Raw genomic sequence first — 57,438 nt, forward strand, 5'->3', positions numbered from 1 at the left:
GGCCGCACCTGGCTGCCGATCTCCCGGGTGGGCGCGGTGCGCATCGGAGCGTGGAATCACCTTGCCGCGCAGGTCTCCGCGGACCACGCCGCGGTGCTCGTCTACGTGGACGGCCACTATGTCGGCGAAGGCGGGCCGAACGGGATCCGCCCCGTGCAGAGCATCGACGGGTACCAGTTCAGCAGCGGCGGGACCGCGGTCACCGGGGACGACATCTTCATCGACAACGTGCTCCACGACCCACAGCGAAGATCCCCCGCGCGCGAGACCGGTGGCCTGGAACTGGGGAACCACACCGTCATCGACCGCGCGCGCACCCCGCTGCAGATGCCCGATACCGCCGTGCGCGCGGGCGGCGGGCGAATCCTCGCCGGTTATCCCGCACACGGCGACGACAGCGCCTCCGCGGGCAACCGGTTCGCCTACTCCGACGATCAGGGCGCGAGCTGGCACCGCGCACCCGCGATGAATCCGATGCCCGGCGCGGCTTCCACCAATCTGACCCGGTTGCACGACGGCAGCCTGCTGGCCCTCGACTACCACACCTATCTGCGCGCCGATCGGCGCCGGGCGAACATCGACAGCGCGATCTCGCGCGACGGCGGGAGAACCTGGCAGCGCCGCACCGGAACACTCAGCACCCCGGAACCGATGCGGTCCATCGCGGACGTCACCGACCGGCCGGGGCATCCCCTCGGCGGGTTCGTCCTCGTGCACTCCGCGATCGAAAACCGCGACGGCAGCCTGTACCAGTCCGCCTACGGCTACTACCGGCACGACCGCAAATACCGGCAACTACTGCTGCGATCCACCGACCGGGGCCGCGACTGGACCGTGCGCGCCACGCTCGCGATGAATCCCGGCCTGTCCGCCGATCCCGGATACGAGGGATTCTGCGAGGCCGGGATCGAGCGGACCGGTGACGGCAGCCTGCTCGCCGTCCTGCGCACCGGCAGCTACCGGCCGCTCTACACCAGCCGCTCCACCGACGAGGGGCGCACCTGGAGCACACCCCGGCAGCTCCGCACACCGCCCGATTCCCGCCCGGCGCAAAGCGTCTACCCGGTTCTGGCCCGGCTCGACGGCGGCACCCTCGCACTGCTCATCGGCCGCCCCGGGCTCGCCCTGCTCACCTCCGCCGACAACGGCCACACCTGGACCCGGCCCGTCGCGATCGACTACCCCGACTCGGCCAACGGCACCCTGCTCCCACTCGGCGGGAAACGCGTGCTGGTTTTCGGGGACCGCGGCGCCAACTGGTCGGCCCCGAAACCCGAGACCTACACCGTCTGCTCCCGCCCCGTCCGGATTCGCTGACCGGTCCTCAGTTCGCGAGGATGTACAGGTGGATCGGCGAGTTCGGAGCGAGACCGATCCGCTCGTACACGGTCTGCCCGGCGAGCGTCGCGTGCAGGGTGGCCCGGGTCAGCCCGCTCTCCCGGTGCCCCGCGTGCAGCGCCTTACGGGTCACCGCCTCGCCGTAGCCCCGGCGCTGCCACCGCGGATCGGTGGCGACGAGATTGACGAACAGCCGCCCCGCGGTCGGGATCGCCGCGGCACAGCTCACCGGAACCCCTTCGCGTACCCCCAGGTACGCGTGCGCGCGTCCGGTCCACAGTGCCGAGGCGGTCAGTCCATCGCGATAGTGCTCCACCGGGAACCCGTAGGCGCGCGAGTTGAGATCCGCGTAGGCGCGCACCTGGTCCGCGGTGCGCACCCGCACGAAGGTCAGCTCCGGATGCCGCGGTTCGGGCATGGGCAGCACCACACCGGCCATGCCCGAACCCGATTCCTCGTGTTCCAGACCGGCGCGGGCGGCGACCGTCCCCAGTGCCGCTCGTGCCCCTTCGGTGAGGAAATCCTCGAACAGCCACAGGAAACCGGGATTCCGCTTGCCGCGCATGATCCGCGCGGCCTCGTGCAACCGGCGGCCGAGCAGTTCCGCGTCCAGCCCGTTCTCGGTCAGCGCCAGGCCGTTCCAGAAAAGCGCCCGGCAGTCGGCCCAGTGCAGCGCGATCCCGGGCAGATTCCGCACATCGGCGCCCGGCTCCCGGTCCAGCGCGATACTCCGCCATGCCGTGATGAGCTGCTCGAGCGATTCGCGCGCGCCTTCGGTCACCGGGTGCCCCACGCTTCGGCGAGCGCCGCGGACAGGACCTCGGCCGCGTGCACCAGATCATCGGGCCGGTGCGCGCTGTTGAGCTGAATCCGGTACCGCGCCTGGCCTTGGGGCACGATCGGGAACTCCACCAGGTGCAGCAGCACCCCGTTCTCCTCGGCGATGGCCAGCGCTTCCCGGCACACCGGAAGGGAATCGACCCGCACCGGAACGATCGGCGACGGCTCACCGAGCACCGCGGTTCCCTCGGCCCCGGAGACGGCTTCCCGGAACACCCGGGCGTTGTACAGCACCTGATCGCGGCGCCGCTGCCCTTCCGGGGAGCGGGCCACCCGCACCGCGGCCAGCGCGCCCGCGGCCTGCAGTGGAGTGAGCGCCGTGGAGAACATGTGCGTGCTGGCGAAATAGCGGGCGTACTGCGCGAGGGCGGCGGAATCGGTGGCCAGGAATCCGCCGTTGGTGGCGAACGCCTTGCTGAACGCCCCGGTGACCACGTCGGGACCGGCGAACATGCCCTGGGCGGCCGCCTGTCCGCGTCCCAGCGGGCCGAGCACTCCGATATCGTGCGCCTGATCCACCAGCAGCGTGGCCGCGTATTCGTGGCAGATTCCCTGCAGTTCGGCCAGATCCGGGGTGTCCGAGTCCATCGAGAACAGCCCCTCGGTGACCACGAGTACCCCGTTGCCGGTGTCCCCGGCGCGGATCCGGCGCAGCGTCGAACGCACGGATTCGTTGTCCAGATGGGGAATGCGGGTCACCTTCGTCCCCCGGCTCGCCGCGATCCCCTCGTGCAGGCAGGCGTGCGCGAGCTCGTCGACGAGCACCTGGTCCCCGCGCCGGAGAAACGCGTTGATCGCCCCGAATCCGGCGGCCCAGCCACTCGGGAACAACACGATGTGCGCCATGCCGAGCAGCTCGGCGAGTTCGGCGCACAGCTGCGCGGAAAGCTCGGTTTCCCCGGCCACACAAGGAGAACCACCGGCGTGCGGCCCGTACTCCTCGAGCGCGTCCCGGATCGCCGCGTGCACCCGGGGATGGGTGCTCAACGCGAGATAGTCCTGGCTGAGCAGATTGATCCCGGAACTCTCCCGGCCTCGCCCGTCGCGCATCCGGGCGCGATCCGCGCTCGGCGCGGTCAGCATCCGCGCGTGATAACCCCACCGGCCCTGTTCGAGGTGCTCATCGAGCCAGCGCGCGAACGGTTCGACCCGCTCGGCGAGGTGGCGCCCGCGCGCGGCGGTGAAGGTGCCCAGGGAACGCCGGTCGGTGACCGCGCTGGGAGATTCGCTCATATCGTGATCCTGTTCTGTGGAAGGATCCTTGGCGGTCGCACGATAGAACGGGCGGCCACACGCCGTCGACGCGTTGTTCCGCCGGACGGAACGAACCCATCCTCGGCAACCGGTCGCCCCGGTTACCCGAGCACTCCGCGGATGTAGCGCACCCCGTCCGTACCCAGTTCGTCCCCGTCGAAGGGAAGGCCGTTGGCGGTGAACAGTTCCCGGATACCGACCCCGTGCAGCACCCAGCCGCGCCGGGCGAGATAGGGAGCGGCTTCGTTACGGGCACCGAAATACCGCAGCCGCGCGTGGTCGAGCTCGAAGCCGTGCGCGCGCCAGAGTTCGGAGATCCGGTCCAGGCCCCGTTTGGTCCGGTTCTCCTCGCCCGCCCGCTGGTTGGGCCGGTTCTCGGTGGCGATCCGGCTTCCCGGCGCGCTGAGTTCGGTGACGGTGTCCAGTAACCGGTCCTGCGCCTCGGGTGGCAGATACCCCAGCAGTCCTTCGGCGCTCCACGCGGTCGGCAGCGACGGGTCGAACCCGGCGGCGCGCAGTACGCCTGCCCAGTCCTCGCGCAGATCGGCCGCGGCCACCCGGCGCTCGGCGGTGGGTTCGGCACCGAGTCCGGCCAGTGTCCTGGTCTTGAACTCCAGGACCGGTGGGCGGTCGACCTCGTACAGCACGGTCCCTCCCGGCCAGGGCAACCGGTACGCGCGGGAATCCAGTCCCGAGGCCAGGATCACGACCTGGGCGATCCCCGCCTGCGTCGCATCGAGGAAGTACTCGTCGTAGAACCCGGCCCGCACCGCGGCCCCGTCGATCCACATCGGATCGAGCAATTCTCCGGGCGCCTCCTCGCCGCTGGCCAGCCGGGTGAGCAGATCGACACCGACCGCCCGGACGAGCGGCTCGGCGAACGGGTCCGTGCTGAGCGGGCGGTCCGCGCGGCTCGCGATCGCGCGTCCCGTCGCGGCCAGGGTGGCGGTCGCACCGACGCTGGAGGCCGGATCCCAGCTGTCGCCCTCGTGCCTGCTGTCGCTCATGTCCTCTCCTGTTCCCGGACCTGCCGTGTCAGTGCCGTGTTCGCGGCGTGTGAGCGGTCCGCCGGAACCTTCGCACGTCCCACTGACACGAATCACGGAGGCGAGACGATGACCGAGAACTGGGTCCGGACCTGGGCCGCCGCGCCCCACGCAGCCGAGGACGGGATCGGCTCGCTCGAGGGCCACCCGCCGCTGGCCGGGGTGACCCTGCGCCAGGTGGTGCGGATCAGCGGCGGCGGGCGGCTGCTGCGCGTCCGCTTCACCAACGAGTTCGGCGCCGCGCCGGTCACCATCGGCGCGGCGCGGGTCGGCCGCGCGGCACCGGGTGGTGCGGTGCGTCCCGGCAGCGATCGGGCGCTGACTTTCTCCGGTGCGCCCACCGGTGTCATCCCGGCGAGCGCGCCACTGCTCAGTGATCCGGTCGAGTTCCCGGTCCCCGCGCTTGCCGAACTGTCCATCAGCCTCTATCTCCCGGGGCACGTGGCGGACTGCACCTGCCACGACCCCGCGATGCGGACCGGCTGGCGGATCCCGGGGGACGCGGTCGCCGCGACCACACTGCCCGAGCAGGCGGAGATCCTGCCGGTGCGCGCACTGCTCTCGGCCGTCGAACTGGTTCCGGACACCCCGGCCGAGAGCATCGTGGTGCTCGGCGATTCGCGCGCCGACGGGGCCGGTTCGACCCCGGAAACCGAGCACGGCTGGCCCGAACTGCTCGCCGAACGGCTCGGGGACACCGGCTATGTGACCAATCAGGGCATCAGCGGCAACCGGATGCTCAATGACGGCATCGGCCCCGCCGCCCTGGCCCGCTTCGACCGGGATGTACTGGCCACTCCAGGTCTCGGCGCCGTCGTGGTCTCCCACGGCGGCAACGACCTCGGCATCTCCTTCGCCGACGGGAACGGTCCGCTCGCCGAATTCCTGGAGATGTTCCCCGGGGCACCGGTGACCGCCGCGGACGTCATCGCCGGTTTCCGCGAACTGATCGGCCGGGCGCGCGCACGCGGGGTACGGGTCTACGGCACCACGATCGCACCGTTCGAGGGCGCGGAGATCTACACCACGGAGGGCGAGAACGCCCGCCGGGCGGTCAACGAATGGATCCGCACCAGCGGTGCCTTCGATGCCGTGCTGGATTTCGACGCTGTCTGGCGCGATCCGGACCGGCCCGCGCGGATCCGGGCCGAGTTCGATTCGGGTGACCGGCTGCACGGTAACGACGCGGGCTATCGTGCCCTCGCCGACTCCGTCGACCTGTCGCTTTTCCGGTCCCGCCTGGACACGGCTCACCCGCTGCGGTGAGGACGGTGCCCGGGCAGTATCGGTGATCTTCCTGGACAACCGGTGTGCGATCACCGCGCGCTGAGCATACGTAAACCAGAAGTCACGTTCCCGTTGCTCAGCACTCCTAGCGTTTCTCCGCGAACCCCAGCGCAGGACACGCGAGGAGCGAACATGACCGCAGTACCGGCCGCCGGTCCACTCGATGTCGTCTGGCGTCGGCTCAGATCATGGCGGACTCCGGCCTATTGGTGCCTCGGTGTCCTCGCCTGCTATGTGCTGGCCGAGTACGCCGAGGAGATCTCGGTCCCGGCCCCGCAGCTGATGATCGCCCTGGTGCTCGGCGCGGTCCTGGCGGTCTCCGGGCTCGTGCGCCGCGATGTGCCCCGGCAGCTGGCCCGGCCGAGTCATGCCCTGATCGGCGCGCTGATGGGGAGCTACCTCGACCTCGACACGCTCGGCTCGATCGCCGCGAGTGCCGTGCCGCTGGTTCTGGTGACCGTGGCGACCGTGGCGCTCTGTTTCGCGGCCGCACTGGTGCTCGCCCGGTTCACCCGGGTCACCCTTCCCGATTCGGCGCTCGGTATGACCCCGGGTGGCTCGGCCGCCGTGGTCGCCTGTGCCGAGGAGGTCGGCGCCGACTCCCGGCTCGTGGCGCTGGTGCAGTACCTGCGGGTCGGGCTGGTCGCACTGACCGCGCCGCTGATCGCCCTCACCGCGTCCTCGGCCACGCAGACCGCACAGGGCGAGGCCGCCCACGAGAGTTCCCGGCGCTCGGCCATCTGGTGGACGGCACCGATCAGCTGGCCGGGCTCGCCGCGCTGGCCGCGGTGTGCGTTCTCGGTTCCCGGCTGGGCAACCGCCTTTCGCTGCCCGCACCGGTGTTGCTCGGCTCGATGCTCATCGCCGCGGCGGCGACCGCGAGCCACGCGGTCAGCGGCTTCGCCCCGGCCGGTCCGTTGCGCGATGTGGTCTTCGTCGTGGTCGGCCTGGAAGTCGGACTGCGCTTCACCTGGCCCGCACTGCGGCACGCGGGGCGCCTGCTGCCGTACCTGTTCGGCGCCATCGTCCTGGTGTGCCTCGCCTGCGCGGGGCTCGCGTTCGCACTCACCGCGTTCACCGGGATGCCGTTCCTGCGGGCCTATCTCGCCACCACGCCCGGCGGGATCAACGCGGTGCTGGCGACGGCGGATTCCACCCACACCGGCACGGCCCTGATCTCGACCGTGCAGAGCCTGCGCCTGTTCCTGGTCTGCCTGCTGGTGCCGATGCTGATCCGCAGACTGCGCGGCCGTGCCGCCGGTGCACCACTCGCCGCGAAGGCCCGGTGAACGCCATGACCGCCGAACCCACCTTCACCATCAACCGGACCTCCGCGGCTTTCACCGGGAACCCCGCATGGAACCGCCGGTTCGCAGAGGCCTCCGCCGCGGACCGGCAGGAGATGATCGATCAGCTCCGGGAGTGCGCGCACCGCCGGCTCGAAGACGTGCTCCACCTGCTCATGCTCTCCGGAGACGCCGAGCTCGTGACCTCCCGGTCTCAGGCACAGCGGCGCAGGGCACTGATCTCGGCCATGATCGCCCTGCGCAGGTCGGCGGCCGGGGACTTGCGGGCGTGCTCGGCGCTGGCGAGGACGAACTCCACGGATCCCAGATCGGGCAGCCGCTCGTCCGGGGGCAGCTCCACGAGGTCGTCGGGGAGCAGGCTGCGCGCGTGCGCGGTGATCCCCAGCCCGGCCCGCACCGCGGCGAACACGCCGTGCAGTCCCTCGCTGGTGCAGCTGATCCGGTACGGAATCCCGTGCGAGCGCAGGGTCTCCAGCGCACGCTCCCGGTTGACGCTCGGGCTCGGATAGAGCACGAGCGGAACCGGTGCGCAGGCGGGCAGCTGGCTCGTCCGGTGCCCGGCCCACACCAGCGAGTCCTGCCAGACCCGCTGCTGATAGCGGTCCGGCCCGCCGCGCTTGCCGAATACGAGATCCAGCTCCCCCTCGGCGAGCCACTGCAGCAGGTGCTCGCTGAGCCCGACGGTCAGCTCGAGCTCCACCGAAGGGTGCCGCCGCCGGAAGTCGTCGACCACCTCGGGCAGCCGGGTCACCACGAAGTCCTCGGAGGCGCCGAACCGGACTCGCCCCTGCGGACGCGGCCGGTCGAAGTGGTCGACCGCGGCCTGGTTGGCCTCCAGGATCGCGCTCGCGTGCCCGAGCAGCGCTTCGCCGTCCGGGGTCAGCGCGGTTCGATGGGTGTCCCGCACGAACAACTGCCTGCCGAGCATCGATTCGAGCCTGCGCACATGCTGACTGACCGTGGACTGCCGCAGACCGAGCCGGGCCGCGCTCTCGGTGAAGCTCAGCATCCGCGCCACCGTGACAAAACTGCGCAGGCACACCGGATCGAACATCATCGTCCTCCCGTGATCGACTGATCGCCTTGGGTGCACGGCCGACCCCGCTGGGGGATGTTCGCCGCTTCTTCGGCCGACCTTGTGTACCCGGCGCCGCGGTATTTTGCATACTGAAGACTGCAGACGGAGAACCTGGCGAACCGAGAACTGGTAGGTGCGACGTGACGAACCCGGGTGCAGCTGAATCGCGGGCCTTCTCGGCGGGCAAGCGATCCCGTGCCCGCAAGGCGAACGGCAACCGGGTGGCCCGTCCGGCCCCGCTGCGTGAGGTCGTGCACGACGCGATCCTCGAGATGATCATCGACCGGACCCTGCGGCCCGGTCAGCATCTCGCCGAGGGTGAGCTCGCGGCCGAGCTCGGGGTCAGCAGGCAGCCGGTGCGCGAGGCGTTGCAGCGCCTGCAGACCGAGGGCTGGATCGACCTGGAACCGGCCCAGGGCGCGTTCGTGCACACCCCCACCGAGCAGGAGACGGTGCAGCTGCTCAGCGTGCGCGTGCTGCTGGAGACGCACGCCGCCGAGCTCGCCGCAGCGCCGCCTTCGGAGGCCGATACCGCACGGCTGTGGGAACTGCAGCGCGCCGGTGAGGCCGCGGTCGCCGCGGACGACCGCGGGGCCATGGTCAAGGCGAACGCGGAACTGCACGCCTTCATCACCGAACTGTCCGGGAACGCCGTCCTGCAGGAGCTCATCGGCATCGTCAACCGGCGGGTGCAGTGGCTCTACACCTCCGTGGCCCGGCAGCGCAGCAAGGACGCCTGGGCCGAGCACGCCGAGCTGATCGAGGCGATCACCGGCGGGAAGCCCGACCGCGCGCGGGAACTGATGCACGCGCACATCACCCGCACCGCCGAGGCGATCCGCACCGGACCGGACACGGCGCACTGAATCCCGGCCGGGGGCGGCCATGCTCACCCTCCGGCGTGCTGCAGTTCCGTGTCCCGGCGCTGGCTCCGGCGCCGGGAACCGGTTCCCGGCTGGCGCAGGAACAGCGTGATCACCGCGGCGAGCAGCGCGATGCAGCCGGCGAGCACATAGGCTCCGGTGAAGCCCCAGGTGCTGATCACTCCCGCGGCGAGCCCGCCGGCGCCGACCCCGCCGACGAGTTTCGCGGTGTACACCAGACCGTAGTTGGTGGCGTTGTAGTTCTCCCCGAAGTAGTCCGGGACCAGCATCGCATAGAGCGGATAAAAGGCGCCGCTGCCGAATCCGCTGACGAAGGCGGCGATCATGAACAGGGTGAGGCTGTGCATGCTGCCCGCGATCAGCACACCGAACTGCGCGATCCCGGTGATCACCAGGACCATGGTCAGGGTGCGGCGGCGGCCGAGATAGTCCGATACCCAGCCGACGAAGAACCGACCTACCCCGTTGACGATGGCCAGCACCCCCGCCGAGGAGGCCGCGATGAACGGCCCGAATCCGCTCGCCTTCGCGAAATCGCTCTGGTTGCCGATACCGAACAGCGAGACACCGCCGATGATCACCATCGACACCCACATCAGCGGCAGCATGCCGGTGCGGATCGCCTCCATGGGCGTGTACTGGCGCGCCGCGGGCGGGTTGCGGTGCCCGGAGCGCTTGCGCGAACCCGCCCAGGCGATCGGATCCACGTTCTTCGGCCACCAGTTCTTCGGCGGGTCCACGAACAGCAGTCCACAGCACAGCACGACGACAAGCATGTAGGCGCCCACGATGTTGAGCACCGTCGAGTAGTTGTCCGGATGGAAGGCGAACGCGAAAATGTAGATCAGTGGAACCGAACCGTAGGCGAATCCGCCGTTCACGAATCCGGTGCGCGCACCGCGCTTTTCCGGGAACCATTTTCCGACCATGTTGATACAGGTCGCATACACCATTCCGGAACCGATTCCGCCGAGTACCGAATAGGTGAGGAATCCGATCGCGAGGCTGCCGCTGTTCGCGATACCGAAGAATCCGAGCCCACTGAACACCGCACCGATCACCATGGCGAACCGTGCGGAGAGAATGTTCTTCTCCCGCAATCTGCCGACCGGGAACGCGACCGCGGCCTGAAAAACGCTCCACAGGCTGAACATCCAGTCCTGTTCGGCAGGCGACCAGCCGTAGTTCTTGGCGAAGAACCCGGATGCGGTCACCGAACCCCATGCGTATTCGAATACGCTCACCGCAACCATGGCTATCCACGGCAACCACACCATCCAGGTGCGCGAACGACCCATGATGTCGAATGGCGTCTCGCCGACCCGGTAAACACGTCCGTTCTGGTCGGTTATTTCACGGTACGCAGGTGAACTGCCCAGCATGATACCCTCTTTCAATTAGGTAGATGGGGTGGTCAGTTCGGGACGGGAACTGTTCAGATGGCGCCGTTGAGGCGCAGTTTTTCGATCTTCTCCTCGTCGAAACCGAATTCGGCGAGCACGGAGTCGGTGTGTTCTCCGAGAAGGGGCGAGCGTTCAACGCTCACCGGGGAATCCGAGAGGTGCAGGGGGCAGCCGACGGTGCGGAAGCTTCCCCGCTCCGGATGGTCGATCTCCACCACGGAGCCGAGTTCGGCCAGTGTCTGATCCTCGATGAGCTCCTTGGTGGACAGGATCGGGCCACAGGGCACATCGTGCGCGTTCAGCGCTTCCATGACCTCCCATTTGGTGTGCCGCAGCGTCCATTCCTCGATGAGCGCGAACATCCTGTCCAACTTCGGCAACCGTGCCGCAGGGGTGCTCCAGTCCGGGTCATCGGCGAGTTCCGGGCGCCCGATCAGTTCGGTGATCGGGGCCCAGCCCGCCGGTTGCACGATCACGTAGATGTAGTCGTTCGGCCCGCCCGGTGCGCACCGCAGCGCCCAGCCCGGCTGCCCGCCACCCGAGGCGTTCCCGGAACGGGGCACCGCGTCCCCGAACTCCTCGTTGGGGTACTCGTTCAGCGGCCCGTGCGCGAGCCGTTGCTGATCGCGGAGCTTGACCCGGCACAGGTTCAGCACCGCGTCCTGCATCGCGACCTGCACCCGTTGCCCGAGTCCGGTATTCGTCCGCTGATAGAGCGCGGCGAGAATCGCGGCCACCAGGTGGATCCCGGTTCCCGAATCCCCGATCTGCGCCCCGGTCGCGGTCGGCGGACCGTCCTCGAACCCGGTGGTGCTCATGGCGCCGCCCATCGCCTGGGCGATCACCTCATAGGCTTTGAAGTCCGCGTACCGGCCGGTGCCGAATCCCTTGATGGACGCGTAGATCAGCCGCGGATTGAGTTCGTGCAGCCGGTCCCAGCCGAAACCGAACCGGTCGACGACCCCGGGGCCGAAATTCTCCACGAGCACATCGCATCCCGCGACGAGCTCGGCGAACACCTCCTTGCCCTCCGCGCTTTTCATGTTCACCGTCACGCTGCGCTTGTTCGAGTTCAGCATGGTGAAATACAGGCTGTCGGCATCGGGCACATCCCGGAGCTGGCCGCGGGTGATGTCACCGCGGCCGGGCATCTCCAGCTTGATCACCTCCGCGCCGAGCCAGGCCAGCAACTGGGTCGAGGACGGCCCGGACTGCACATGGGTCATGTCGAGGACACGCACCCCGGACAAGGCCTTTCCCATGGTGGACACCTCCGAACGTCACTTGTACATCGTCTGGTTCATGGTTCCCGGCGCATAGGCGTCCGGATCGAGCCACACATTGATCAGCGCGGGCTTCCCGGAGGCGCGCGCCCGGTCGAGCGCGGGGCGGATCTGCTCCGGATCGGTCACTTCCTCGCCGTGACCGCCGAGCATCCTGGCGAATTCGTCGTACCGGACATCGCCGAGCGTGTTCCCGATCCGCGCGCGTTCCGGGCCGTACTTGCGTTCCTGCCCGTACCGGATCTGGTTCATCGAGGAATTGTTCCCGACGATGCCGATGAACGGAAGTTCGTAGCGCACAAGGGTCTCGAAATCCCAGCCGGTCAGGCTGAACGCGCCATCGCCGAACAGGGCGACCACTTCCTTCTCGGGGAAGGTGTGTTTCGCGGCGAGCACGAAGGGAATTCCCACACCGAGGGTGCCGAGCGGGCCCGGATCCATCCAGTGCCCCGGCGATTTCGGCTGCACCACCTGCCCGGAGAAGGTCACGATGTCTCCCCCGTCGCCGATGTAGATCGAGTCCTCGGTCAGGAACTCGTTGATCTCGTGCACCAGCCGGTAGGGGTGGATCGGGGATTCCGCGGAACGCAGCTGCGGAAGCCGTTTCTGCTTCGCGGTCTCCTCGGCCTCGCGCAGCTCGTCCAGCCAGGTTTTCCGCTCTCGCGCGCCGTTTTCCTTGCTGTGCACGTGTTCCAGCACGCTATCGAGCACCAGCGCGGCATCGCCGACGATCCCCAGGTCCACATCCCGGTTCTTGCCGACGGTGCGGTAGTCCAGGTCGATCTGCACCACGGTCGCGTTCGGCGGTATGCGGCGCCCGTAGCCCATCCGGAAATCGAACGGGGTGCCGATGATGACGATGACATCCGCGTTGTTGAACGCGTGCCGCCTGGACAACTGGAAATGGTGCGGGTCCCCCGGTGGCAGGGTGCCGCGCCCGGCGCCGTTCATGTACGCGGGAATGTTCAGTTCCCGCACCAGCCTGCGGGCGGATTCGGTGGCGCGGGTCGTCCACACCTGACTGCCGAACAGGATCGCCGGCCGCTGTGCTCCGGCGAGCAGGGCGGCGAGTTGTTCCACCGCGGCGGGATCACCCGCGCTCCGGGTCGAGGCGCGGTATTTGCCCGCTTCCGGGAGCCGCGCCTGCTCGACGGGGACCTTCGCGTCCAGCACATCCCGGGGAATCTCCAGATAGGCGGGCCCCGGCGCACCGTTGTAGGCCTCCCGGAACGCCATCGAGACCAGATCGGCTATCCGCTCGGTCGCGGGCACCGTCGAGGCGAACTTCGTGATCGGAGTGAGCATGTCCACGTGCGGCAGGTCCTGCAGCGAACCCATTTTGTGCTGTGTCTGCGCCCCTTGCCCGCCGATCAGCAGCAGCGGGCTCTCCGCGCGCAGGGCGTTCGCCACCCCGGTCACCGCGTCGGTGGTGCCCGGGCCCGCGGTCACCACGGCGCAGCCCGGTTTCCCGGTCAGCCGCGCATAGGCGTCCGCCGCGTGCGCGGCGACCTGTTCGTGGCGCACGTCGATGACCTCGATGCCGTTGTCCACGCAGCCGTCGTAGATATCGATGATGTGTCCGCCGCAGAGGGTGAAGATCGTGTCCACACCTTCGGCCTTCAAGGCCCGCGCGACGAGATGTCCGCCGGAAATCGACTGCTCAGTGCCGTTTCTCGGCTCGGTTTCTGCCATGCGATCAGCTCCTCAACCGGGTTGCGCCATACTGTATACCGTATGCGTGGCGCAGAGTCCACGGTTGATCACAGAGCACAGTGAGCGCTTCGATCACCCGTGGTGATCAACAACCGGCGACCGATCCGGCAGGCAGGCCTGGCACGCCGCGAACGGCGCGCCGTTTGGGCAGATTAGTCCGATTTTCTGGACACGTCCGGTGATCAAGATTTCTGCGCGGGGCGCAGTCGCGGATCAGCCCCGCTGGGCTTTGGCCAGGAATCGCTCGGCGTGCACGATCGCCCGCTCCACCCGGCCACGCGCGGCGAGCGCCTCCCCGTCCCGCAGGGAGACCTCGAACCGGAGCGTGCGCCCGTCCACCTCGTGCAGCTTCGCCTCGGCGCGCACCGTCTCGCCCACCGGGGTCGCGGCCAGATGCTCCAGTTCGACCCGGATCCCCACGGTGGTCATCCCCGGTTCCAGCTCCTCCGCGACCGCCCGCACCGTCGCCTCCTCGAGCCAGGCGAGCACCCGCGGGGTGGCGAGCACGGCGACCGTTCCGCTGCCCAGTGCCGCGGCCGTGTCCTGTTCGGTCACCTGGTGTTCGATTTCCGCGCGCGATCCAGAATTCAGTGCCATGACGGCAAACTACGCCGAACCGCCCGCCGCCGCGAAGACCGGGCGCGGTGCGGAATATTTCCTCCGCGCCCCGCGTCACCTATAATAGTTGAACGTTCAATGTTGTAGGGAGTCGCGATGAGCGCCCAGCCGGACCGCCTGCCCGTGCTGTACCTGAGCCACGGCGCGCCGCCGCTGGCCGACGACGCCACCTGGACGCGTGAGCTCGCCGCCTGGTCGGCGGGGCTGCCCCGGCCGAAGGCGGTGCTGATCGTCTCCGCGCACTGGGAGGAGGCGCCGCTGACCATCGGGGCCACCGAGACGAGGCCGCTGGTCTACGACTTCTGGGGATTCGCGCAGCGGTACTACTCGGTGCGCTATCCCGCACCCGGCGCACCGGAGCTCGCCGCGCGGCTGCGCACCCTGCTGCCCGAGATGCACGAGGAACCCGAGCGAGGACTGGATCACGGTGCCTATGTGCCACTGGTCGAGATGTACCCGCACGCGGACATCCCGGTTCTGCAGCTCTCCATGCCCACACTGGATCCCGCGCGACTACTCGAACTGGGTCGCAGGCTCGCCCCGTTGCGCGCGGAGGGTGTGCTGATCATCGGCAGCGGCTTTTTCACGCACAACCTGCACGGCCTGGACATGCACCGCCGCGCCGATCACGAGCCGCCGAACTGGTCGGCCGAATTCGACGACTGGGGCACCCGCGCCCTCGAGAACGCCGATGTGGACGCACTGCTGGATTTCCAGCACAAGGCCCCGGCAGCGGATATCGCGCACCCGCGTACCGAACACTTCGCCCCGTTGTTCGTCTCACTCGGCGCGAGCCTGAACGGACCGGCGCCGCGCTCGGTGATCGAGGGATACTGGTACGGCCTTGCCAAACGCTCCTGGCAGTTCGACTGACCGGGCGGGAAAAGAAGGCGCCGAAAGACTCCGGTGCCTCGAATTCATAGGTAAACTTTCCATCCGATCGGCCCGCACCGGCGCGAACCCCCGAAAGGGTGACATTTCCGCACTGCTGCCCGAGTTGTTCCGATGTACGATCTCGTCCGAAGGCTGGCACACCCAAAAGGCGCCAGGTAATCGCATGCCCTGCCATTGATGTCCACAATTGCTGAATATCTGGCGTTCATTCCACAGGAGGTCAGTGATGACAGCCGTGTCTGACGGTTTCAGTTTTACTCAACCATTCCAGAACGCTTTCAGCACACTGATGCAGTATATTCCACAGCTGATCGGCGCCCTGGTCATCCTGCTCATCGGTTTCTTCGTCGCCAAGGCGATCGCCTGGGTCGTGACGAAGGTGCTGGAGAAGGCGCACTTCAACGAGGCCATGCAGCGCGCGAATGTACAGCAGTTCCTCGAACGTGCCGGGACCGGGCTCACCGCATCGGTCGTGCTCGGCAAAGTGGTGTTCTGGTTCGTGTTCATCATCGCGCTGACCATGTTCGCGAGCGCGCTCGGCGTACCGCAGATCAGCGGTTTCCTCAACGGCATGATCGCCTATGTACCGAACATCTTCGCGGCGCTGGTGATCGTATTCCTCGCGGCGCTGCTCGGTCGTTTCCTCGCCGGCATCGTTCGCGGATTCACCGGATCCGAGGTGCTCGCGAAGGCCACCAACACCATCATCCTCGTCTACGCCGTGTTCGTGGCCCTCGTGCAGTTGCGGATCGCCCAGCAACTGACCGGGCCGACCTTCCTGATCGTGCTCGGCGGCGTCGCCCTCGCCGGCGGCCTGGCGTTCGGCCTCGGCGGCCGCGACGACGCACAGCAGCTCATCCACAATCTCGCCACCCGAGGACAGAACAACGGCGGCCACTCGAAGGAGGAACCCGCCCAGTCCCGTCCGGAGACCCCGAACGAATAGCGTCCGGGCTCGAGAGCGGCATCGTCACATCGTCCGGCACCGTGCACGACGCGGTGCCGGACGATGCATCATGGCCATGGATCAATCGACGAGCAGCACGAGCTTTCCGCGCACCGCGCCGGATTCGCCGATCCGGTGGGCTTCGCGTATCTCGTCGAGCGGAAAGGCAGCGCCGACGGCGATGGCGAACTCCCCGTTCGCCGCCATCCCGGCTGCCTGTGCCAGCGCATAATCGGCGCGGCCGGTGTCACCGCGGCTGAATCGCACGCCATGACGTTGCGCGCCAAGGAAATCGGCCACGGTGAGCACGCGCTCGGGGCCGCCCGCGAGATCGATGAGTTCGGCAAGTCCCTTACCCGCGACGTCCAGCGCACGATCGACACCGGACGGGGCGATCGCCCGCACCCGCTCGGTCATCCCCGCGCCGTAGGCGACCGGCTCGGCACCGAGACCGCGCAGGGCATCGTGACTCAACGGGTTCCCGGTGCCGATCACCCGGGCACCGCGGTGCGCGGCGAACTGCACGGCGGCACTGCCCACACCACCGGACGCACCGTTGATCAGCACCGTGCTGCCCTGGGTGACGCCGAGCTGGTCCAGGGCACGGGCCGCGGTCTCCGCCGCAGCGGGGACAACCGCCGCTTCTGCCTCGTCCATCCCGCCCGGAATCGGCGCCCACAACGAAAGCACGGCGAATTCCGCCTGCGCCGCACCATATGGGGAAGCACCGAAGACCCGGTCACCGAGCGCGGCATCGGAGACGCCCGCGCCGAGCTCGTCGACGATGCCCGCCGCCTCATGACCGAGGGTCTGCGGTAACCCCTCGTCCATCAGACCTTGCCGCTTCTTCCAGTCGCTGGCGTTGACCCCCGCGGCGCGCACCCTGATACGGACCTCTCCGGGGCCAGGATGCGGATCCGGCAGCTCGACGATCTCCAGTACCTCGGGGCCACCGAACCGGCTGAACCGTGCTGCTTTCATCTGGGACACCTACTCCTTCTCGGGAAGAAGTGGCGGATCATCCGATACCGCGTGTGCGCGCTCCCGCCGAGACCCCCGCGAGCGCGTTTTTACTCCGATGCCCACAGGATACGGCACCGCGCACAGACCGGTTCCGGCATATCGCTGCCGAGCCGAGGTCAGGCAAACGCGGAGATCGCTACCGCGACCGGCTCAACGCGCGGGCGGCCCGGGACGGATTCGGCCGGCCGAGGTGCCCGGCCAGCCATTCGCCGGTGCGTACCAGGGCATCGAGGTCGATTCCGGTGTCGTAGCCGAGCCCGCGCAGCATCCACACCAGGTCTTCGGTGGCGAGATTGCCGGTCGCGCTCTTCGCGAACGGGCAACCACCGACCCCGCCGACCGAGCTGTCGAATTCCCGCACCCCGGCCTGCAGTCCGGCGTGCACATTGGCCAGCGCCTGACCGTAGGTGTCATGGCAGTGCAGGGCGAGCTCCGAGGTGGCGATACCCGCCGCACGTAGCGCCTCGACCACCGCCTTGACGTGTCCCGGGGTCGCGGCACCGATCGTGTCGCCGAGGCTCAGGCGTGCGCAGCCCTGTTCGTGCAGCCACCGCGCCACGGCCACGACGCGATCGGGCGAGACCGGTCCCTCCCATGGATCGCCGAAGCACATGGAGATGTAGCCGCGCACCGGCATGTCCCGCTGCCGGGCCTCGGCGACCACGGGCGCCAGCGCCGTCAGCACCTCGTCCACGCCACGCCCGAGATTGCGCCGCGCGAAGGTTTCGGTGGCACTGGCGAACACCGCGATCTCCCGCGCCCCTGCCGCCACCGCACGGCGCATTCCACGTTCATTGGGCACCAGAACGGGATGGCGTGCGGAGCCACCGAGCTCGATCCCGGCGAGGACTTCAGCTGCGTCGCCGAGCTGCGGCACCCAGCGCGGGGACACGAAGCTCGTCGCCTCGACCTGCCGCAGCCCGGCGGCGACAAGGCGCCGGACGAGTTCGATCTTGGTGCCGGCGCCCAACGTGGCCTGCTCGGCCTGCAGTCCATCCCGCGGGCCGACCTCGTAGACGGCCACGCTCTCCGGTAACCCCGGTTCGGGCACCGCCATCGGCAGTCCGGTCATCATCGCTGCTGCCCGCGCGAAGGGAACACCGGCGACCGTTTCTCCCGGAACGCCGCGAGCCCTTCGACGGCGTCCGCGGAGGTGAACGCGCGCTGTCCGTAAAGCGCTTCGCTGTGGAACGCCTCCTCCGGTGGCAGATTCGCCAGCCGCAGCACCGATTCCTTGATGGTGGCCAGCGCGGTTGCGCTCAGCCCGGCAAGACGTTCGGCCCAGGCGAGAGCGGTCGGCAGCAGCTCCTCCGCGGGGACCACCTCGTTCAGCAGGCCGTAGCCGAGTGCCTCGCGAGCGCCGATGCGTTCGGCGAGCAGCAGCAGTCGCATCGCCCAGGCGTACGGAATCTGGCGGGTGAGCCGCACCAGGGTTCCGCCGGCCGGAACCACTCCGACGGCGGGTTCGGGGAGCTGGAATTCGGCGTGCTCACAAGCGATCCGCAGATCGCAGGAGAGCAGGATCTCGAAACCGCCGCCCAGGCACAGCCCGTTCACCGCACCGATGACCGGCTTGTACAGCTCGGTGTGCTTCTGATGCGCCCCGTCCCAGTGCGAGATGTCGAACCGCCCCTCGGCAAGGGCCGGGATGGACTCGCCGAGATCCGCGCCGACGCAGAACGCGCGATCGCCGCGCCCGGTCAGCACCGCCGCCGCGATGGCCGGATCCTCGCGCACCTCCGCGAAGGCCGCGGCCAGTTCCTCGTACATCGCCAGGGTCAGCGCGTTGAGCTTGTCCGGACGGTCGAAGCGGATGATCCCGACGGCTCCCTCGCGTTCGAGGCTGATGCTCATTCACACCACCCCCGATCCGCGCAGCTCCGTGATCTCGTCCTCGCCCAGGCCCGCCATACTGCGCAACAGCAGATCGGTGTGCTCGCCGACCGTGGGCGCGAGCCCGCGCGGATTCGCCGGTGTGGCACCGAGATGGACCGGCTGGCCGAACATCTCGAGAGTGCCGAACCCCGGGTATTCCACGTCCACGATCATGTCCCGTGCCTGGATGTGCGGATCGTTGACCACATCCCCGATATCCTTGATCGCGGTGAGCGGAACCTGCTCTCCGGCGAGCTCTTCCAGTTCGGCCCGGGTTCGCCCGGCCATCCACCGGTGCAGCAGTGGCCGGACCCGGCGCTCGTAGATCTCCGGATCGAATCGTTTGGCCATCGTGTCGATCTCGGGATCCTCGGTGACCTCGGGCTCGCCGAACATGGCCGCGGTGAGCCGCCAGAACTTGTCCGTATAACCGCCGAAGAACACGTACCCGTCCTTGCACGGGTACAGCTCGTAGGGCCGGACGAACGGATGCGCGTTGCCGAGGGGTTCGGCGACCGTGCCGTCCACGGTGTAGGACACGACGGCGCTCTCGGTGAGCGACAGCACCGAATCCTGCTGGGCGACGTCGACGAGCTGGCCCTCTCCGGTGCGTTCGGCGTGCCGGAGTGCTGCCAGGGTGCCGATCACGGCGTACATGGTCGCCGCGAGATCGCCGATGATGGTGCCCACCCGCATCGGCGCCTCGCCCGGATTCCCGTTCATCGACCAGAGCCCGCCCGCGGCCTGCGCGGTGTTGTCGAACGCGGGGCGGCGCCGGTACGGACCGGTCTGCCCGAACCCGGAGATCGCGGTGTACACCAGCCGCGGGTTGACCTCGCGCAGTTCGGCATGGCCGAGGCCGAGTTTGTCCATGGTTCCCGGCCGGAAGTTCTCCACGAGCACGTCGGCCCGTTCCACGAGGGTGCGCAGGAGCTCCTTGCCGCGTGGTGCGCCGAGATCGAGGGTGAGCCCGAGCTTGTTGCGGTTGTACTGGGCGAAGAACGCGCTGAACCGGTCACCGTCCGCGGATTCCAGGAACGGCGGGAAATCCCGCGCGTAGTCCGGCTCTGTGGGACGTTCTATCTTGATGACGGTCGCACCGAGATCGGCCAGCATCATCGAGCAGAACGGACCGGCGACGACGCGGGTGATGTCCAGGACGACGACCCCGGCCAGTGGTCCCCTGGTGCCTTCGCTCGCGGCCGGGCTCATCGCGTTTCCCCTTCGGCTACCCGGATCCGGGTTTCGAGCAGGGTTCCGCAGCTCGGGCTGATCAGTTCCTCGAGCAGGACCGCGGGTTCGCTTTCCCGCGCACGCACCCGGACCCCGAGCTCGCCGAGGCGCTGCGCGGCGACGCTGGTGCGGGTGAGCACATCGGCCCGCCAGTCCTCCCCGGTACTCAGTCGCGCTCCGCTCGCCGGGCAGTACCACCCCTGCGTGTCCCTGCGCGGCGCCGAGCTGTCCGCCCTGGCCTCGGCCCCGACCGGTCGCGCGGGCTGCCCGCCGAGCCGTTCGGCGCGCAGTGCGGCCCGCCGCCGTTCGGTCGCCGCGCCATCCACGGCGCCGTCGGCCAGTTCGACGCCGTACACCCCGGCCGCGGCGGACTCGGTCACGTATCCGTCGGCGACATCCCTGGCGACCAGGGCGGGTTCGCGCAACAGCGGATCACCGTAACCACCGCCCCCGGCGACCCACTGGACGAACACATCCCCTGCGCCGATCGTGATCCCCTGCTGGTTGATCTCAAGTAGTTCCCGGTCCGCGCTGTGCAGTGCGTCCTCGCTCGGCACGATCCCCTCTTCGATCAGCCGGTCGACATTGCTCGCCCGCCAGACCGCGTGTCCGCTGCCGCCTCCGGAGTATCCGCCACCGAACCCGTCCGCGACCACCTGCGCGTTGGGGGCGAAAACGGTCTGGGTGACCTCGCTGGCTCCATGCAGGGTCCAGGCGAACTCGTGACCGTGGCCGCCGCGGTGCGCGCCATGCCCGACGCTCGCGGCGTTGAGCCGCTTCCACAGATACAGCACCGGATACAGCATCTCGTTCATCTCGACATCCGGCAGCGCATTGTTGACCTGGGTCATCATTCCGCCGCAGTCGAGCCCATCGGCCACCGGCTGCGCCCCGGTGCCCATTCCGCCACCGTCCATGTTGAACAGTACGAAGTACTCACCGTCGTCCCGGGTTCCCGCGGAGATGCCGCCGGTCCAGGAATCCGCCCACACGCCTTGGGTTCGCGCGCGGATCAGTTCGCTGCCACTGGTGCGCGCCGCCTCGTTGAGCAGCTTGGTGACCAGCCGGCTGACCCGGGCCCCGGTGGTGAGGTGGCCGTTGCTGATCGGGGCCGGAGGTTCGGGATTGACCAGGGAACCGCGTTCGGCGAGGACGGTGCATGCCGTCATGACCCCCTCGTTGAACGGCACATCCCAGGCGAGGATCGGGACGAGCGCACTGGCCACGCTGCCGATCAGGGTGCCGTAACTGAGGTTGATGAACCCGTCGGTCTGCGGGCTGGACCCGGTGAAGTCCATCGTGACCTGGTCACCGGATTTCGTCATCGTGCAGTGCACCCGGTAGAGCTCGTTGACGTGGCCGTTGTGCTCGGTCCACTCGTCGGCGGTATAGACGCCGTCGGCCAGCAGCGCGATCCGTTCCCGCACCACCCTCTCGGCGATCTCGAAGTTGACCCGGGTGTGATCGCGGAACTGCTCGAGCCCGAATTCCCCGACCGTGCCGCACAACCGGCGGATCCCGGTGTTGTTGCTGGCCACCAGGCTGCGCACGTCGTTCCAGAACAGCGTGGGGACACGCACGTTGTTCAGCAGCACGCGGCGGACCCATTCGACGGGCTTGCCGCGCTCGAACACCTTCACCCCCGGCGGGAGACGCAGCGCCTCGCTGTAGCAGTCGTAGGCGCCCGGGGCGAACCCGCCAGGGGTCATCCCGCCGACGTCGACGAGGTGGGCCTGTGACTGGGCCCAGCCGATGAGTTCCTCGCCGTAGAAGATCGGCGAGATCACGTTGGTGTCCGGTGGATGCGCCGAACCGGCGGTGTGCGGATCGTTGCAGATGAAGGCATCTCCGGGATACAGCGGCTCGCCCGCGATCTCGGCGACCAGGTTCTGCACCGCGACGCTGCCGGATCCGATGTGGAACTGCACGAAGTCCGAATAGGAGTAGATCTTGCCTTCGGGGTCGAACAGCGCGGTGTTGAAGTCGCCGGATTCGGTGATCACCGGCGACCCCGAGGACCGGATCATCGCGCTGCCCATCTCCTCGACGATGGAATCCAGGCGCATCCGGAGCACTTCGAGGGTGACCGGGTCGTATCCGGCGGGGACGTAGGAGGAGTTCGTGGTCATGGGGATCTCCTTGGGAGTCGGGGGTCAGGCGGCGTTCAACGTGATGCGGAAGTGCCCGCCGTCGACCACTTCCACGACCGCCCCCGCGGGCACGTAGACGGTGGTGTCCGGCTCCTCGAGCAAACAGGGCCCCTGTGCCTTCCCCAGTGCTCCGAACCCGCGATGCACCTCGATCGCGCGCCGCTGCCCACTCACAGGATCGACGCAGTCCCGCCGTTCGGCACCGTGCCGTTCGTCCGCGCCACCGTTGTCGGTGATCTGCTGCGCCTCGGTGCGCCCGATCGCCTTGACCCGCGAGTTGACCAGCAGGATCTCGGCCTCGGTCCACGCGGTACCCGCGCCGAACTCGGCCTCGTAATCCTCGATGAACCGGCGGCGCAACAGGTCCTTGTCCGCATCGCCGAAACTCTTGCTCGGCAGGCGCGTGGTGACCTCGAAGATCTGGCCGAGGAACTTCATGTCCGCCTCGCGGTAGAGTTCGCGCCGTCCGTCGGGCACCCCTTCGGTTTCGAACCACTCCTGTGCGCGGGCCTCGAGGGCGGCGAACTCCTTTTCCAGTTCCGCCGCCGGTTCCGCGAACGTCCACGGGGTGGTCTGCACCGCGGAGAACACCGAATCGGCGTGCATCAGCCCGTAGGCGGAGAACACCGCGGCGTTGCGCGGGATCACGACCTCGGCCACCCCGATCTCGGCCGCGATCGCCGCCGCGAACAGGCCGCAGGCTCCGCCGAATCCGATCAGGGTGAACTCGCGGGGATCGTGTCCCCGGTTGACCGTGATCTTGCGGACCGCGTTGGCCATCTGCGAGACGGCGAGCCGGTAGACCCCGTGCGCGGCCGCGTCGGTGCCGGTGCCCAGCGGCTCGGCGAGATGGCGGTGCACCGCTTGGCGGGCCTCGGCTTCGGAGAGGGTGACGGTGCCCCCGAGGTAGTAGTCGGGATTGAGCAGACCGAGCACCAGCGCGGCATCGGTGACGGCGGGACGCTCCCCGCCCTTGCCGTAACAGGCGGGCCCGGGAACCGAACCGGCACTGTGCGGCCCGACGCGCATCACCCCGCGCCCGTCGATCCAGGCCAGGCTGCCCCCGCCGGCGCCGATCGTCTCGATGTCGACGGCGGTGAGACTGGTGGGCAGGCCGCCGATCTCGGCGCGGGGCAGCACCCGGAACTCGTCGTCGATGATCGCGGCCGCGTCCAGGCTCGTCCCGCCCATGTCCGCGGTGAGCACGCGCGAGCGCCCCAGCTGCTTGCCGAGCAGCCGGGCCCCGGTCACCCCGCCGACCGGACCGGAGTTGAACATCGCGATGGGTGCCTTGCTGGTTTCCTCCACCGACAGAAAACCGCCGTGCACCTGCATGATCTGCACCCTGGTGCGCAGCCCGCGCCCGGCGAGTTCGGCGGCGAGCTGATCGAAGTGCCGCGCCACGATCGGCTTGACCGCCGCGTCGAGCGTGGTCGTCACCATCCGCTCGTACTCCCGGTACACCGGGGTCAGCGCGCTGGAGAGCGTGTACGGCAGGCCGGGGTGGTGGGTTTCGAGGTACTTGCCGATCTCCTGCTCGTGCTGGGGATTGCGGAACGACCACAGCAGACAGACCGCGAGCGATTCGGCGCCCGCCTCGAGCACCCGCCGCACGGCCTGTTCCAGGGCTTCGGCGCTCAGCGGTACCAGGACCTCGCCACGGGAATCGATGCGTTCGGCGACTTCGACGATGCGGTTGCGGTCGATGATCTCCGGTGGCGGTGCCATGCGATGCGGATCGCGTTCCTCGTCCCGCGCGGACCGGGCGATGCGCAAGGTGTCCCGGAAACCCTGTGTGGTCAGCAGGCCCACGCCCGCGTACTTCTGCTCGTCCACGGCATTGGTGACGATCGTGTTCCCGAGCACGAATCGGTCGATGCGCGGGTAGAACTCGTCTCCGCCATCGCCGAGCCGGTCCTCGAGGACGGCGAGCGCGTCGAGGATGCCGCTGGTGACATCCGGTGTCGAGAAGGCCTTGCCGCGCACGGCACGGCCATCGTGAATGGCGACGGCGTCGGTGAACGTGCCGCCCACATCGATTCCCACGTGCAGGGTCATGGTTGCTGCGTCTCCTTTGACGTCTTCGGTACGGCGGATCAGTGCCCGGCCGAGCGGAGTTCGGCGAGTACCTGTTCGGCCCGTTCGGTTCGAACGGCCCGGTCGGCGATCAGGCGGTGCACCACGACAGGGATCTCCTCGGCCGTGGCTCCCGCGGACACCGCGATGTTGCGCGCGTGCAGTGACATGTGCCCGCGCTGGATGCCTTCGGTGGCCAGGGCGCGCAGCGCGGCGAAGTTCTGCGCGAGACCGACGGCGGTGACGATCTCGGCGAGCCCGGCCGCGGTGGTCACCCCGAGCAGCCCCACCGCCGCGCGCGCCGCCGGGTGCACCGTGGTGGCCCCGCCGACCAGGCCCACCGGCATCGGGAGTTCGAGGGTGCCGACCAGATCGCCGTCGCGGTCGATCTCGAAGTGCGAAAGGGCGCTGTATCGCCCGTCCGCGCCGATCGCGTGCGAGTGCGCGCCCGCCTCCACCGCACGGGTGTCGTTGCCGGTGGCCAGCACGACGGCGGTGATCCCGTTCATGATCCCCTTGTTGTGCGTGGCCGCGCGGTAGGGATCGGCCTCGGCGAGCGCACCGGCGTGCACGATGTCGTCCACCACCTCCGCTCCGCCGAGCGCCTCGGCGGCGAACACCGCCCTGGCGCGGGCCAGGCGCAGATCGGCCTTGTTGGTGAGGATGCGCAGCAGCACCCGGCCACCGGCGATCTCCCCGATCCGGCCGGCCACCGCCTCGGCCATCGTGTTCACGGCGTTCGCGCCCATCGCATCGCGCACATCGACGACCAGATGCACCAGCACATAACTGCCGCCGCGCCCGGGCACCGTGCGCACCCGCAGCTCGCGCACCCCACCGCCGAGGGAGACCAGCCGCGGGTCCTGTTCGTCGGCCAGGCCGATCAGTTCCGCCGCGGCCTCGTGCAGCCGCGCCCTGGCACCTTCCGGATCCGCGACATCCAGCACCTGGACCTGGGCCTGCATGATCGGGGACGTGCTGCTGGTGTGGAAACCGCCCCGTTCACGGGCGATCCGCGCGGCGTTGCTGGCCGCGGCGACCACCGAGGGTTCCTCGGTGACCATGGGCACCAGCACATCGGCACCGTTGACGGTGAAGTTCGTGGCCACCCCGACCGGCATGGCGAACGTGCCGACCACGTTCTCGATCATGTGATCGGCCTGGTCGAGGCTCAGCCCACCCGTGGCGAGCGCGTCCAGCGAGTCCGGGGCGAGCTGCGCGTGCTCGGCGAGTGCGGCGCGCCGCCCGGCCGGGGAAACATCGCGAAACCCGGGAATCCTGCTCTGTGTCGTCACCCGCTACCTCCGCTGCCTTTGATTGGCAGCAACCATAAGCGGACATCGGACGGGGCAACACGGGCAAATCACACATACTCGTGCGGCCGGCTACGTGTAATCCGTCGCCCCGGCCAGGGTATGCAGGCGAACCGCGACGGAAATCCGGAACAGCGACTCGGGTTCCCGCCACGCCGCACCGAGCAATGAACCGATCCGTTCGAGACGCTGGTTGACCGTGTTGATGTGCAGATGCAGCACCCGCGCCGTCCGACTGGGACTCGCCTGCGCGTCGACGAACGCGCCCAGGGTGGTGAACAGGTCCGTGCCCCGTTCGGTGTCCCAGCCGAGCACCGGTCCGATGGTCGCCTCGATGAACCCGGACAGGTCCGCGCCACCGGCCCCGAACATCGCCAGATACGGTTCGTAGGCCCGCGCATCCACGACTCCATCGGCGGTGTTCAGCGTGCGCACCACCCGCACGCACCGGCGGGCCGTTTCGAAGGACCGCCCCAGTTCCTCCGCCGAACCGGCGAGCGGACCGGCGACCGCCAGCACCGGGCCCCGCTGGACCGCGCGGACGGCCTTACCGGCCGCGCGCGCCACCGCGACCGGATCACTGCCCGGGGCGAGCAGCGCCAGCAGGCCATCGCGCTCACCGGCCAGCCCGCCGGGCGCCGACCTGCGCAGCGCCTCGGTGGCCGCTCCCCTGCCGTCCGCGGGCACATCCAGCACGACCACCGACCGTAGCTCGTCCAGCCGCACATCCCGGGCCCGCGCCCGCAACAGCAGCTCGGCCCAGCGATGCTGATCGGCGCGCAGCACATCGGCGAGCAGCTCACCGCGCACCCGGTCCTCCGCGGCCGCCACCGCCTCCTGCTGGACCGCCACGAGGGAGGCGATCTGCGCGGCTCGTTCGATCGTGCGCCGCTCCACCTCGCGAAGCTCCAGTTCCCCGTATCCGACGAGCACCGCCCCGAGGAAGGTCCGCCCGGCCACGACGGCGACCGCGACCTCGGGCCCCGGTTGCCGTCCATCGACGAACACGCACCGCGCGGACAACCGGCTCACTTCGATCGCATCCCGCACACCCGGCCACAACGCCCCGTGCACGTCCGCGTACCGCACTTCGCTTCCCGCCGGTTCCTGCGCGACGGGAGCCAGCTCGCGGTCGAGGATCACCACGGGCCGCCCCAAAGCCTTGCCCAGTGTTTCCGCGACCCCGCTCGCACTGCCGCCGGTCAGCACGACGGCGGTGAGGTCCTCGTGCACCGCACTCGCCCGTTCCATCGCCGTCACATTGCTGACCAGCACGGAGTTGGCCCGTTCCACCTCCTGCGCCGCGACCCGCGCCTGCTCGAGGAGGCTCGTCGTCTGCAGCACCACCGCCGCGTGATCGGCGAACGCGCTCAGCAGGGCCACCTCGTCCGGAGTGAACTCGTGCGCACTGCGGTTCGCCGCGAACAGCACCCCGAGCACCCGGTCACCGGCCACCAGCGGCACCCCGAGCAGCGCCACCAGCCCCTCGTCCGCCACCGCCGCGTCGATTCCCTGATCGTGCGGGACCGAATGGTTCGCGTGGTACACCGAGGTCCACTGTGGACACCGGGTGCGCACCACCTGGCTCGCGACACCCATTCCCGGCGGCACCCGCAGCTCCCGGAACGAGGACGCCACCGTCCCCAGGGTGGTGCGCACCCGCAGTTCATCGGAATCCTCGTGGAACTCCGAAAGGTAGGTCACGTCCGTGCCCATCAGGGCATGCGCCCGCTCCACCAGGCGGTGCAACAGGGCATCGGTGTCCCGCAGCTCGGCCAGTTCCCGCGCACTGGAGAACAGCGCGGAGAGCTCGTGGCCCCGGCGGCGCAGCCGGGCCAGCAGCGAACGCAGCGCGCGCAGCCGATCCACCAGCACCGGTTCGCCCGGCAGTTCGGCCGCCAGCCGCTCGAACGCGCGCACGGCCTCGTCCTCGGATTCCGCGGCCACCGCGTCGAGCAGCTCCACCACGCGCGGTGCCGAGAGCATCACATTGGGTTCCTCGGCGTTGTTCGTCACGTCGCAAGGATGCCCCGCCCGCGGCGCGGCGGCACTCTGGCCGCTCAGCGCAGCGGCGAACTCCCGGACGGCCAGTACTGCCCGGGACCGGATTCCGCCCGGGCGAGCAGGCCGAGGATCCGCCGGTCCCTCGTCCGGCGAAGCCGCCCGGTCAGCCAGGTCAGCAGCACTCCGGAGGCGAAGGCGCCGATCCCCGGCAGGGCACGTTTGAGCAGCGGCGCGACCATGGTGAGCGCGTCGAGTTCACGGTCCCCGGCCCGGGGCATGGTCGGCGGGGTGGCCGGAACCGTCGCGCCCGCCTGGGGTTCTCCGGCCGGAGCCGGGCCGAGCAGATTTTCCAGGTTGGCGGCGAACTGGGCGATGAGGCGGGAGCTGACATCGGCCATGGCGCTGCGGCCGAACTGGGCGAGCTTGCCGGTGATCCGCAGCTCGGTGTGCACGTGTACCCGAGTCCGGTCCGCGGATTCCTCGGCGAGCCGCACGGTGACGGTGGCCGAGGCGGAGCCCTTTCCGCTCTGTTCCTTGCCCTGAGCCTCCAGTACCAGGCGAAGGGCGTCCCGGTCGCGTTCGGCGAACGTCGCGATTCCCGAGTAGGAGACCCGGATCGGGCCGACCTTGACCGCGACGGTTCCCGCATAGGAGTTCTCGTCGTGTGGTTCGACGGTGGCCCCGGGAAGGCACGGCGCGATCCGGGGCACATCGGTCAGCACCGACCACGCCTGCCCGGCACCGGTCGGTACGGTGAATTCGTCGGTGAATTCCACGAACTGCTCCTTACTCGGATTCGATGCCTTCGGCGATGGCGGACCGGACCGCGCGGATGATGCCGTTGTACCCGGTGCAGCGGCAGATGTTCCCGGACAGCGCCACGCAGGCCTCCTCCCGGGTGAGCACCTGCCTGCGACGGGCGAGGTCGTAGCAGGAAAGGACCATGCCGGGGGTACAGAATCCGCATTGCAGCGCGCCTTCCCGGGAAAACGCCGCGCGGATCCGTTCGGCATCGGGATCGTCCAGGCCTTCGATGGTCACCACCTCGCTGCCCGGACAGGATGCCGCCAGGGTGAGACAGGACCGCACCGGCAGTTCGTCGAGGAGCACGGTGCAGGCCCCGCAGACACCTTGTTCGCAGCCGAGATGGGTTCCGGTGAGGCCGAAGGTGTCCCGCAACAGGTCGGCGAGGGTCGTGCGCGCGGGCACCGTTGCGGTGCGGACCCGCCCGTTGACCGTGAGCTCCACGGTGATCTCAGACATCGGCTCCGTCTCCTCGTACCGTCTCGCCCAGCGCCGTCTCGAGCGCGCGCCGCACGGCCACCGCGTGCCGTTGCCGCTCGTATCCCTCGCTGCCGGTGTCGGTCCCGACCGCCTCGGCGAGCCGGTCCAGCGCGATCGGCCCGCCCGCGAGGACGGCCTCGGTCTCGGGCAGCCGGACGGGAACATCCCGGGCGGCACCGAGCCAGATCTCGGTTTCCCCGGGACGGACGAGGGTGATGGCCAGTGATTCGGCGAACTCGCCCGGTTTGCGGGCCAGCTTGATCATGCCCCACCGGGTGTCGGCGCGCAGCCGGGGAACCTCGACGGCGGTGATCAGCTCGTCCTCGGCCAGCGCGGTGGTGAAGAACCCGAGCAGCAGTTCCCGCACCGGAATGCGCCGGTTTCCGCGGTTCGAGCGGACCTGGACCGCGGCGCCGAGCGCGGAGAGGACGGCGGGCCACTCCGCGCTGGAATCGGAATGCGCGAGGCTTCCGGCGATCGTGCCGCGATTGCGCACCGCGCGGTAGCCGATCCCGGCCGCCGCATGGGAAAGCAGTCCGCGAGCAGGATCGGGAACGAGTCCGTCCTCGATCATCATGTGCGTGGTGACCGCCCCGTAGCGGACGCCGCTTTCCTCCTCATCGAACCGGCGCAGGGCACGGATTCCGGTGATGTCGATCAGATGCGCGGGTGCGGCGAGCCGCATGTTCAGGATCGGCAACAGGCTCTGCCCGCCACCGAGCACCTTCGCCTCGTCCAGTTCCCCGAGCAGCCCCACCGCCTCCTCGACGGAATCCGGTCGGTGGTAGGCGAATTCGGCCGGTTTCATCCCGCGACACCCGCCGTGCGCGGCTCGGCGGCGGCCTGCATGCACGCCCACACGCGCCGCGGGGTCATCGGCGTCTCGCTGATCGATGCCCCGGTCTCCCGCAGCGCATCGGTGATGGCGTTGCCGATCGCGGCGGGCGGGGCGATCGCGCCACCCTCACCCGCGCCCTTCATGCCGAACACCGTGTTCGGCGAGGGAGTTTCCAGGTGGCCGATCCTGATCTCCGGTACCTCGCAGGCGCCGGGAAGCAGATAGTCCAGGAAACTCGTGGATTTCGGTTGCCCTTCCGGGTCGTATTCCAGTTCCTCCAGCAGCGCGGTGCCGATGCCCTGGGCGATGCCGCCGATGATCTGCCCGTCCACCACCTGCGGGTTCACCACGGTGCCGCAGTCCTCCACGATCCCGTAGTCGAGCAACCGCACATCCCCGGTGTCCAGATCGACATCCACGACCACGGCGTGGGTGGCGTAGGTGAACGCCCCGGTCTGCACCTCGGGCCGGTAGTAATGGGTGACCTCGAGTCCGGGTGCGACACCGGGCACGTGATCCGGGGTGAACAGGAATTCCTTGGCCAGCCGGGAAAACTCGATCGAACCCGTTCTGCCGTGCACCGCACCGTCCCGCAGTTCCAGTTCCCCGGCCGGTTCGCCGAGCAGCACCGCACCGATCTCGAGGACCTTGCCGGCCAGCTCACGGGCCGCGCCGAAGGTCGCACCGCCGGCCATCACCATCGATCGCGAGGCGAAGGTGCCGTCGCCGCGCGGGGTCCGGTCGGTGTCCCCGTGCATCACGGTGATCCGCTCGACGTCCACGTCGAAGACCTCGCTGACCACCTGCGCCAGGGTGGTCTCCGAACTCTGCCCGTGACTCTTGATCCCGACGGCGAGGGTGAACGTCCCGGTCGAATCCATTGCCAGGCGGGCACTTTCCGTGCCGATCGTGATCGCCAGGCCCCGGGATGCCCATTCGATACAGCCGTGCGCGGTCTGTTCGGTGAACGAGCCGTAGCCGATACCGATCCGGTGCCGGGCGGAACGTGGAATCGCCCGCTGGCGTTCCCGCCACTGCTCGTGACCGATCAGCGTCGCGACCCTGCGGACCGCCTCGGCGTAATCCCCGCTGTCGTAGACCTTTCCGGCGACCGAGCGATACGGCATCTGCGCGGGCGCCACCATATTGCGCAGCCGCATGTCCTTCGGCTCGATCCCGAGTTCGTGCGCGAGATCGTCGATGGTCCGCTCGATCGCGAAGCACGCACCGGGGCGCGCCACGCCGCGATAGGGACCGGACGGGGTCTTGTTACTGGCCAGGCTCCGGGTCCGGAATCGGTAGTTGTCCAGGTGATAAGGGCCTGGGATCATCGCCGAGGACATCGTGGCGTCCATCGTCGCGGTCCACGGATGGACCGAGTAGGCGCCGCTGTTCACCAGGATCTCCGCGTCCACCCCGAGCAGTTCGCCGTCGGCCGCGGCATGCGCGGTGATCCGGTAGTGGTGATCGCGCGCCTGAGTGGAGGCGACCATGCCCTCCCAGCGGTCCTCGATCCACCGGATCGGATACGCGCACCGCAGCGCGATCGCGGCCAGCGTGATCTCCTCCGGATAGACCGAGCACTTGGCGCCGAAGCCACCGCCCATGTCCGGGGCGATCACCCGGACCCGGCGCCCCTCGATACCGAGCTGCAGCGCGATCATGTCCCGGATCATGTGCGGGGTCTGGGTCGAGGACCACACGGTGAGCTGATCGGCCGAGCGGTCGTAGTAGGCCGCGACGCCGCGCGGTTCCAGGGGAACCACGGCCTGCCGGTGCATCGTGTACTCGCGGGTGATCGACACCGCGGCCGCGCGCGCCGCCGCGTCCACATCGCCGACGGCACCGCCGGTGGTGGCGAAGACGTTGTCCGGCCAGTCCTCGTGCACCAGAGTCCGCGCCGCCAGCGCGTCGGAGAACTCGACGACCGCGGTCAACGGTTCGATATCCACGGCGATCCCGGCCGCGAGATCCTCCGCCTCGGCCCGGGACGGTGCGATCGCCAGCGCGATCGGTTCCCCAACGTAACGCACCTTGTCCCTGGCCAGATTCGGCAACGGCGCCTCGCGGAACCCGTCCAGGGTGGAGGTCGCGGTCAACGGCTGCGCCAGCGGTGCGAGCTCGGTCGCGGTCCACACGCTCCCCGGTTCTGCATCGGCGGGCGGCGCCACCGCCGACAACCGGCCGTGCGGCACCTCGCTGCGCAGGAAGGCCACCTCGCGCAGGCCCGGCAGGCGCAGATCCGCAAGGAACGAACCGTTTCCGGACAGGTGCCGGGCGTCCTCTCGGCGCGGGACACGGGCACCGATTCCGTGCCGCCGGTGAGTGCTCCTCATCGAGACTCCTTCCCTGCCGCGTACGGGTCGCCCGAACGACTGGTTTGTCCTGGGAGCGGCGGGATGCGTGTGAAGGTCACGAGAACTCGGCCGCGGGCGGGCGAGTCTTCATCGGGGATGGGCGGGGATCACACCCCGGCGCCCGCGGCAGCGCCTCGGCCGTATCCGATTCCCATCACACATCGAATATAGAATTCTATCTTCGCCCTGGCAAGGGGTTCGCTGATCTAGGTGGTCGATTCGAGGTAGCGCAGCGCTCCGGAAAGGCTCGCATCCAGGTGCCGGTGCAGCACCTCGACGGCCCCGTCCGGGTCGTTGGCCTCGATCCGCTCGACGAGCTGCTCGTGCTCACTGGCCGCGTCCGCCTGCCGCCGCCGGTTGGGCAGGCTGTTCATCACGTACCGCTCGCAGGTGTTCCAGAGCATGCACAGATGGCGCTGCAGCACACCGTCCCCCGCGGCGCGGAACAGCGCGAAGTGGAATTCGCGGTGCGCGTGCAGCATCTCGACCGAGGTCTGGGGAACCTTGCGCTTGGCGAGATCGCGCATCTGGGTCAGCCAGTAGCGCATGGCCCGCACGATCTCCTCGTCCCCGGATTCGGCGCAGCGGCGGGTCGCGATGGGTTCGATGGCGTGCAGGATCTCGAAGGTGTCCCGCAGGTCGGTGACCCGGAGCTCGCGCACCACGGTGCCGCGCCGGGGCAGATTGTCCACCAGCGATTCGGCCTCCAGTTCGCGAACCGCCTCGCGCAGCGGAACCCGGCTGACCCCCAGCTCATCGGCCAGTTCGTAGACCGGGACCTTCTGTCCGGGCCGCAGTTCGCCGAGCACGATGCGGTTGCGGATCACCTCGGTCACGAAGTCCGTGGTGGTCCCCGGTGCCTTGGAGCCCGGAATCCCCGGAATTGCCTGCGTGGTCACCTCGTCGCGCCTCCTGTAGCCAGCGTACCGCCCGCTCGCCCGATCCGCGCCTCGGCCGCGAATCCGATCGGCGGGGTTGTGTAGCAGATAGAATTCTATCTACAGTTTACCGCGGAGGTGGTCGACCATGGCGGTCAAGATCGGTATCTGGGTTCCCTCGTACGCATGGCAGCCGAGCACGGGAGAGGATCAGCGCCGGCGGGTGCACCGGCTCAAGGAATACATTCTGCGCTGTGAACAGCTCGGCTTCGACATCTGGGACATCGACCATCTGCTGACCGCACCCGGGCTCTACGGCAATGCGTGGCTGGAACCGTTGTCGGTGCTGACCTATGCCTCGGCGCTCACCGAACAGGCGATGCTGGGCACCGGGATCCTGGTACTTCCGCTGCGCCATCCGGTGCTGCTCGCCAAGGAGATCGCCACCATGGCGCAGTTGTCCAACGACCGCTACATCTTCGGTGTGGGCCCCGGCTGGGACCCGAAGGAGTTCGAATCGGTCGGTACGCACATCTCCGAACGCGGGCGGCGCACCGACGAGATCATCGCCGCGGTGCAGGAACTGCTCAGCAAGGAGTCGGCGAGCTTCGACGGGGAGTTCTACTCGTTCCACGATGTGACGATCGAGCCGCGGCCCGCCGAACTGCCCCAGATCTGGGTGTCCGGGGGCAGCCGGGTACCGGATCCGAACTTCCACGACCGGGATTCGATGCCGAAGTCGGTGCTGAACCGGATCGCGAAATCCGATGCCTGGCTCTCCCGCTGTTCCGGCACCCAGGACCGGCTGCTCCGCGATTGGCGCACGGTCGGCGATCATCTGGAATCCCTTGGCAAACCACGGGATTCCGTGCGGTTCGCGCACTGCAACTTCATCCAGCTCAGCCCGGGGCAGACCAGGGAGCGGGCGCTCGAACAGCAGCACGAGCACGCGGTGCGCGCGTTCGGCACCCACCGCAGCTACGAGCATCTGCAGGAGTGCTACCTGCTCGGTGATCTCGATCATCAGCTGGGCAGGCTGTCCGAACTGGCCGAACACGGCATGGACTACGTGGTGCTCGGCCCGCTCACCGATGATCTCGAACAGCTCGACATGATCGCCGAGCACATCCGGCCCGCACTCGGCGACTGAGCGGACGAGACGATGCGCGCCGCGGCCATTCAGCTCTCGGTCACCGATGACCAGTCACCGTCCGCCCGCAGGGATGCGGTAGCCGAAGCCGTGCGCGCGGAGGCCCGGCGCGGGGCGGAACTGGTGCTGTTACCGGAAATGTGGTTGCCCGGCTTCTTCGGTTTCGACTCCTACGCGGCACTCGCCGAACCGCTGGACGGGCCCACCGCCCGGTTGCTCGGCGAGCTGGCCGCGGAGTGCGGAATCCGTTGCTGCGCGGGCAGTATCGTGGAGCGGGCTCCCGAGGGCCTGTACAACACCGCGCTGCTGTTCGACCGGGACGGATCGCTCGCGGCCCGGTACCGCAAGATCCATCTCTTCGGTTACGGCTCGCGGGAACGTGCCCTGCTCACCCGCGGGTCCGAGGTGGTCACCTGCGAGCTCGGCGGTATCCGCTTCGGCATCTCCACCTGTTACGACCTGCGGTTCCCCGAGCTCTACCGGGCCGCTGCCGAGCAGGGTGCGGAGTGCTTCCTCGTCGTCGCGGCCTGGCCGTTCCCCCGGCTGGATGCGTGGCGCTGCCTCGCGCGCGCCAGGGCGATCGAGAACCAGGCGGGGCTGCTCGGCTGCAATACCGCCGGACGCCAGGGATCCGGTGTCTTCGCCGGCAGTTCGCTCGCCTTCGACGCGTGGGGAACCCCGCTCGGTGAGCTCGACGACCGGCCGGGCGTGCTGCGCGTCGAACTCGAACCGGAGCGGATTCGCGCCGCACGCCGGGAATTCACCGCGCTCGACGACCGGGTGCTGAACAGGTTGGGATGACGGAAATGCACTACACGCTCGAGACCAAGGACGAACGGCGCGAGGTGCGGCTGCGGCCCGAACTGTTGTTGCTGGCGGGATACACCGGAAGGGACACCGCCGCGGTCGCCGCGCACATCGAGGAACTCGCCGGTCACGGTATCGCGCCGCCGCAACGGGTTCCTTCGGTGTTCGCGGTCTCCGGAAACCGGCTGACGACCGCGGACCGGATCGAGGTCATCGGCGACCGGACCGCAGGCGAGGCCGAATTCGTGCTGTTCGAGACGGACGGTGCGGTGCTGGTCGGCGTCGCCTCGGACCACACCGACCGGGAACTCGAGGCGAGCAGCGTGGTGAAAGCCAAGCAGGCCTGCGAGAAACCGGTCGGTGCCACCCTGTGGCCTTTGTCCGAACTCGAAGGGCACTGGGACGAACTGCTGCTGCGCGCGCAGGTACGCACCGACAAGGGCTGGCAGTCCTATCAGGACGGTGTGCTCGCCGAGATGCTCGCACCACGGGCACTGCTCGCGGAGGTCGGCGGGCGGGTCGGCGACACCGCGCCACATGCGGTGTTCTCCGGCACGATCCCGATCATCGGCGGCGAGTTCGGTTACGGGGACGGATTTCGCGTCACGCTCGAGGATCCGGTACTCGGCCGCGCACTGCACTGCGCGTACGGAATTCGCGCACTGCCCGAAACGAGTCTGTGAGAACCAAGAGAAAGGGAAGGCACATGCCGAAACCAGAGATGGAATTCTGGGACCCGTTCCTCGCGGAGGAATCGAACTGGACCCCGATCGACGGGGTGCCCGGTCTCGCGGAATTCGTGCTCGCCAAGGATGAGCGGACCGGTTCGGTCACCCGGCTGCTGCGGTTCGACCCCGGCTGCGACTCCAGCCCGATGGGCGTGCAACGGCACGATTTCTGGGAAGAAGTGCTCATCTACTCCGGCGCGATCCACGACACCACGCTGGGCACCACGTTCAGCGCCGGCCAGTACGCCTGTCGCCCGCCCGGGATGGCGCACGGTCCGTGGCTGGCGCCGCAGGGGTGTGTCACGTTCGAGGTCCGTACCGTCGAACGCTGACCGATTCCCCGGCACACCAAGGAAAGGAGGCGTCCGCGGCAGCACGATCGGCATCATCGATGACACACTGATAGGAGCTCCGATCATGGACCGGACTCAGCTCGGACAATCGGCTCCACCTGCCACCGGCCAGCGACCTACCAGGATGTCGGCACAGGCCCGGCGGGCCACCCACGCCGCGTTCTTCGGCTTCGGCGTGGACTACTTCGACATCTATCTTCCCGTTGTGGCGCTCGCTCCCGCCATTCACTACTTCCAGCCCGCGGGCATTCCGGCCTCGGTGGAGACAACCCTGTTCTACCTGACCTTCGCCGCCACCCTGCTCGGCCGCCCCATCGGCTCGGTGATCTTCGGCGGGATCAGCGACCGGATCGGGCGCCGCAAGGCAACCCTCATCGCGGTCGCCGGATTCACCGTGTGCACCCTGCTGATGGCCGCACTGCCCGGCTATGCGCAATGGGGTTACGGCGGCATCGTCTGCCTGCTCGTGCTGCGCCTTGTCGGTGGCACCTTCATGGGCGGCGAGTACACCAGCGCCAACCCACTGGCCCTGGAATCTTGCCCACCGGCACGGCGCGGGATCGTCGGCGCCTACATCGGCGGCGCCTACCCCATCGGGTACATCGCCATCTCCGCGGTCACCCTGCCGTTGCTGAACTTCCTGCCCGGCGGGGACACCGGATCCGCCTACCAGTCCTGGGGCTGGCGGATTCCGTTCCTGATCGGCGGGCTGCTCGGGGTCGTGTTCTTCGTGTTCTTCCACCGCTCCATCCACGAATCCGAGCAGTGGCGATCCGTGGCGGTCCGGGAAAAGAGCGAGCAGAAGCACGCGCCGCTGCGCGAACTGGTGCGCGATCGGGGCATCCGCCGCAGGCTGGTGCAGACGATGCTGCTGATGACCGGGCTGTGGTTCGCGGTCCAGTCCATCATCTCCCCCGCATCCGGCCTGCTGATCAGTTATCTCGGTCAGGATGCCAATGCCGTGACGACGGCCCTGCTGCTGGCGAACATCGCGCTGTTCCTCGGTTATCTCGGTTTCGGGTACCTCGGGCAGCGCTATGGGCGCAGGCGGATGCTGATCCTCTGCGGGTGCGGGACCGTCGTCGTATCGGTACCGTCCTTCCTCGCGATGCTGCTCATCCTGGGCCATGGCGGGAGTTTCGCCCTCGCGATGGTGCTGTACACGGTCAGCCTCGTGGTGGCGATCTCGCCGTTCGGGATCGCCACCGTTTACCTGATCGAGGCCTTTCCCACCAGGATCCGCGCTTCCGGTTACGGGGTTGCCTACAGTGTCTCGCTCGTCATCCCGTCCTTCTACAGCTTCTACATGCTCGGCCTGAGTTCGGTCCTGCCGTACGTGTACACGCCGCTGGTGCTGATCGGGATCGGCGGGATCCTCACCGCGCTCGGCGCGAAGACCGGCTCAGCCAAGGGCGGTGAGTGCCGAACCTAGGATGTCGAGCTGTTCGGCGATCCTGGGCAGCTCGACCGGATTCGCGGAGTACAGGGTTTCCCGGCGCTGTTCCTCGGTTTCCCCGTAGAGCAGGCTGCTCGCCACCCGGAACCGCAGCGCACTCGGATCGTCGCCGAAGTGCGCACCGGCGAGCACCCCGACCCCGTGCCGCTCGAACAGCAGCTCGGTCAGTTCGACGCCACTCCGGATTCCTTGTGCGGCAAGGGGTTCACGCAGCTCCGCCAGATCCGGATAGCAGTAGAACGCGGCGGCCGGGGGGCGGCACCGGGCTCCGGCGTCCAGGAAGACCCGGTGCACCGCGCCCGATACGGACTCGTGCAGCCGCCTGCTCGCGGCTACGTATTCGCGCACCGGCCGTGGCTCGCCCATCGCGTACTCCACTACCGCCTGCATGGGCGCGGCAAGGCTGGACCACAGTTCGCTGGCCAGTCCGGTGAATCGCGCGGCGAGCGTGTCCCCGAGTGCTCCGTCCGGCAGGCGGGCGAAGCCGATCCGCCAGCCGCCGAGGGCGAGGTGTTTGCTCAGCCCGCCGGTGACGATCGTCCGCTCGGGCAGCAGTTCGGCGGGGCTGAGGTGCTCGGCGGGGTCGAAGCGCAGTTCACGGTAGATCTCGTCGGAGAGCAGCACGAGTTCGTGTTCCTCGGCGATGGCGCAGACCTGCTTGACCAGTTCCGCGCCCGCCGCGGTCCCGGTCGGATTGTCCGGGATGGTGAGCAGCAGGATGCGCGGATCCGCACCGCGCGAGCGCGCGGCGCGGATGGTCTCGTCCAGCCGCTCGGGGTCGGGAATTCCGCCGCAGGACTCCGGAATCGGCGCGCGGATCACCTGCTTCCCGGTGATGTCCGCCTGTGCCGCGTAGCTGACCCAGGACGGTGCGGGCAGCACGAGATCCCCGGGCAGTGCGGCGAGCGCGGCCCAGAGCAGCGCCTTGCTGCCGGGGGCCAGCAGGATCTGTTCCGCTTCGGTCGGCAGATCGCGGCGGCCGAAGAAACCGGCCGTGGCCGCGCGGGCCCCGGGTGCACCGGCGACCGGTCCGTAACCGTTACGCCCGGCCGCGCCGCGCAGCACCTCGGCGAGCTCGCCGAGCACGGGCAGTCCGGCCTCGCCGAACCCCAGATGCAGCACCGGTTGCCCGGCCGCTCTGCGCCGCGCGATGCGCTCATTGATGGCGAGGGTGGCGGAATGTTCGATCACGTGTGCTCCTTGGCGGGTTGCGAGCTCGCTGGTTCGCGGACACGACGCCGGCGCTGGTGCAGTACTCCGGCGAGCACGGCGAAGCCGGTGACGAGCAGGGTGAGCAGCAGCGAACGCCTGCTGTCCTGGTCGAAAACCATCCCGATGATCACCGCGAGCAGCGCGAGAGCGGCCAGGATGGTCAGGTACGGAAAGGCCCACATGCGCACGCTCAGCCCGCCGGGGCGTTCGCGTTCCAGGCGGCGCCTGCCGCGGAACTGGGTCGCGGTGATGCACAGGTAGACGACGACGGCCACCGAACCGGAGGAGTCGAGCAGGAACTCGAAGACCGCGTCGGTGGGCAGGAAGTAGTTCGCCACCACGGCGAGCAGCCCGGCACTGGAGGCGGCCAGCACCGCGAGGAACGGGACACCGCGGCGGGTGCGGGTGAACGCGGACGGCGCCTCCCCCTTGCGCGCCAGGGCATAGAGCATCCGCGAGGAGGAGTAGATCCCCGAGTTCAGGCAGGAGAGCACGGCGGTCAGCACGATCAGATCCATCACCCCGGCCGCCTGCGGGATACCGATGTGCCGCAATACCGCGGTGTACGGGCTCTGGGCGACACCGGTGGAGTTCCACGGCAGCAGGGTGACCACGATGAAGATAGAACCGAGGTAGAACAACAGGATCCGCCAGACCACGCTGCTCATCCCGCGCCGCACCGCGTGCACCGGATCCACGGCCTCCCCCGCGGCGATCGTGACCACCTCGGTGCCGAAGAAGGAGAACACCACGACCAGGGCGGCCAGCACCACCGATATCCCGCCATTGGGCAGGAATCCGCCGTCCGCGACCAGATTGGACAGTCCCGGGGAGCGGATCCCGGGCAGCAGGCCGAACAGCGCGGCGAGCCCGAGCAGGATGAACGCCACGATCGCGAGCACCTTGATCAGGGCGAACCAGAACTCGAACTCGCCGAAGGAGGACACCCGGACCAGGTTCACCGCGATCAGCAGCAGCATCATCGCGAGCGCGGCCAGCCAGGACGGGATCGCCGGAATCGCGTGGTGCACGATCGCCGCGCCCGCGATCGCCTCGAAGGCAACCGTGACACACCACTGGTAGGCGTAGAGCCAGCCCACGGACAGTCCCGCCCAGCTGCCCAGTTCCCGGCTGGCGTAACTGGAGAACGAACCGGTTTCCGGTTGCGCGACGGCCATCTCCGCGAGCATCCGCATGACCAGCACGACGAGAATGCCGACACCGAGATAGGCCAGCAGCGCACCCGGACCGGCGAGCCCGATCGCCTTGCCCGAACCGACGAACAGTCCGGCACCGATCACCCCGCCGATCGCGATCATCGTCATCTGGCGGTTCCCCAGGCCGCCGCGCAGCCCGGACGGCGCGCGGTTCGAGTCGCCGGACATCCGCACCTCCGTTGTGCAAGTAAAGTTGCATGGAATATTGACGACGCAACTGCAGTTTTGTCAAGGTGGGCGGGTGACCGTCACCGAGGAAACCCTTGCGGGCCTGCGCCGGCTGCGCGTCGATGGTGAACGCCGGGCCGCGTTCCGCGCGATCGGCGCCGCCGCGGCCGAAGAGATCCACGCCGTCCTCGCGGGGCTCGGCGAAGGCGAGCAGCTGCGGCGGTTCGCGGGGAGCGAGGCGGGGGCCGCGGCCGTGGACCGCGTGCTGACCGCGACGCGGCGGTGGCACGGCACCGAGCTGGACGAGGCGTACGCGCTCGCCGAAGGGGCCGGGGTGGATCCGCACCTGCTGTTGCTGGCGAATCTGCGCAGGGACCTCGGCGGCCACGACGGATTGGGCTGCTCGGATCTCGCGCTGACCGGCCCGCACGCGCTGCTGGCGCACAACGAGGACGGCGGTCCGGCGCTCGAGGACCGCCTCGTGCTACTGAGCCTCGCCCTCGACGGGGAGGTTCCGGTCACCGTGCTCTGGTATCCGGGATTCGTGCCCAGCAACACCTTCGTGGCGAACGGGAACGGCCTGGTCTGGGGCATCAACCACATTCAGGTGGCCACGCCCGCGGATGCGCCGGGGCGGCATTTCGTGGCGCGCGGCCTCCAGCGGACGGGCGGCATCGACGAGGCGGTCGGCTATCTGGCCGCACATCCCTCGGCGGGTGGCTTCACCTACAACATCGGCGAACTCGGCACCGGGCGAACGGTCAGCGTGGAAACCGCGGCCGGTGCGCACACCGCGGTCGAGGCGGACGGGCTTGCCTGGCACACCAACCATCTGCGTTATCTGGACGAGCCCCCGGCCGTGTCCGGGGCCACCGGTGCCGAACTGCTCGGCGGGCGGGACAACAGCCTCGCGCGCGCGCGGGTGCTCGAGGCGCTGCGCATTCCGGCACAGGGCACCGAATCCGCGTGGGCGCTGGAGATTCTCGGCGTCCGCCCGGTTCCGGACGGGGTGTACCGCTCCGCGCTGGACGGCGATCCGCTGCTGACCCTGTGTACCTTCGTCGCCGAGCTGCGCACCGGGGAGATCACCGTGCGCCCGCGCGGCCGGCAAGCGGTCACGGTGCCGTTCGAGACCTTCGTTCCCGGTGCCGGCCGTGCTAGATCTAGCCGTGGTAGATACCGAACTCGGTGAGCAACCGCTCGTCGCTGACCAGGTCCTCGCGGCTGCTGGTGCCCCGGCGCAGCGCGACCGCGGTGGCCAGGGCCTGCGCCAGGGAGACCATCGAGGCCACCGAACGCAGGATGGTCACCCCGGCGCAGTCGAGCAGGAAGGTCTCCTCGGCGATCCGGGCCAGCGGGGACGCGGCGGTGTCGGTGAACGCCACCGTGCGCAGCCCGCGCCGCTGCGCCTCGGCGAAGGCGCGCACCGTGTCCTCGGTGTAGGGATGGATGGAGACCGCGAGGAACACCTCGCCCTCGGCCAGGTCCCGCAGCTCGTCCACCAGGCCACCGGTGACCGGGGCGATCTGGTGCACACCGGGCCGGACCAGCCGCAGCAGATAGGCCGCCAGCTGGGCCACCGGGAGGCATTTGCGGAACCCGAGCACGTGCACCCGTTCGGCATCGGCCAGCCAGCCCACCACGGTTTCCCACTGCCGGGCCTCGATCCGGGAGAAACTGCGCTGCAGATTGCGCTGTTCGTGCTCCACCGTCTCGGCAAGCAGATCACCGCTGTCGTGGTGCTGCTGCGCCTGCCCGAAGCGGGTCACCAGCCGCGCCTGAGTGGTCAGCTGTTCCCGGCACAGTTCCACCAGCGCCGGATAACCGGGCAGGCCGAGCAGTTTGGCGAACCGCACCAGCGAGGACTGGTGCACCTCGGCGCGTTCCGCCGTCTCGCCGATGCTGCGCAAGGCGGTGCCGTCCGGATCACTGAGCACCAGCCGCGCGATCCGCTGCTGCCCGGCCGCCATTGCGGGCATCCGTTCCTGCAGTTCGGCACGCAGTTGGTCGTAGTTGCTCGGTGGGGACACGGAATGCTCCTTCGCTCGACCAGACGCGCTCTACGCGACGATAGCCGCCTTGCCCGCCGTGAGCCCGCGCGGACCCGGCAGGACGGCGCCGGTCACCCGATCCGGGCGTGCCGCTCCGCGATCGCCAGCAGCCGGTCCGCGGCGTGCTGCGCGGTGTAGTGGCCGAGGTAGTGCTCCCGGTTCGCCTTGCCGCGCCGCTGCGCTTCCCCGGGATCGGCGAGCTGGTCGAAGGCCTCGGTGAGCCCGTGCTGGTCCTGGACTCCGATCGGGTGCTCGCCGGGCGCGAGGAATTCGGGCAGGGCACCGGAATCGGAGACGATCGGGGTGACGCCGAGTTGCAGGGAGAGCAGTTGCACGCCGCTCTGAGTGGCGGTGCGGTAGTGCGCAACGGATCCCTTCGCGGCCCCGAGAACGGGAAGTACCTCGGCGTAGGAGTAGCGGCCGCGCCGCCATTCGCAGCAGGCGGGCAGCGCCCCGAAATCGGGTTCGCCGTCGCCGATGATCAGCAGCCGGTCGCCTCGGTGCCCGCTGCCGAGGTGCTGTTCCCAGGCGCGCAGCACGAAGGGGATGTTCTTGTACGGGGAGAGCCGCCCGTAGAGCACGAAGTCGCGTCGTCCGGTGACCGGTTCCGGTAGCTCGTGTTCGGCGACGTCACTGGTCAGTGGCACGGTCTCGGCGCCGATGCGGGCCGCGACCGTTTCGCTGAACGCGATGATTCCACTTGCCCGGTGCGAGAAGTACCGGGTGAGCCACTGCTGCCATCGGGGCCGGTGCTCGTGTTCGTCGTGCGGCCGGTCGTCGTGGATCAGGTGCAGCGCAGGGGCGAGCCGGGTGAACGCGATCCAGCGCGGATCCCAGACCAGTTCCACGAGCACGATGTGCGGGCGGAACCGGCGCGCCTCGGCCAGCGCGCGCAGCAGCGGTCCGGTGGTGCGCGGATCCTTGGGATGTGGTTCGAGGACGCGTTCGTAGCCGCGTGCTTCGGCGGGTTCGTAGTGCTGATCGGATGTGATGAGCAGGCATTCGTGCCCGCAGGCGTGCAGGGCCTCGATCTGTGCCCTGGCCAGCGGCCGCATCCACGGGGAGAGCCAGAGGATTCTCATCGCCGCACCGCCGATCCGAGGATGTGCGCATAGGCATCGGTCATGGCGCGCACGGTGTACCGCTCGGTGACCTTGCGGTGCCCCCGCTCGGCGTACGGCGCGAGCACGGACGGGTCCTCGAGCACTTTGCGCAGGGCCGCGGTCCAGGATTCGACATCGGGTTCGACCAGCAGGCCCGCTTCGCCGCCGTCGAGGATGTCGGGTACCGATCCGCGATTCGTGGCCAGCACCGGGATTCCCCGGGTCATCGCCTCGAGCAGCACCATGGGGAACGCTTCGGCGCGGCTGGGCAGGCACAGCACGTCGATCTCCTCGAGTGCGGTGCCCGGATCGTCCACGGCGCCGCGCCAGTGCACGCGCTCGGCGATGTCCGCCGGGGTGCGGGCGGCGAGCCGTGCTCGATCCGGGCCCTCGCCGAAGATGTCCAGCCGCCAGTCCGCCTCGGGGAGCCGGGCGAGCGCGGCGGTGAGCAGGTGCGGGTTTTTCAGTTCCACGATCCTGCCGAGCATGCCGAGCCGCAGCGGGCTGCCCGGCCGGTACGGGCGCGGCTGCTCCGGCCGGACCCCGTTGGGCGCGATGAACGTGGTGCGCGGCAAGGAGTTCCCGCGCCGCAGCTGGTGCAGATGCGCCGGGGAGAGCGCGATCAGCCCGTCGCTGCGGCCGATCACCGAGGCCAGGGCCCCGCCGTAGGTGGGTCCGGAAGAGGCGATCTCGTGGCTGGCCACGAGCCAGCGGTGGGCCCTTCCCCGTGCCGCGCGCGCCGCCCGCCAGCCGAGCGCGAATCCCGCCTCGGTATTGGTGATGCCGGTGATCAGCACGGCGTGGCCGCGCCCGGTCGCCACGATGGGCTGCCACCACGGACACAGCAGCAGCCGCACCTGCTGGCTCAGCTCCGCGGTGAGCGGACCGAACGCCTGCAGGCACACCACGGTCACCGGATAGCCGCGCGCCGCGAGTTCATTGGCGAGCAGCACCCGCTGCCGTTCGGCCCCGCCGCGGCAGAGCTGATTGGTGGTCAGCAGGACGTGCGGCAGACCGGTGGAAACGGGGCGGGCACGGCGTTTGGACCGCTGCACCGCGTCCAGCATCCGGCTGCCCGCGAGGAACACGGTCCCCGGCCCGGTGTTGCCGCGGATCCCGAGCATGATGGCGGTTCCCGCGCGCAACAGTTCGGCCGAGCGGGCGGCACCGGCCGGATCGGTGCCGCTCGTGGCTGCGCCGAGGTGACGCACCGCGACCTCCTCGGCCAGCCGCAGCCGCCACCCGGCCCGTCGTGCCTGCCGCTGCCAGAGGGATTCCTCCCCGTAGAGGTAGCAGCGCTCGTCGAAGCCGCCGAGTTCGCGCCAGGCGCGGGCGTTGATCAGCAGGCAGCATCCGGAGAGGTAACCCTCGGCCTCGGCGGGCGCGCCGCGGCAGTGATCGGAGAACCGTGTTCCGCGCAGCCGTGCGGCGTATCCGGCGTGTCCCACCAGCGCGCGGGGCACGGTCTGCCTGGCCCGGGCGAGATCCCAGCCGTGTTCCCCGTCCAGCATCGGTGAGGCCGCGGCCACCCGCGGTTCGCGCAACGCGGCCCGGGTGCGGGACAGCGGGCCGGTCAGTTCGGCGTCCGGGTTGAGCAGCAGCAGATCCGCATCCGGCACCCGCGCGGCGAGTGCGTTGACCGCGGCGGCGTAGCCGATGTTGCGCGGACAGAACTGCCAGGACACCTCCGGATAGTCCGCGGCGAGTTCGGCGATCCGCCCGCTCTCGGTGGAATGGTTGTCCCACACCAGGATCGGTTCCCCGGGCAGGTGGGCGCGCACGCTGTCCAGGCAGCGGCGCAGCAGATCGGCCCGCCGGTAGCTGACCACCAGTACCGCCAACCCGGTCATCGCGCACCCGCCGAAACCTCGGCCCAGACCTGGTCCAGCCGCTGGACGTAGTCCCGCACATCGAAGCGGCTCGCCTGTGCGCGGGCGGTTTCGGCGAGCCGGTTCCGCAGCGACGGATCCCGGCACAGCCGGGCCAGCGCCTCGCGCAGCTGCTCCGGATTCCCCGGCTCGACGAGGAGACCGTTCTCCCCGTCGCATACGAGTTCCGGAATCGCACCGACCGGGCTGACGACCGGGACGAGTCCGGCCGCCATCGCCTCCAGCAGGGCCATCGGCATTCCCTCGTCCTTGCTCGGCAGCACGAACACCGAGGCTTCGCGCACCATGCCCGCCTTTTCCTCCGCCCCGGCCCATCCGGTGATCTCGGCGCGCACCTCGAGCCGTTCGGCCAGGGCGCGCATGCCGTCGAGGTCCCCGTCACCGGCCATGCGCAGGGTGATCGCCGATCTGGTCGCTTCATCCAGCCCGGCGATCGCCTCGAGCACGTCCGCGCTTCCCTTGCGATCGGAGAACCGGCCGAGGAACAGCACGCCGATCCGGTCCCGTTTCCCGCGGACGCACCGTTGCGGCAGCTCGACCGGATTCGGCAGCTCGACCGGATTCGGCAGCTCGCGCAGCCGGATCGGGCCGAGCAACGCGGCATACCGCTCGTGCCAGGCGGATCCGAGCACCAGGACGGCATCGGCGGCGCGGAACGGGATTGCCACGATCCGCTTGGCGAGCCGGGGCAGGCGCGCGTACCAGGAAAGGAACTCGGCACCGTGACAGTGCAACACGGTGCGCACCCCGAGTGCCCTGGCCAGCAGCACCAGGAATCCCTTGCGCAACACCGAGGACCGTTCCGAGACGTGGGCGTGCAGCACATCGGGCCGGAAGCAGACCAGGCGCACCGTGGCGAGCAGCCAGCCCGCCAGCCAGGCGCGGATCCGCCGCAGCGGGCCGCCGTCACGGAAGGTGGTGACGTAGTCGAGTCCGGCCGGGCGGTAGCGCAGGATCAGCTCGGCGACCGTGGACATGCCGCCCTGTCCCCGTGGATCGGGTCCGACCATGAGTACCTTCACCGGACTACCCGCCAATGCCATCGGTCGCCGTATGCGGCGCGGACCTCGTCGAGCAGTTCGGGCAGGAAAAGCAGCACCGTGTCGGGCCGCCGGTCCGCGAGCCGTTGCGGTGCCACGATGGGGATTCCCGATCCGGGCATGCGCCTGCCGTGTTTGGCCGGGGAAGCGTCCGCGATGGCGGGCAGCTCGCGTTCGGTGATCCCGGACATGGCGAGCAGGGCGACCGCGCGAGAAGCGGCCCCGTAGCCGAGCACCCGGCCGCTTCCGGCGACGGCCGTGCGCAGCTCCTCGAGCGAGGTGCGCACTTTTCCGCTCAGCAGAGCGGGATCGGGCGCGCCCTCGCGGTCGAGCAGCGCGGCGACCGTGGCGTCCGGTTCGCCGCCCGCGCGGGCGGCGAGCAGCACCGTGCCGCCGTAGAGCGGGAAGGTCTCGGCATGCACCGGATCGAGCCCGTGCTCGGCGAGCATCGCGATGAGCACCCGCGCCGAGTAGTAGGCGAAATGCCCGTGCCGCACCGATGTCCACTGTCCGGAGCCGACGATCGTGGCGAGGCTGTGGAACTGCACGACCAGCGTGCCGCCCTCGGCGAGTGCCGCCGCCCGCTCGCGCAGCGCGGCCCGCTGATCCGCTTCGTGCATCAGGCCGAAGTTGTCCACCACGAGATCCGCGCGTCCCCCGCTCGGCCGCAGTCCGCGCTCGGTGAGCGGTTCGAGCCAGCTTCCGCCGTGCGGGCTGCCGAATTCCCGCACCCGATCGCCCGGTTTCGCCAGTCCCTCCTCGCACAGTGCCGTGACCGCGGCCCTGCCCTGTGCGGCGAGCGCGGCCGGTTGCATCCCGAGTGGCTGCTCGGGATGACCGGGATCCTCGGCGAGCTGGGTGAGCGCGCACCGCGCGCACTGCCACAGCCGCAGCGGATGGCGCGCGTCCTCACCCGGCAGTCCGCCGACCGGGAAATCATCGCAGGCGGGCTGGGAACCGAGATCGAGCACGATCCGGCCCGAATCGGCGGCGCACCAACGGCACCTCATCGCGGATTCCGCGGCATAATGGCCGGGTGGAGGTCAACACGACGGCACTGCACGGGGTCCTGGTGTTCTACCCGTCCCCGCACCGGGACGAGCGCGGCCTGTTCACCCGCACCTTCGACACGGCGATCGCCGCCGAGCACGGCATCGACATGGGCCGGCTCGCGCAGGATTCCCAATCCCGCTCGGCGGCGGGCGTGCTGCGCGGGCTGCACGGCCGCGGTGGCCGCGGTGAAGCGAAGCTGGTGCGGTGTGCGCGCGGCGCGGTGCACGATGTCGTCGTCGACGCGCGGCCGGGTTCGCCGAGCTTCGGCGAGCACATCAGCCTGCTGCTGGACGACGAATCGTTCGCGCACCTCTACATCCCGGCGGGAATGCTGCACGGATTCCAGGCACTGCGCGAATCCGACGTGTGCTACCGCATCGACCGGCCGCACGAACCGGGCGAGGACATCGCGGTGCGTTATGACGATCCGGATCTCGGCATCCGGTGGCCGCTCGGCGATCCGATCCTGTCCGCGCGCGATGCCGCCGCGGGAACCTTCGCGCAGCTCGCCGGGTGACGCGGTCACGGCGCGACCGTCCATTGTGGACGCAGGTCGGGCGCGATGGCCCCGGTCTCGCGCAACTCGGAGAGCCGGGCGAGCCTGGTGAACCGGTTCCGGAAATCCCACTCGGTCAGGCCGTTCCCGGTGTAGGCGGTGTACAACTCCCGCGCGCCGTCCGGGATCGACCAGCGCGCCCGGAAATCCGGCAGTGCGGCACGGATCGTGGAGAAATCCACCCGGTAGGAGCGCGGATCACCGCCGGACTCGCCGGTGATCTCCAGGCGTGCCCCGGTGATCTCGGCGACGTGCTCGGCGATCTGCGCGACGGTGAGGTTGTTCTCCTCGGTACCCACGTTGAACGCGCGGGCGTGCACCGCTTCGCGCGGGGCCTCGAGCGCGGCGCGGAAGGCCTCCGCGATATCGGCGGCGTGCACCAGCGGTCGCCACGGTGTGCCATCGGAGAGCACCTTGACCACCCCGGAGAGTACGGCGTGCCCGACGAGGTTGTTCAGCACGATGTCCGCCCGCAGCCGGGGCGAGAACCCGAAAGCGGTGGCATTGCGCAGAAGAACCGGGGTGAATTCGGCATCGGCGAGCTCGGCCAGTTCGTCCTCCACCCGCACCTTGGACTCCGCGTACGGGGTCACCGGCCGCATCGGCGCCCGCTCATCGACGAGTTCCTCCCCCGCCGCGCCGTAGACCGAGCAGGTGGACGCGTAGCAGAACCGGCGCACCCCGGCCTCCCGTGCGAGCCGAGCCAGCCGGACCGAGGCCACGTGGTTGATGGCGTAGGTCAGATCCGGGGCCAGCGAACCGAGCGGATCATTGGACAGCGCGGCGAGGTGCACGATGGCGTCCACGCCCGCCAGATCGGCAGGGCACACCTCGCGCAGATCCGTGGCGATCGCCGGAACAGCCTCGGGTTGCGGGCCGAGCACACAGTCGGCGAACAGCCCGGAATCGAGCCCGAGCACCGTGTGTCCGGCCCGCTGGAGCACCGGGACGAGCACCGTGCCGAGATAGCCCAGGTGGCCGGTCACCATGATGTGCACGAATCGGCTCCTTCGAAGGTCATGGTCAGTTTGGTGGTGTGAAAGGCTTCGGCGTACTCGGCATGGCACTGCACGCCACGGATCCGGGCGAGCCCTTCGAAGGTGCGCGGATCGAACCAGGAACGGGCGCGCTGCGAGGGATAGTGTTCGCCGAGCAGGGCGGTCTTGCGCTGGACGAGTTCCCCGGAAAGTGGCACGAGTACCGGTGGGGAACCCGTGTCGGCGTCCCATTTCGGGATCTCGTAGCCGAGTACGAGATGCTCGCGGAACACGGTGGGCACCAGTTCCGCGAGCAGCCGGTGGTCCTGGTGGGCGTCCGCGGGATGCGGGGCAAGCACCAGATCCGGTTCGCAGTGCGCGCGCAGTTCCTCGACGGCTTCCTTCACCGCCGCCCAGTGCGCGGGCAATCGGCCGTCCGGCAGATCCAGGACGGCCGGTTTCACCGGACGCGCGCAGAACGCGTCCAGCGCGGCGTGTTCCTCGGCCTCGCGCGCGGTTCCGCCCCCGGTCAGCACCAGGGCGTGCACCTCGGTCAGCGCACCGGCCATGCTGAGCAACAACCCGCCTGCACCGATCGCGATGTCATCGCAGTGCGCGCCGAGCAGAGCCACCGAGCGGATCGGTTTCGCGGGCCGTAAACCGTTTCTCACGCGGCACGCTCCCAGAGCATCCAGGGCGCCTGCCCGCGCAGATAGGCCTCCTCGAGCAGGTGCCGCTCCTTGACCGTGTCCGCGGGCTGCCAGAAACCGTGGTACGGCTGGGCAAGCAACCGCCCGCGTTCGGCCAGCCGCCCGCAGCCGTCGGTGACCAGGTCACCGTTTTCCGGGATGTGCTCGAAGATCTCCTGGCGCAGCACGAAATATCCGCCGTTCTCCCACAGCGGCAGTTCGGCGACCGGGCGGATCTTGCTCACCATCCCGGATTCGCCGATCTCCACACAGTGGAACGAGGACTGCGGTGGCACGGTGAGCAGCGAGGCTCCCGCGTCCGCGCCCGCGAACCGGTCGATCATCGCATTCAGCGGCGCATCGGTGAGCACATCGGCATAGTTCGCCAGGAAGATCTCCGCCCCGTCCAGATGCGAGCGGACCCGGCGCAGCCGCTCCCCGATCGGCGCGTCCAGCCCGGTGTGCACGAAGGTGATCGACCAGTCCTCGATATCGCTGCCGAACAACCGGACCTCCCCGTGCTGCAGCACGAAATCGTTCGAGGCGGTCTCCGCGTAGCCGAGGAAGAAATCCTTGATGTGCTCGGCGCCGTGGCCGAGGCACAGGATGAACTCGGTGTGCCCGTGGTAGGCGTAATAGCGCATCACGTGCCAGAGCAGCGGGCGCGGGCCGACCGGCTGCATCGGTTTCGGCAGATCATCGCCGGCCCCGCTGCGCATCCGCATGCCGTATCCGCCGCAGAACAGCACCACTTTCACGGCCGTACCTCCTGCAGTTCCGGAATCGGGAAGATCAGCTTTCCGCCCCATTCGCCGATATAGGCCAGCTGTTCGGTCAGTTCGGCGCGCAGGTTCCACGGCAGCACGAACACGTAGTCCGGCCGGTCCTCGGCGATCCGTTCCGGCGGATGGATCGGGATGCGCGTGCCTGGGGTGAACCGGCCGTGCTTGTACGGATTCCGGTCCACCGTGTACGGCAACAGATCCGGGCGCACCCCGCAGTAGTTGAGCAAGGTGTTGCCCTTGCCCGGCGCACCGTAGCCGACCACGAGCCGGTCCGCGGCGCGCGCGTCGAGCAGGAACCGCAGAATCTCGGCGCGGGTCCGGGTGACCTGTTCGGCGAAGGACCGGTAGCCGTGCGGGGAATGCAGACCGGCCGCGCGTTCGGCCGCCAGCAGCGCCCCGACCGCATGCGCCCGCGGTGCCTGCAACTCGGCAGGGCGCGCCCAGATGCGCAGCGATCCGCCGTGCGTGTCCAGGGTTTCCACATCCACGACGTCCAGCCCGCCGGTGCGCAGCGCGGCGATCGCCGAGGCGAGCGTGTAGTACTGGAAATGCTCGTGATAGATCGTGTCGAACTGGTTGCCCTCGATCAGCCGGGCGAGGTAGGCCACTTCGAGGCACAGCCAGCCGTCCGCGGCGAGCAGTTCGCGCAGCCCGGCCGTGAATCCGAGCAGATCCGGCACATGGGCGTACACGTTGTTCGCGATCACCAGCGCGGCCGGGCCGTGCTCCCTGCGGACCGCGCGCGCGGTCTCCGGCCCGAGGAACGCGGTCAGGGTGGGGATTCCCCGGTCCCGCGCGGCCTTGCCCACGTTGACCGAGGGCTCGATGCCCAGGCAGCGCACCCCGCGCTCGGCCACGTGCCGCAGCAGGTAACCGTCGTTGCTGGCCACCTCGACCACGAACCCCGCGCCCGATCTGGCCAGCCCCTCCTCCACGAGCAGTTTCGCGTGCGCCACCCAGGAATCCGAGTAGGAGGAGAAATAGGCGTATTCGGTGAACGTCTCCTCCGGGGTGATCAGCGCCGGGATCTGGGCGAGCAGGCAGTCCGCGCACAGCCGCAGCCGCAGCGGGTAGCTCGGCTCGGGTTCCTCGAGCATTTCCGCGGAGAGGAACCGTTCGCACGGCGGGGTCGCGCCGAGATCGACGATCCCGTGGAGCCGGGCGCTTCCGCACAGCCGACAGTACATCTCAGTACGCCCCTTTTCCGCTCAGCACGGCCCGCACGGTCTTCCACAGGATCACCATGTCCAGCACCAGCGACCAGTCCTCCACATAGCGCAGATCCAGGCGAACGGACTCGTCCCAGCCGAGATCACTGCGCCCGGAGACCTGCCACAGTCCGGTCAGCCCGGGGCGCACCAACAGCTTCCGCCGCGCCGCGTCGTTGTAGTCACAGGTTTCCTCGGGCAGCGGCGGTCGCGGGCCGATCAGCGACATGTGCCCGGCCAGGACGTTGACCAGTTGCGGGAGCTCATCGAGTGAATGCTTGCGCAGCAGCCTGCCGACCCGGGTGATCCGCGGATCCGCGCGGAGTTTGAACAGCGGACCGTCGGCGTCGTTGTCCCCGGCGAGTTCCGCGCGCATCCGCTCGGCGCCGACCACCATGGTGCGGAACTTCCACATCCGGAAGGTCGTTCCGCCCTTGCCCGCGCGCACCTGCCGGTAGAAGACCGGACCACCGTCGGTGCATTTGATCGCGAGCGCGACCCCGAGCAACAACGGAGCGAGCAGCACCAGCCCGACCCCGGCAGCGCACTTGTCCACGACCCACTTCACCACCCGGGGCACCCCGGAAAACCGCGGCGCACTCACCCGCAGCACCGGAATACCCAGCATCCCGGACACGTGCACCCGCGGCCCGGCGATTTCCATCAGGCCCGGCGAGATCACCATCTCCGTTCCGGGTTCCTCCAGATCCCAGGCCAAGCGCTGCAACCGTTCCGGCGTCCACTGCGGACTCGGCGTTACCGCGACGATCCGATAACCGCCCCGGCGCACCTGGGTGGCCAGTACCTCGAGCGAACCGATCACCGGAACTCCGGCGATCTCCGCGGAAAGCACGTCGGGCGGCGCGTCCAGACAGGCCGCCTCCACCCGCCAGCCGACATGGGTGGCCCTGCGGGTCTGCGTGATCAGCGCGCGCACCCCTTCCGCGGATCCGGCGGCCAGCACCGGAAACATGCACCGGTCCCGCCTGCGCGCGTGATGCAGGAATCGGCGCAGCAGATACCGCTCCGGGAACACGGCCAGCGCGGTCGCCGGAACCGCGGCCAGGCCCCAGACCCGCCATTCCGGCAGCCCCGCCGCGACCAGGAGCACGCAGCCGGACACGGCACCGAAACCCAGCCCACGGCCGAGCCGCCGGTACTCCTCGGCTCCCTGGCCGAGTTCCCGCGGCCGCCATGCGTGCCCGACGATCAGGCACACCACCAGGATCGTGAGGCTGACGAGAACGGTCAATTCCGGAAAGGGCGGAACCCAAGCCGGATCGGTGACCGCCAACAGCAGCAGGAGCAGCCCGAACATGCAGGCCGAGACGAGCACATCGCCGAGGATCACCGCCATCCGGTAGCGGCGTTCCCACCACGCGATCCACGGGTGCCCGGAACCGGATTCGGTTCCCCGCCCGGAAAGCCCGGCCGGGACCACGCTCGCACTCGGGCGGCCGGTGGCACGGCGGCGCGTCACGGTGGTGTGCTCTGCCATCGCTCTCCTGCATTCGCCCCAGTGGTTTGTCCGCTCATCGCCATTTCGGCCAATCGTGTTACACGATCCCGATCGAGTGAATTTTTCGGTAACTATCAGTTATCTAGCAATTCATTCGGGATGCCCCGACCGTTCGGTCCCGACCTGGTTTTTCCGACGTCAGCGGGCATTTCCTGGCGCTTCGGAACCGGCCGGACACGAAGAATTCTTCACCCCTGGGAGGGACTTTCCTCGGCCGTCGCCTGACGTGCCGATCCCGGCCGCACCGCCGCGAACAGGGTCGCGCGCATGCTCGCCGGCAGCGCGCCCGCGAGGAACGCACCGGCCAGGTAGCCGATCCCGCAGGCGGGCAGTACCACCACGAGTGGCAGCGACCAGCAGGCCCAGACCGCCAGCACGCCGAGCCCGAGGCAGGGAAGCAACCGGGCGAGATAACCGAGCGGCGGATAACCGACCCCGATCCGGCGCAGCCTCGGCTGGGCGAACAGCACGCCGGAAAGTTCGCTCGCCAGCAGCGCGATACCACAGCCGACCGCGCCGAGGCGGGGTACGAGCAACAGATTCAGCAGAATGTTCGCCACCAGATTGCAGGCGGACAAGGTGGTCAGATATCGCTGTTCGTGTGCGGCGATCAGCGCATCGGTGATCATCGGGGTGAGAAACTGCGCGGCGCAGGCGATGAAGAACAACCGCAGCACCGGGGTGGCCGCCTCGGCGAACTGTTCCGAGCCGACCGCGTCGACGATTCTCCCGGCGAGCACGGCACCGAACACCGCGACCGGAGCGGCGCACAACAACAGGAACCGGTACCCGGAATCGATGGCCGCGACGAATCTCGGCGGATCGCGGTCGTATCCCTGGTTGATCGTGGACAGCGCCGAACGGGAGAACACCTGGGGAAGCAGGCTCAGGCTGAACGCGATCTGATACGCCATCCCGTACGCGCCGACCTGTTCGGGATCGGAGAACAGGGAGAGCACCACCCCGTCCGCGCGCCAGTACACCACCCCGATCAGCACGATCAGCGTGAACGGGATGCTTTCCACGAGCAGCGAGCGCAGTTCGCGCGCGGCACGCACGAATCGCAGACGGACCAGTCGCCGCGCGGCGAATGCCGAGATGATCAACCGGATCAGCTGCGGGGCGATCTGCACCGCGCACATGGCGAGCAGTCCGGCATCGGTCCACCACACCAGCACGGCGGCCGCGAAGGTGACCAGCCTGGAGGTGATCTCCGCTCCGGCCACCGCGGCATAGCGCACGTGCACGTCGAACACCGGATCGAAACAGCTGGCGATCGTGGTGAAGATCAGCCCGATGGAGATGACTCCGATCGCCAGCTGCACCTCGGCACGCCCGGGATAGGCGAGCAGCCCGATCAGAAAGGAAAGCACGGCGAGCGGTAGCGCGTAGCCCAGCGAGAGGGTCAGGTTCAGCCCGACCAGCCGGTGCAGCGTGCCACCCGGTCCTTTACCGGTGACCCGGCGGACGATCACCGTGCCGATCCCGAGCTCGGTGAACGTCTCGAACAGCCCGGTGAACACCACGGCCGTGGTCAGCACCCCGTAGTCGCTCGTGCCCAGATACCGCGTGGCGATCGCCAGGGTGATGATGGACAGCGGGATCCCGAGCACCCGCCCGGCCACTTGCACGATCACCCCGCGCGCGATCCGCACCGCCCTACTGGCCACGGTGTCCCCCGGCGACGACCCGGAGCAGGAATGCGGGATTGCCGAGAACGTAGCGGCCGAACATCCGGCGGGGTTCGCGCGCGAGCCGGTAGACCCATTCCATCCGGGCCCGGCGCATCCAGCCGGGCGCCCGGGGTACCCGCTGTGCGGTGAAGTCCAGGAAGGCGCCGACCGCGATGCCCAGCCGCGCGCCGCTCGCGCCGAGGTGGGCGTCCAGCCAGAACTCCTGGCGCGGCATCCCCATTCCGACGAGGAGAATGCTCGCCCCGCTCGCCGCGACCTCGGCGGCCAGCCGGGCGCCGTCGGCGTGGTAGCCGTGCGCGGTACCGGCGATCGGCACCCCGCGCGCCCGCAAGCACCGCGCCGCGCGTTCGGCGACCCCGGGGTGCCCGCCGATGAGGAACACCCGGTGTCCGTGCGCGGCCGCCTGTCCGAGCAGCACCGGCAGGAAATCGGTGCCGTTGAGGTTGGCGGGAAAGCTGCGCCCGCGCAGCCGGGCGGCGATGGCCAGCCCGGCCCCGTCCGGGAGCACGAGGGCGGCGCGGTGGCACAACAGGGCGCGGAATCCAGGATCGCGCGCGGCGAGATTGCAGGCGTGCGCGTTGGCGAAGGCGAGCAGCGCGGGTTCCGGCTCCGCGATCAGTTCGGCGATCCGCGCCAGGGCCTGTTCCCGCCCGATCGCGGCGACCGGGACACCGAGCACGGTTATCGACTCCACCGCTCACCTCACCGTGCTGTGTCGTTCGAGCACGGCGGCCTGGCCGAGCCCGCGCCCGAGTGGCGGGGCGGTGCAGGAGCCACCCGCGCAGCCGTCCCCCGGTGATCTGGCCGTGTAGGCGGCGTGGATCTCCTCGCCGATCGAGCTGGCACTGAAATAGGTGACCGGAAGCCTTGCCGCGTCCGCGATCCGGTACCACCGCTCGCCGAGTTCGTTCCATGCGCCGGGATCCCGCGCCTTGCTCGCGTTCGGCCAGCCCACCTCGCCGATCGAGCCGCGCACCCGGAAGCGCTGCAGCCAGTCGACGAAGGTGCGCAGATGCGCGAGCGCGCGGGTGCTCGCGCCCGGATACGCGCGCAGCTCGTAACCCGAGGGGTAGTCGGCGTCCACGAAGTACTGGTGCGCCGAATAGACGATGTTGTGCGCCGGGTCCCGGATCCACGGCCTCGGGTGATACCGCACCCAGGTGTCCACCGCGGCATACCCGGTGCCCTCGATCCACAACAGCGTGCGGTCCCCCGCGGCGCGCAACACGTCGACCACGGACTGCGAGAACCGCTGCCACACCACGGCGCTGATGTGGTTGGGCTCGTTCATGATGTCGTAGGCGTAGAGCGCGGGCTCGGTACGGAACGCCGTGGACAACCGGGACCAGAGATCGTCGAGTTCGGCGGTGCCGATGCCGTTCCCGCACGCGGCGAGGCGCAGCCCGGGTTCCGGATTGCCCTGCGGGAAATGGCAGCCATTGTGCGCGTCGAGCACGACCTTGATGCCCGCCTTGGCGGCCCGGCGCAGCTGTGTCCGCAGCATCCGGACGGCCTGCGGATCGAGCGGAGCGCGCAGCCGGGGTTGCACCTGCGGCCAGAGGAAGGGCAGCCGGACCAGCCGGACTCCCCTGCGTGCCAGGAAGTCGTAGCCCGCCTGCGGTTGCGGGTCGTAGCTGACCCCGCGATATCCCGCGAACCAGACGGTGTCGAACAGGTTCACCCCGCGCAGCACCGGCCCGGCACCGTTCACATCCGTGGCCGTGGGCGCGGCGGATCGCCGCGCGCCCGGCGGCCCGCCGCCCGGTTCCGGAGCGCACGCGGACACGCCGAGTACGGCAACGGTGAAAACCGTGAGTAGTGTTCGCCCCCAATGACGATTCGTCACGCGCTCATGGTAGCCACACTTTCGCGTGAAGTACCCTCGGTCGTGTGAAAGTGTTCGGGCACCCAGAGTGGTTGGTTCGCGCGCTGACCCTGTTGCTCGGAGTGTTCATCGGCGCGGTGGTCGGCGGCTGCCTCGGCGTGCTGACCGGCAGCGGCCCGTCGAGCAGCGCGCAGCTGCTGTTGACCGCGGGCCCGAAAGCCGGGGCGCACGGACTCGATCTCGGTTCCCAGGCACGGTACGTGGAGAACTTCACCACCACGGTCACCGCGCTGGCGCCCACCGCGACGGTACGCGAGGCGGCGGGCGCGCGGATACCGTTCGCCGCAGGGGATCGCATCACCGCGGAAAGCGATCCGGGAACCGAACTCGTGCGCGTCACGGTCTCCGGCGGCGAACGACTGCGCGCCAAGGCCACGGCGGCCGCGGAAGCATTGGCCGGGCTGGCCGAACGCGAACAGCCCCGCCCGGATGTGCTGCGCGCCCGGGTCAGTACGACGGGCGGTCCGGTCGAGGATCACCGCGCGGAATCCGCCGTCCGCCTCGGTGGGCTCGGTGCCGTGCTCGGTCTGCTCGGTGCGCTGCTGCTGCGCGAACTGCGCGAGCGCGGCGGCCGGATCCGCCGCGAGCCAAGGCTTTCCGCGCCCGCGGCCACGGATGCGTTCGCCACCGAACTCAATGCGGTACTCGCCTGCTGGTGGCGGCGCGCCCGCACGCTCCGGGGTGCCGCGGTCGGCGCCGCGGCACTGTTCGCGGTGTTCGGTTACGGCCTCACCGGTTCCTGGATTCCACCCTTGGCGGTTGCCCTGCTTGCGGGATACCGGGGCCTGCGCGATCCACGGTTCGCCGCCGCGAGCGTGTGCCTTTTCGGATTCGGCCCGCTGCCGACGAAGATCGAGACCGTCCGCCTGGGACCGGTGACCCCCACCGTGCTGGAGATCGCGATCCTGCTCGGCCTGCTGTGCACCGTACTCCGGCCCGGAACCGGCCGGAACGGCTTTCCCGTCCGGTGGCAACT

At 69.3% G+C, this 57,438-nt stretch carries 50 protein-coding genes and 1 pseudogene (2 of these 51 running past the window's edge); 15 read left to right on the forward strand and 36 right to left on the reverse strand.

What is annotated here, in order from left to right:
- Positions 1 to 1,317, forward strand: the 3' portion of a protein-coding gene (locus AD72_RS10240; RefSeq protein ID WP_031466217.1) for a sialidase family protein. 399 nt of this gene lie to the left of the window's left edge; only the last 1,317 of its 1,716 coding nucleotides appear in the window; its start codon lies off the left edge, out of view; the stop codon is at positions 1,315 to 1,317.
- 7 nt (positions 1,318 to 1,324) lie between these two features.
- Here AD72_RS10240 and AD72_RS10245 read toward each other — a convergent pair whose 3' ends face one another.
- The 3 genes from AD72_RS10245 to AD72_RS10255 all read right to left on the reverse strand — a co-directional run bounded on the left by AD72_RS10245 (position 1,325) and on the right by AD72_RS10255 (position 4,439).
- Positions 1,325 to 2,119: a GNAT family N-acetyltransferase gene (locus tag AD72_RS10245; protein ID WP_031466218.1), complete on the reverse strand. Its 795-nt coding sequence runs from the start codon at positions 2,117 to 2,119 to the stop codon at positions 1,325 to 1,327.
- Positions 2,116 to 3,411: an aminotransferase class I/II-fold pyridoxal phosphate-dependent enzyme gene (locus AD72_RS10250; protein WP_082468846.1), complete on the reverse strand. Its 1,296-nt coding sequence runs from the start codon at positions 3,409 to 3,411 to the stop codon at positions 2,116 to 2,118. Before AD72_RS10250 ends, AD72_RS10245 begins: the two co-directional genes overlap by 4 nt.
- Before the next feature lie 122 nt (positions 3,412 to 3,533).
- A complete protein-coding gene (locus tag AD72_RS10255) occupies positions 3,534 to 4,439 on the reverse strand; it encodes an SAM-dependent methyltransferase (protein WP_031466220.1) in 906 nt (301 codons plus the stop codon).
- A gap of 108 nt (positions 4,440 to 4,547) precedes the next feature.
- Between AD72_RS10255 and AD72_RS10260 the strand changes: the two genes are divergently transcribed.
- The 3 genes and pseudogenes from AD72_RS10260 (at position 4,548) to AD72_RS37925 (ending at position 7,054) form a co-directional block, all read left to right on the forward strand.
- A complete protein-coding gene (locus tag AD72_RS10260) occupies positions 4,548 to 5,744 on the forward strand; it encodes an SGNH/GDSL hydrolase family protein (protein ID WP_051898420.1) in 1,197 nt (398 codons plus the stop codon).
- A 153-nt stretch (positions 5,745 to 5,897) separates the two neighbouring features.
- A pseudogene (locus AD72_RS38185) lies at positions 5,898 to 6,440 on the forward strand (AbrB family transcriptional regulator); the annotation flags it as partial.
- A gap of 68 nt (positions 6,441 to 6,508) precedes the next feature.
- Positions 6,509 to 7,054 carry an AbrB family transcriptional regulator gene (locus AD72_RS37925; protein WP_051898425.1) on the forward strand — a complete coding sequence of 182 codons (546 nt, stop codon included), beginning with the start codon at positions 6,509 to 6,511 and terminating at the stop codon, positions 7,052 to 7,054.
- A 211-nt stretch (positions 7,055 to 7,265) separates the two neighbouring features.
- Here the strand turns inward: AD72_RS37925 and AD72_RS10275 are convergent, their stop codons facing one another.
- On the reverse strand, positions 7,266 to 8,126 hold the full coding sequence (locus AD72_RS10275) for a LysR family transcriptional regulator (protein WP_031466222.1): 861 nt from the start codon (positions 8,124 to 8,126) through the stop codon (positions 7,266 to 7,268).
- 164 nt (positions 8,127 to 8,290) lie between these two features.
- On the opposite strand from AD72_RS10275, the gene AD72_RS10280 reads away from it, so the two are divergent.
- Positions 8,291 to 9,016 (forward strand): FCD domain-containing protein, encoded by a 726-nt coding sequence (locus tag AD72_RS10280; protein WP_051898427.1) that lies wholly within the window; start codon positions 8,291 to 8,293, stop codon positions 9,014 to 9,016.
- A 23-nt stretch (positions 9,017 to 9,039) separates the two neighbouring features.
- On the opposite strand, the gene AD72_RS10285 is transcribed toward AD72_RS10280, so the two are convergent.
- The 4 genes from AD72_RS10285 to AD72_RS10300 form a co-directional block, all read right to left on the reverse strand.
- Entirely contained in the window at positions 9,040 to 10,287 is a 1,248-nt protein-coding gene (locus tag AD72_RS10285; protein ID WP_231644780.1) for an OFA family MFS transporter, read from the reverse strand.
- 182 nt (positions 10,288 to 10,469) lie between these two features.
- Positions 10,470 to 11,699: a formyl-CoA transferase gene (gene frc / locus AD72_RS10290; RefSeq protein ID WP_031466225.1), complete on the reverse strand. Its 1,230-nt coding sequence runs from the start codon at positions 11,697 to 11,699 to the stop codon at positions 10,470 to 10,472.
- 18 nt (positions 11,700 to 11,717) lie between these two features.
- The gene (locus tag AD72_RS10295) at positions 11,718 to 13,412 is read right to left on the reverse strand and encodes a thiamine pyrophosphate-binding protein (protein WP_031466226.1); all 1,695 of its coding nucleotides are present in this window, start codon (positions 13,410 to 13,412) and stop codon (positions 11,718 to 11,720) included.
- Positions 13,413 to 13,646: 234 nt separating this feature from the next.
- Complete coding sequence (locus AD72_RS10300; RefSeq protein WP_031466227.1) at positions 13,647 to 14,030, reverse strand: thioesterase family protein; 384 nt, start codon at positions 14,028 to 14,030, stop codon at positions 13,647 to 13,649.
- Between the two features lie 117 nt (positions 14,031 to 14,147).
- On the opposite strand from AD72_RS10300, the gene AD72_RS10305 reads away from it, so the two are divergent.
- Both AD72_RS10305 and AD72_RS10310 read left to right on the forward strand, forming a co-directional pair.
- The gene (locus tag AD72_RS10305) at positions 14,148 to 14,924 is read left to right on the forward strand and encodes a dioxygenase family protein (protein ID WP_031466228.1); all 777 of its coding nucleotides are present in this window, start codon (positions 14,148 to 14,150) and stop codon (positions 14,922 to 14,924) included.
- A 247-nt stretch (positions 14,925 to 15,171) separates the two neighbouring features.
- Positions 15,172 to 15,891, forward strand: coding sequence for a mechanosensitive ion channel family protein (locus AD72_RS10310; RefSeq protein ID WP_031466229.1), 720 nt, complete (start codon positions 15,172 to 15,174; stop codon positions 15,889 to 15,891).
- Between the two features lie 81 nt (positions 15,892 to 15,972).
- On the opposite strand, the gene AD72_RS10315 is transcribed toward AD72_RS10310, so the two are convergent.
- From AD72_RS10315 to AD72_RS10375, 13 genes are all read right to left on the reverse strand, one after another.
- The gene (locus AD72_RS10315) at positions 15,973 to 16,872 is read right to left on the reverse strand and encodes an NADP-dependent oxidoreductase (protein WP_031466230.1); all 900 of its coding nucleotides are present in this window, start codon (positions 16,870 to 16,872) and stop codon (positions 15,973 to 15,975) included.
- A gap of 178 nt (positions 16,873 to 17,050) precedes the next feature.
- Entirely contained in the window at positions 17,051 to 17,986 is a 936-nt protein-coding gene (locus AD72_RS10320; protein WP_031466231.1) for a hydroxymethylglutaryl-CoA lyase, read from the reverse strand.
- On the reverse strand, positions 17,986 to 18,768 hold the full coding sequence (locus tag AD72_RS10325) for an enoyl-CoA hydratase/isomerase family protein (RefSeq protein ID WP_031466232.1): 783 nt from the start codon (positions 18,766 to 18,768) through the stop codon (positions 17,986 to 17,988). Before AD72_RS10325 ends, AD72_RS10320 begins: the two co-directional genes overlap by 1 nt.
- Positions 18,769 to 20,001: a CaiB/BaiF CoA transferase family protein gene (locus tag AD72_RS10330; protein WP_031466233.1), complete on the reverse strand. Its 1,233-nt coding sequence runs from the start codon at positions 19,999 to 20,001 to the stop codon at positions 18,769 to 18,771.
- Positions 19,998 to 22,151: a hydantoinase B/oxoprolinase family protein gene (locus tag AD72_RS10335; protein WP_031466234.1), complete on the reverse strand. Its 2,154-nt coding sequence runs from the start codon at positions 22,149 to 22,151 to the stop codon at positions 19,998 to 20,000. The genes AD72_RS10330 and AD72_RS10335 overlap by 4 nt, the downstream gene beginning before the upstream one ends.
- A 24-nt stretch (positions 22,152 to 22,175) precedes the next feature.
- Entirely contained in the window at positions 22,176 to 24,230 is a 2,055-nt protein-coding gene (locus tag AD72_RS10340; RefSeq protein ID WP_031466235.1) for a hydantoinase/oxoprolinase family protein, read from the reverse strand.
- A 38-nt stretch (positions 24,231 to 24,268) separates the two neighbouring features.
- Positions 24,269 to 25,543, reverse strand: coding sequence for a hydroxymethylglutaryl-CoA reductase, degradative (locus AD72_RS10345; RefSeq protein WP_031466236.1), 1,275 nt, complete (start codon positions 25,541 to 25,543; stop codon positions 24,269 to 24,271).
- 90 nt (positions 25,544 to 25,633) lie between these two features.
- On the reverse strand, positions 25,634 to 27,577 hold the full coding sequence (locus AD72_RS10350) for a helix-turn-helix domain-containing protein (RefSeq protein ID WP_082468849.1): 1,944 nt from the start codon (positions 27,575 to 27,577) through the stop codon (positions 25,634 to 25,636).
- A gap of 44 nt (positions 27,578 to 27,621) precedes the next feature.
- On the reverse strand, positions 27,622 to 28,341 hold the full coding sequence (locus AD72_RS10355) for an SRPBCC family protein (protein WP_037345322.1): 720 nt from the start codon (positions 28,339 to 28,341) through the stop codon (positions 27,622 to 27,624).
- Positions 28,342 to 28,351: 10 nt separating this feature from the next.
- Positions 28,352 to 28,828, reverse strand: coding sequence for a (2Fe-2S)-binding protein (locus AD72_RS10360; RefSeq protein WP_031466239.1), 477 nt, complete (start codon positions 28,826 to 28,828; stop codon positions 28,352 to 28,354).
- Positions 28,821 to 29,657: an FAD binding domain-containing protein gene (locus AD72_RS10365; RefSeq protein WP_031466240.1), complete on the reverse strand. Its 837-nt coding sequence runs from the start codon at positions 29,655 to 29,657 to the stop codon at positions 28,821 to 28,823. The genes AD72_RS10360 and AD72_RS10365 overlap by 8 nt, the downstream gene beginning before the upstream one ends.
- Complete coding sequence (locus AD72_RS10370; protein ID WP_031466241.1) at positions 29,654 to 32,023, reverse strand: xanthine dehydrogenase family protein molybdopterin-binding subunit; 2,370 nt, start codon at positions 32,021 to 32,023, stop codon at positions 29,654 to 29,656. The genes AD72_RS10365 and AD72_RS10370 overlap by 4 nt, the downstream gene beginning before the upstream one ends.
- A 227-nt stretch (positions 32,024 to 32,250) precedes the next feature.
- Positions 32,251 to 32,943 carry a GntR family transcriptional regulator gene (locus tag AD72_RS10375; protein WP_051898430.1) on the reverse strand — a complete coding sequence of 231 codons (693 nt, stop codon included), beginning with the start codon at positions 32,941 to 32,943 and terminating at the stop codon, positions 32,251 to 32,253.
- A 127-nt stretch (positions 32,944 to 33,070) separates the two neighbouring features.
- On the opposite strand from AD72_RS10375, the gene AD72_RS10380 reads away from it, so the two are divergent.
- From AD72_RS10380 to AD72_RS10400, 5 genes are all read left to right on the forward strand, one after another.
- Positions 33,071 to 34,072 (forward strand): LLM class flavin-dependent oxidoreductase, encoded by a 1,002-nt coding sequence (locus AD72_RS10380; protein ID WP_051898433.1) that lies wholly within the window; start codon positions 33,071 to 33,073, stop codon positions 34,070 to 34,072.
- Positions 34,073 to 34,084: 12 nt separating this feature from the next.
- Entirely contained in the window at positions 34,085 to 34,873 is a 789-nt protein-coding gene (locus tag AD72_RS10385; RefSeq protein WP_031466244.1) for a carbon-nitrogen family hydrolase, read from the forward strand.
- Positions 34,874 to 34,878: 5 nt separating this feature from the next.
- The gene (locus AD72_RS10390; protein ID WP_051898435.1) at positions 34,879 to 35,562 is read left to right on the forward strand and encodes a DUF2848 family protein; all 684 of its coding nucleotides are present in this window, start codon (positions 34,879 to 34,881) and stop codon (positions 35,560 to 35,562) included.
- 23 nt (positions 35,563 to 35,585) lie between these two features.
- Positions 35,586 to 35,939, forward strand: a complete 354-nt coding sequence (locus tag AD72_RS10395) for a cupin domain-containing protein (RefSeq protein WP_031466246.1) — start codon at positions 35,586 to 35,588, stop codon at positions 35,937 to 35,939.
- Between the two features lie 145 nt (positions 35,940 to 36,084).
- The gene (locus AD72_RS10400) at positions 36,085 to 37,392 is read left to right on the forward strand and encodes an MFS transporter (protein ID WP_051898438.1); all 1,308 of its coding nucleotides are present in this window, start codon (positions 36,085 to 36,087) and stop codon (positions 37,390 to 37,392) included.
- On the opposite strand, the gene AD72_RS10405 is transcribed toward AD72_RS10400, so the two are convergent.
- Both AD72_RS10405 and AD72_RS10410 read right to left on the reverse strand, forming a co-directional pair.
- Positions 37,363 to 38,607 carry a pyridoxal phosphate-dependent aminotransferase gene (locus AD72_RS10405; RefSeq protein ID WP_031466248.1) on the reverse strand — a complete coding sequence of 415 codons (1,245 nt, stop codon included), beginning with the start codon at positions 38,605 to 38,607 and terminating at the stop codon, positions 37,363 to 37,365. The two genes, AD72_RS10400 and AD72_RS10405, sit on opposite strands and share 30 nt — an antisense overlap.
- On the reverse strand, positions 38,604 to 40,013 hold the full coding sequence (locus AD72_RS10410) for an amino acid permease (protein WP_031466249.1): 1,410 nt from the start codon (positions 40,011 to 40,013) through the stop codon (positions 38,604 to 38,606). The genes AD72_RS10405 and AD72_RS10410 overlap by 4 nt, the downstream gene beginning before the upstream one ends.
- A 73-nt stretch (positions 40,014 to 40,086) precedes the next feature.
- Between AD72_RS10410 and AD72_RS10415 the strand changes: the two genes are divergently transcribed.
- Positions 40,087 to 41,205, forward strand: a complete 1,119-nt coding sequence (locus tag AD72_RS10415; protein WP_051898441.1) for a C45 family autoproteolytic acyltransferase/hydrolase — start codon at positions 40,087 to 40,089, stop codon at positions 41,203 to 41,205.
- Here the strand turns inward: AD72_RS10415 and AD72_RS10420 are convergent.
- The 5 genes from AD72_RS10420 to AD72_RS10440 form a co-directional block, all read right to left on the reverse strand.
- Positions 41,177 to 42,043 carry a MurR/RpiR family transcriptional regulator gene (locus AD72_RS10420; protein WP_031466251.1) on the reverse strand — a complete coding sequence of 289 codons (867 nt, stop codon included), beginning with the start codon at positions 42,041 to 42,043 and terminating at the stop codon, positions 41,177 to 41,179. The genes AD72_RS10415 and AD72_RS10420 overlap by 29 nt on opposite strands.
- Before the next feature lie 92 nt (positions 42,044 to 42,135).
- Positions 42,136 to 43,146 carry a glycosyltransferase family 4 protein gene (locus AD72_RS10425; protein ID WP_197284920.1) on the reverse strand — a complete coding sequence of 337 codons (1,011 nt, stop codon included), beginning with the start codon at positions 43,144 to 43,146 and terminating at the stop codon, positions 42,136 to 42,138.
- Positions 43,143 to 45,017 carry a glycosyltransferase gene (locus tag AD72_RS10430; RefSeq protein WP_037345325.1) on the reverse strand — a complete coding sequence of 625 codons (1,875 nt, stop codon included), beginning with the start codon at positions 45,015 to 45,017 and terminating at the stop codon, positions 43,143 to 43,145. The genes AD72_RS10425 and AD72_RS10430 overlap by 4 nt, the downstream gene beginning before the upstream one ends.
- Positions 45,014 to 46,066, reverse strand: a complete 1,053-nt coding sequence (locus AD72_RS10435; protein ID WP_197284921.1) for a glycosyltransferase family 4 protein — start codon at positions 46,064 to 46,066, stop codon at positions 45,014 to 45,016. The genes AD72_RS10430 and AD72_RS10435 overlap by 4 nt, the downstream gene beginning before the upstream one ends.
- Before the next feature lie 8 nt (positions 46,067 to 46,074).
- Positions 46,075 to 47,106 carry a methyltransferase domain-containing protein gene (locus AD72_RS10440; protein ID WP_031466255.1) on the reverse strand — a complete coding sequence of 344 codons (1,032 nt, stop codon included), beginning with the start codon at positions 47,104 to 47,106 and terminating at the stop codon, positions 46,075 to 46,077.
- A 26-nt stretch (positions 47,107 to 47,132) separates the two neighbouring features.
- On the opposite strand from AD72_RS10440, the gene AD72_RS10445 reads away from it, so the two are divergent.
- A complete protein-coding gene (locus tag AD72_RS10445; protein ID WP_031466256.1) occupies positions 47,133 to 47,666 on the forward strand; it encodes a dTDP-4-dehydrorhamnose 3,5-epimerase family protein in 534 nt (177 codons plus the stop codon).
- A gap of 5 nt (positions 47,667 to 47,671) precedes the next feature.
- Here the strand turns inward: AD72_RS10445 and AD72_RS10450 are convergent, their stop codons facing one another.
- From AD72_RS10450 to AD72_RS10485, 8 genes are all read right to left on the reverse strand, one after another.
- A complete protein-coding gene (locus tag AD72_RS10450) occupies positions 47,672 to 48,703 on the reverse strand; it encodes an NAD-dependent epimerase/dehydratase family protein (protein WP_031466257.1) in 1,032 nt (343 codons plus the stop codon).
- Positions 48,688 to 49,353 carry a PIG-L deacetylase family protein gene (locus AD72_RS10455; protein ID WP_197284922.1) on the reverse strand — a complete coding sequence of 222 codons (666 nt, stop codon included), beginning with the start codon at positions 49,351 to 49,353 and terminating at the stop codon, positions 48,688 to 48,690. The genes AD72_RS10450 and AD72_RS10455 overlap by 16 nt, the downstream gene beginning before the upstream one ends.
- Positions 49,350 to 50,129, reverse strand: a complete 780-nt coding sequence (locus tag AD72_RS10460; RefSeq protein ID WP_031466259.1) for a glycosyltransferase family protein — start codon at positions 50,127 to 50,129, stop codon at positions 49,350 to 49,352. Before AD72_RS10460 ends, AD72_RS10455 begins: the two co-directional genes overlap by 4 nt.
- Positions 50,126 to 51,343: a class I SAM-dependent methyltransferase gene (locus AD72_RS10465; RefSeq protein WP_031466260.1), complete on the reverse strand. Its 1,218-nt coding sequence runs from the start codon at positions 51,341 to 51,343 to the stop codon at positions 50,126 to 50,128. Before AD72_RS10465 ends, AD72_RS10460 begins: the two co-directional genes overlap by 4 nt.
- Before the next feature lies 1 nt (position 51,344).
- Positions 51,345 to 52,862, reverse strand: a complete 1,518-nt coding sequence (locus AD72_RS10470) for a sugar transferase (RefSeq protein ID WP_051898447.1) — start codon at positions 52,860 to 52,862, stop codon at positions 51,345 to 51,347.
- A 209-nt stretch (positions 52,863 to 53,071) separates the two neighbouring features.
- Positions 53,072 to 54,553, reverse strand: a complete 1,482-nt coding sequence (locus AD72_RS10475; RefSeq protein ID WP_082468851.1) for a flippase — start codon at positions 54,551 to 54,553, stop codon at positions 53,072 to 53,074.
- Positions 54,543 to 55,271 carry a WecB/TagA/CpsF family glycosyltransferase gene (locus AD72_RS10480; RefSeq protein WP_037345327.1) on the reverse strand — a complete coding sequence of 243 codons (729 nt, stop codon included), beginning with the start codon at positions 55,269 to 55,271 and terminating at the stop codon, positions 54,543 to 54,545. The genes AD72_RS10475 and AD72_RS10480 overlap by 11 nt, the downstream gene beginning before the upstream one ends.
- A gap of 3 nt (positions 55,272 to 55,274) precedes the next feature.
- Entirely contained in the window at positions 55,275 to 56,423 is a 1,149-nt protein-coding gene (locus AD72_RS10485; protein ID WP_197284923.1) for a glycoside hydrolase family 5 protein, read from the reverse strand.
- Positions 56,424 to 56,467: 44 nt separating this feature from the next.
- Between AD72_RS10485 and AD72_RS10490 the strand changes: the two genes are divergently transcribed.
- Positions 56,468 to 57,438: the start of an O-antigen ligase family protein gene (locus AD72_RS10490; protein WP_031466265.1), read on the forward strand. 1,159 nt of this gene lie beyond the right edge of the window; 971 of the gene's 2,130 nt are visible here — the first part of the coding sequence; its start codon is at positions 56,468 to 56,470; the stop codon falls past the right edge of the window.

It is taken from the genome of Sciscionella sediminilitoris, assembly GCF_000737195.2.
Lineage (GTDB): Bacteria > Actinomycetota > Actinomycetes > Mycobacteriales > Pseudonocardiaceae > Sciscionella > Sciscionella sediminilitoris.

Bases quoted from the DNA above. Each gene is read 5' to 3' on its own strand.
- AD72_RS10365 (WP_031466240.1), bottom strand. From the start codon at position 29,657: ATGAAACCGGCCGAATTCGCCTACCACCGACCGGATTCCGTCGAGGAG.
- AD72_RS10330 (WP_031466233.1), bottom strand. From the start codon at position 20,001: ATGAGCCCGGCCGCGAGCGAAGGCACCAGGGGACCACTGGCCGGGGTC.
- AD72_RS10305 (WP_031466228.1), top strand. From the start codon at position 14,148: ATGAGCGCCCAGCCGGACCGCCTGCCCGTGCTGTACCTGAGCCACGGC.
- AD72_RS10410 (WP_031466249.1), bottom strand. From the start codon at position 40,013: ATGTCCGGCGACTCGAACCGCGCGCCGTCCGGGCTGCGCGGCGGCCTG.
- AD72_RS10275 (WP_031466222.1), bottom strand. From the start codon at position 8,126: ATGTTCGATCCGGTGTGCCTGCGCAGTTTTGTCACGGTGGCGCGGATG.
- AD72_RS10335 (WP_031466234.1), bottom strand. From the start codon at position 22,151: ATGACCACGAACTCCTCCTACGTCCCCGCCGGATACGACCCGGTCACC.
- AD72_RS10300 (WP_031466227.1), bottom strand. From the start codon at position 14,030: ATGGCACTGAATTCTGGATCGCGCGCGGAAATCGAACACCAGGTGACC.
- frc (WP_031466225.1), bottom strand. From the start codon at position 11,699: ATGGGAAAGGCCTTGTCCGGGGTGCGTGTCCTCGACATGACCCATGTG.
- AD72_RS10465 (WP_031466260.1), bottom strand. From the start codon at position 51,343: ATGTACTGTCGGCTGTGCGGAAGCGCCCGGCTCCACGGGATCGTCGAT.
- AD72_RS10435 (WP_197284921.1), bottom strand. From the start codon at position 46,066: ATGGTCGGACCCGATCCACGGGGACAGGGCGGCATGTCCACGGTCGCC.
- AD72_RS10385 (WP_031466244.1), top strand. From the start codon at position 34,085: ATGCGCGCCGCGGCCATTCAGCTCTCGGTCACCGATGACCAGTCACCG.
- AD72_RS10430 (WP_037345325.1), bottom strand. From the start codon at position 45,017: ATGACCGGGTTGGCGGTACTGGTGGTCAGCTACCGGCGGGCCGATCTG.
- AD72_RS10260 (WP_051898420.1), top strand. From the start codon at position 4,548: ATGACCGAGAACTGGGTCCGGACCTGGGCCGCCGCGCCCCACGCAGCC.
- AD72_RS10315 (WP_031466230.1), bottom strand. From the start codon at position 16,872: ATGAAAGCAGCACGGTTCAGCCGGTTCGGTGGCCCCGAGGTACTGGAG.
- AD72_RS10380 (WP_051898433.1), top strand. From the start codon at position 33,071: ATGGCGGTCAAGATCGGTATCTGGGTTCCCTCGTACGCATGGCAGCCG.
- AD72_RS10395 (WP_031466246.1), top strand. From the start codon at position 35,586: ATGCCGAAACCAGAGATGGAATTCTGGGACCCGTTCCTCGCGGAGGAA.
- AD72_RS10360 (WP_031466239.1), bottom strand. From the start codon at position 28,828: ATGTCTGAGATCACCGTGGAGCTCACGGTCAACGGGCGGGTCCGCACC.
- AD72_RS10370 (WP_031466241.1), bottom strand. From the start codon at position 32,023: ATGAGGAGCACTCACCGGCGGCACGGAATCGGTGCCCGTGTCCCGCGC.
- AD72_RS10285 (WP_231644780.1), bottom strand. From the start codon at position 10,287: ATGGTTGCGGTGAGCGTATTCGAATACGCATGGGGTTCGGTGACCGCA.
- AD72_RS10250 (WP_082468846.1), bottom strand. From the start codon at position 3,411: ATGAGCGAATCTCCCAGCGCGGTCACCGACCGGCGTTCCCTGGGCACC.
- AD72_RS10295 (WP_031466226.1), bottom strand. From the start codon at position 13,412: ATGGCAGAAACCGAGCCGAGAAACGGCACTGAGCAGTCGATTTCCGGC.
- AD72_RS10255 (WP_031466220.1), bottom strand. From the start codon at position 4,439: ATGAGCGACAGCAGGCACGAGGGCGACAGCTGGGATCCGGCCTCCAGC.
- AD72_RS10325 (WP_031466232.1), bottom strand. From the start codon at position 18,768: ATGAGCATCAGCCTCGAACGCGAGGGAGCCGTCGGGATCATCCGCTTC.
- AD72_RS10425 (WP_197284920.1), bottom strand. From the start codon at position 43,146: ATGAGAATCCTCTGGCTCTCCCCGTGGATGCGGCCGCTGGCCAGGGCA.
- AD72_RS10390 (WP_051898435.1), top strand. From the start codon at position 34,879: ATGCACTACACGCTCGAGACCAAGGACGAACGGCGCGAGGTGCGGCTG.
- AD72_RS10320 (WP_031466231.1), bottom strand. From the start codon at position 17,986: ATGACCGGACTGCCGATGGCGGTGCCCGAACCGGGGTTACCGGAGAGC.
- AD72_RS10470 (WP_051898447.1), bottom strand. From the start codon at position 52,862: ATGGCAGAGCACACCACCGTGACGCGCCGCCGTGCCACCGGCCGCCCG.
- AD72_RS10400 (WP_051898438.1), top strand. From the start codon at position 36,085: ATGTCGGCACAGGCCCGGCGGGCCACCCACGCCGCGTTCTTCGGCTTC.
- AD72_RS10440 (WP_031466255.1), bottom strand. From the start codon at position 47,106: ATGAGGTGCCGTTGGTGCGCCGCCGATTCGGGCCGGATCGTGCTCGAT.
- AD72_RS10310 (WP_031466229.1), top strand. From the start codon at position 15,172: ATGACAGCCGTGTCTGACGGTTTCAGTTTTACTCAACCATTCCAGAAC.
- AD72_RS10340 (WP_031466235.1), bottom strand. From the start codon at position 24,230: ATGACCCTGCACGTGGGAATCGATGTGGGCGGCACGTTCACCGACGCC.